The organism is Bacillus sp. M6-12 (genome assembly GCF_002860285.1).
Classification (GTDB): Bacteria; Bacillota; Bacilli; order Bacillales; family DSM-1321; genus Peribacillus.
The window spans coordinates 1-56,308 of record NZ_PGVF01000024.1; the positions used below are offsets into that span (position 1 = coordinate 1).

The window sequence follows — 56,308 nt, forward strand, 5'->3', positions numbered from 1 at the left end:
CCGTTCCCATCCCGAACACGGAAGTTAAGCTCTTCAGCGCCGATGGTAGTTGGGGGATTCCCCCTGTGAGAGTAGGACGTTGCCAGGCAAACGAACGATCAGCTGAAAAGCTGGTCGTTTTTTGCGTTCTTTAAGTAAATTTAGTTGATAAAATAATCTATGCGGGTAAAAATATTTAACCAAATGCCGACAAATTCAGGTATATGACAAAGAGTGCCAAGAATGAGGACTACATCATGGTTTCGTTAAGCGGTCTACGTCGTGATTTGCAGCTGAGGTTTTAACCCAAGTATTTTGGGTATTAACAAGATAAGAGAAAAATAAAAGGCAGCAGATTGATATTAAAATACATAAAATATGGAGAAGATAGGTATATCACCAAAGATGGAAAAATCAAGACGGATTAGTTGCAAAAAATATATCTAGATGTATAATATTAGTCAAATATAGTCAAAGTCAGATTGGGGGGGAGATGGTGAGAAACATATCTGATATTATTGAAAATTATCTTAAACAGATATTGGATATGAGTGAGAAGGAAATACTGGAAATTAAACGCAGTGAGATAGCTGATAAATTTCAATGCGTCCCTTCTCAAATTAATTATGTAATCAATACCCGGTTTACTATGGAACGAGGATATATGGTAGAGAGCAAACGCGGCGGCGGGGGATATATCAGGATTATGAAGGTTCAATCCTATGATTACGCTGAACTGATTGATCAGTTGCTTTCTATTATTGGAACCCGGGTTGCTCAGTCTAGTGCAGAAGATGTGATTGTACGGCTGGTAAATGAAGAGATAATCAGTGAAAGAGAAGCCAAAATTATGTTGAGCGTGATGGACCGGTCGGTAATTTATTTAGAATTGCCGCAGCGGGATGAATTAAGGTCAAGAATTTTAAAAGCGATGCTAACGGCTCTAAAATATAAATAAAGATCTGCAGAGGTGATTTTTGTGATTTGCCAAGAATGTAACCAGAGACCGGCAACCCTGCACTTTACGAAGATAGTTAACGGGGAGAAAACGGAAGAGCACATTTGTGAAAAGTGTGCTCAGGAAAAAGGCGAAATGTTTATGTTCAACGGAGGAGGGAGCTTTTCAATTAATAATTTGCTGGCTGGTTTGTTTAATATGGATCCGGTTTTCCAGCATTCCAACCCCAAGACAATAACAAAGAGTCAAGAAGTTCAATGCCCAGGGTGCAATTTGACTTTTAATGAGTTTACTCAGGCTGGAAAATTTGGCTGTGCCCAATGTTATGAAACTTTTAAAGACCAATTAAATCCAGTTTTAAAAAGACTTCATGGCGGAAACACAGCGCATATCGGCAAAATTCCGGAAAGACTTGGGGGAGGCATTCACCTTCGAAAGAAAATGGATGACCTGAAACAAATACTTAAAGATGCTATCGACAACGAAGAGTTTGAGAAAGCTGCAGAGCTGCGCGATGAGATACGCTCCCTCGAAAAATCCATGAAAAAGGGTCATGAAGGGGGCGAAGAGTCATGAGTGTAGAGGATTTTCTCAAGCAAGCAATGAGTTCCTGGATGAATGAAGAGGGACCTGACTCTGATATTGTACTAAGCTCAAGAGTTCGGCTGGCCCGGAATTTCAGAGACTATAAATTTCCTACCTTACTGGCTCATGACGAAGCCCAGCAAATAATCAAACTGGTAAATAGCAGACTCGAAAAAGAAGATGCTCCGGAAGTTGGAAACCTGGAACTCCTTAACATGAATACTCTGCAGCCGTTAGAAAAAAGAGTGCTTGTTGAGAAGCACGCCATAAGTCCTCATCTGGCAGAAGACTCGCTATATGGCGCTTGCCTCTTATCTAAGGATGAGAAGGTTAGCATCATGATCAATGAGGAGGACCATATCAGGATTCAATGCCTGCTGCCAGGTTTGCAGCTGCCGGAAGCTTTGCAAATGGCGAATAGAATGGACGATTGGATTGAAAAGCAGGTAGATTACGCTTTTGATGAAGACTTTGGCTATTTAACTAGCTGCCCAACTAACGCAGGGACGGGGTTGCGGGCCTCAGTGATGATGCATTTGCCAGGACTGGTACTAACTCACCAGATGAACCGTATTATACCGGCAATTAATCAGTTAGGTCTCGTCGTAAGGGGTATTTACGGGGAAGGAAGCGAAGCATTAGGCAATATTTTTCAGTTTTCCAACCAAATTACACTTGGCAAATCTGAAGAGGATATCGCTGAAGATTTAACAAGCGTTGTCCAGCAAATTATTGCTCAAGAAAGGTCCGCAAGGGAAGCATTAGTTAAAACATCCAACATACAATTAGAAGATAGGGTATATCGCTCTTTTGGAATTTTAACGAATGCACGGACAATCGAAACGAAAGAAGCCGCGAAATGCTTGTCCGACTTAAGGCTGGGTATTGATTTAGGCTATATCAATAATGTTAGCAAAAATATTCTCAGTGAGTTAATTATTTTCACACAGCCCGGTTTTCTGCAACAGTATGCCGGAGGAGCACTGAGACCGTATGAACGGGATATTCGCCGTGCCACGTTAATTCGTGAGCGCTTAAATCTAGATATAAATGAAAAATAAGCAAGGAGGAAACTATACTATGATGTTTGGCCGTTTTACTGAGAGAGCTCAAAAAGTATTGGCATTAGCACAGGAAGAAGCAATCCGTTTAGGTCATAATAATATCGGTACAGAACATATCTTGCTCGGCTTAGTTCGAGAGGGAGAGGGTATTGCTGCGAAGGCTTTGTACGCTCTAGGGCTAGGTGCTGAAAAGATCCAGAAAGAAGTAGAAAACTTGATTGGACGGGGTCAGGACACTGCCCAAACTATTCATTATACGCCAAGAGCTAAAAAAGTTATTGAACTGTCAATGGATGAAGCTAGAAAGCTTGGACACTCCTATGTCGGTACAGAGCATGTTCTTTTAGGCCTTATCCGTGAAGGAGAAGGTGTAGCAGCCAGAGTGCTCAACAACCTTGGTGTAAGTCTAAATAAAGCGAGACAGCAAGTCCTGCAACTGCTTGGGAGTAACGAAGCAGGAGGACATCAAGGAAATTCATCTGCAGCTGCAAGTACACCAACTCTTGACAGCCTAGCACGTGATTTGACTGCAATTGCACGGGAAGGAAGCCTTGACCCTGTCATCGGAAGAAGCAAGGAAATCCAGCGTGTAATCGAGGTTTTAAGCCGTCGTACGAAAAACAATCCGGTACTGATCGGCGAACCGGGTGTGGGTAAAACAGCTATTGCTGAAGGGCTGGCACAGCAGATTATCAATAACGAGGTGCCTGAAATTCTCCGTGACAAGCGTGTTATGACGCTTGATATGGGTACAGTTGTAGCGGGTACAAAATACCGCGGTGAATTTGAGGATCGTTTGAAAAAGGTAATGGATGAAATCCGGCAAGCCGGAAATATTATTTTATTTATTGATGAGCTCCATACATTAATCGGAGCAGGCGGTGCTGAAGGTGCCATTGATGCTTCTAACATTTTAAAGCCATCGCTAGCACGCGGCGAGCTGCAATGTATCGGTGCGACTACTTTGGATGAATATAGAAAGTACATTGAAAAGGATGCTGCCCTAGAACGTCGTTTCCAGCCTATCCGTGTGGATGAACCAACAGCTGAGGAATCCATTCAAATTCTTCAAGGCCTTCGGGACAGATATGAGGCACATCATCGTGTTTCCATCACTGATGAAGCGATTGAGGCTGCTGTAAAGCTTTCTGACCGTTATATTTCTGACCGTTTCCTTCCTGATAAGGCGATTGACTTGATTGATGAAGCCGGATCCAAAGTTCGCCTTCGTTCTTATACAACACCTCCAAACTTGAAGGAGCTTGAGCTGAAACTAGAGGAAGTACGTAAGGAAAAGGATGCCTCTGTACAAAGCCAGGAGTTTGAAAAGGCCGCTTCTTTACGTGATACTGAGCAACGCCTGAGAGAACAGTTAGAAGAAACAAAGAAAACATGGAAAGAAAAGCAGGGACAGGAAAATAGCGAAGTAACAGTAGATGATATTGCAAATGTTGTCTCCAGCTGGACTGGTGTGCCTGTAACTCGCCTGGCGCAAACGGAAACAGATAAGCTGTTAAATATGGAAGAACTGCTGCACTCCCGTGTTATTGGACAGGAAGAAGCGGTTAAGGCAGTTGCGAAAGCAGTACGCCGCGCCAGGGCAGGTCTAAAAGATCCTAAACGGCCTATCGGGTCATTTATCTTCCTTGGACCAACTGGTGTGGGTAAGACGGAGCTTGCACGGGCGCTTGCTGAGTCTATTTTTGGTGATGAAGATGCTATGATCCGCATCGATATGTCCGAGTACATGGAGAAGCATTCAACTTCACGGTTAGTAGGATCCCCTCCTGGATATGTGGGTTATGATGAAGGCGGACAATTGACTGAAAAGGTAAGAAGAAAGCCATATTCTGTTGTTCTGCTTGACGAAATTGAAAAAGCTCATCCTGATGTATTTAATATCCTTCTTCAAGTTTTAGAGGATGGAAGGCTGACTGATTCAAAAGGACGTACAGTGGACTTCCGAAATACGCTTTTAATCATGACATCTAATGTTGGTGCAGATGTGCTGAAGCGCAATAAATATGTTGGTTTCAATATCCAGGATGAGAGCCAGGATTATAAGGATATGAAAGGGAAAGTAATGGAAGAGCTGAAAAAGGCTTTCCGCCCTGAATTCCTTAACCGGATTGACGAAACAATTGTATTCCACTCTCTTGAAAAGAAACATCTTAAAGATATCGTTACACTCTTATCTGAGCAGTTGACAAAGCGTTTAAAAGAGCAGGATATTCATCTTGAGCTTTCCGATGCGGCCAAAGAGAAAATTGTCGAGGAAGGGTTTGATCTGGAATATGGTGCCCGCCCGCTGCGCCGTGCGCTTCAAAAGCATATTGAGGATCATCTCTCTGAAGAGCTGCTGAGAGGAAATATCCAAAAAGGACAGAACGTGTTAGTTGATGTTGAGGATGGCAACTTTAAGGCTAGGCCGGTACAAGAGTCCTCTGTAGCTAAATAAAATAACATTTTTGCAAAAGAGGCGCCCGACTATCGCCTGACCCTTGCCCATCACAAAAAATAATGTCTGGTACGCCGGCTTTATTATTGTGATGGAGGGGTTAGGATCTATTCAATGGGTCAGCCTCTTTTTTTGTTTTAACAGCAGGAAGGATTAAAGGCAGAACATGTTTAATTAACTTTACATCAGGCATTTCTAAAGAATGAAAGAATTGCACAAAAAGAGGTAGAAATAATGGTAAAAAAGAAGACGAGTTTTGTTTGTCAATCGTGCGGATATGAATCTGCCAAATGGATGGGGAAATGTCCGGGCTGTGGTGAATGGAATAAGATGGTTGAAGAAGTGGAAATCGTCAAGCCATCTAGAAGGGGAGCCTTTACACATTCGGATGCTGCTGGAGCAGCGGTTCGGCAGAAGGCTGAACCAATAACAAAGGTAGAAGCTTCACAGGAACCCCGTATAAAAACTGATTTACGAGAGCTGAACAGGGCGCTTGGCGGCGGAATTGTTCCAGGGTCACTTGTATTAATCGGCGGTGATCCGGGAATCGGAAAGTCTACCCTTTTGCTGCAGGTTTCTTCTCAGCTTGCTAGGAAACAACAGAGGGTGCTTTATATATCTGGAGAAGAATCGGTTAAACAAACGAAGCTTAGAGCAGACCGCCTTGGGGTATCATCGGATCAGTTATACGTGTTTTCGGAAACAGATATGGATTTTATCCAGCAGGGCATTGATGAAGTTCAGCCGGATTTAGTAATTATTGATTCCATCCAAACTGTTTTTCAATCAGAAGTAACCTCCGCTCCGGGAAGTGTATCCCAGGTTCGTGAATGTACAGCGACTCTCATGAGAATTGCCAAAACACGGGGAATTGCCATTTTTATTGTGGGGCATGTGACCAAAGAAGGAGCCATTGCGGGACCAAGGCTGCTTGAGCACATGGTGGATACAGTTCTTTACTTTGAAGGGGAAAGGCATCATACGTACCGGATTCTACGCGCTGTTAAAAATCGTTTTGGATCCACTAATGAAATGGGGATTTTTGAAATGAAGGAAGGCGGTTTGGAAGAGGTCGAAAATCCATCAGAAATTTTCCTCGAGGAACGATCTCAAGGAGCTGCTGGTTCAACTGTAGTCGCCTCCATGGAAGGAACCCGCCCAGTCCTCGTTGAAATTCAGGCGCTGATTTCACCGACAAGCTTCGGTAATCCGAGGAGAATGGCTACCGGAATTGATCATAATCGGGTGCCTTTGCTGATGGCTGTGCTGGAAAAACGGGTGGGGCTTTTACTGCAGAATCAGGATGCCTATTTGAAGGTTGCGGGCGGAGTGAAGCTGGATGAACCTGCTATTGATCTGGCGGTGGCTGTCAGTATCGCCTCAAGCTTCCGTGACAAACCCACCCGCCAGACGGATTGTATTATTGGGGAAGTTGGTTTAACTGGGGAAGTAAGAAGGGTATCAAGAATCGAACAGCGTGTGCAGGAAGCCGTTAAGCTTGGCTTTGAACGGGTTATCCTTCCTGCCAATAATCTTGGCGGCTGGACGGCACCGAAAGGCGTTGAAATTATAGGAGTCTCAACTGTGTCGGAAGCACTTCGGCATGCTTTGGGAGGGTAATTATGACCGATAAAAAGGCATATGAAAAAAAGAAATCCGATATTTTACAGCTGGTCGCACCCGGAAGCCCTTTAAGAGAGGGTATTGATAATGTCCTTAGGGCGAATACGGGCGGGCTGATTGTCGTTGGTTATAATGAACGGGTTAAAGCCATTGTGGATGGCGGTTTTACCATTTCCTGCACCTGCACTCCCAACAACCTATATGAGCTGGCAAAGATGGATGGAGCTATTATTTTAAACGAAACTGGAGAAAGAATCATCCTTGCTAATGCGCAGCTTGCTCCCGATACTATGATCCCTTCGACAGAGACGGGAATGCGGCATAGGACAGCGGAACGGGCAGCAAAAGAAACAAAGGCCTTGGTTATAGCGATATCACAAAGAAGGAACGTAATTACGCTATATCAGGGAAATTTTCGATACGCTTTAAAAGATATTGCTGTAATTCTGTCCAAAGCTAATCTGGCAATCCAAACACTTGAAAAATACAAATCTGTACTAAACCAAAGCATAATAGAACTGGGGCTTCTGGAGTTTGAAGAGCTTGTGACCTATACAGATTTACTAAAAGTTTTTCACCGCTACACTATGGTCTTGCGCATTAAGGGAGAATTAAGTTCCTATTTGAATGAACTGGGGACTGAAGGGCGTTTAATCCGTCTCCAAATGAACGAGCTACTGGCTGATCTGGAGGAGGAAGGAAGCCTGATTATTAAGGATTATGCCTTTGAAAAGTCCATCAATACAAGGGAAGTAATTGTTCGGCTTCAAGAGCTTTCGCAGCAGGAAATGCCAGATGATCATATTTTAATGAAGATACTTGGATATAACGGGTACATACATTTGGATGAAAGTATTATGCCGCGCGGTTACAGAATTCTTCATAAAATCCCCCGCCTTCCCGGTCTGATTATCGAAAATCTGGTTCTCCAATTTGAAAATTTGACCAATGTTATGGGTGCTTCCGTTGCAGAATTGGATGAAGTAGAAGGCATTGGGGAAGTGCGAGCACGCAAAATAAAGGAAGGCTTAAGACAGTTAAGAATCCAGCTGCTTGCGGAGACCAAAATGTAACGTACTCCTCCCTCTTATTTTCTGTAGTGAATGAATCCTTCTTTTCCAATCTTTTGGTAAAATACGGTGTATAAATTTTGACACTAAATTATAAGGGTGCTAGGCTTAAATTAACAGCTGACATAGGGAAGAGCACCCTTCCATTACACAGCTGCAGTAATCTTCACTGCTGGATATATATCATTTGGCTTTTTATCACGTTGGTGAAAAAATTATCGTGCCATAGAGTCATTTCGTTGGATTTCAGAGATTGGCTTTGATTGACAAAGTTTTTGTAGGGCAGGCTAGGTTGACTGAGCCATTACGCTAACAAATATAAAAACATAGTGAAATCGGGTTTCTTTTTAAATTATTTGTTTATAATGATTAAAAGGAGGTGAAAGGATGTTAAAACGCATTATACAGGCATGCTTTTTAATAACAGGTGGGACACTCGGTATTTTTCTTATTCCAGAATTATTAACTTTAGTCCATGCAGATGATATTGCAATTATAAACAATCCTTATGTAACTGGTATTTTGGGCGGAATTATATTTTATCTTTTGACTTTTTGGGCAGTAGACCATGTCGAGCACTTTATAAAATGGATAGAAGAACTTCTGGTTAAAGCGCCGATTACAGACATCATATTTGGCAGTGTCGGTTTGATGGTCGGTTTATTTGCCGCTTTCCTGGTAGGGTTTGCCTTAAACGCTATTCAGGTGCCGGTCTTCAATACTGTTGCGCCTATTTTGCTAACGCTGCTATTCGGTTATCTTGGGTTCCAGGTCGGTTTCAAGAAACGGGATGAATTATTATCTCTTTTCTCAAAAAATGCTAAAAAGAAAAACCATGAAACTGAAGATGCCGCCGAGACGGACAGTTCAAAGATTAAAATCCTTGATACAAGTGTAATCATCGACGGCAGGATTGCGGATATTTGCCAGACTGGTTTCCTTGAAGGGACGATCGTTATTCCGCAATTTGTTCTGGCTGAACTTCAGCATATTGCAGATTCTTCTGATGCACTAAAACGAAATAGAGGTCGAAGAGGACTGGATATCCTAAACCGCATCCAAAAGGAATTGGCGGTTAAGGTGGAAATGTATGAAGGGGATTTTGAAGACATTCAGGAAGTAGACAGCAAGCTTGTCAAGCTGGCAAAAATCACAAATGGGATATTGGTTACAAATGATTTCAATCTGAATAAGGTGTGCGAATTTCAAAATGTTGCCGTTTTGAATATCAATGATCTTGCGAATGCTGTCAAGCCTGTTGTCCTTCCGGGAGAAGAAATGAACGTCCAGGTGATTAAGGATGGAAAAGAACAGAATCAGGGCGTAGCTTATCTTGATGATGGCACAATGATCGTCGTTGAGGGCGGACGTGATCATATTGGCAAACGCATAGATGTGCTTGTGACTAGTGTGTTACAGACATCAGCAGGCCGGATGATCTTTGCTAAGCCGAAGCTTTTGGAAAAAGCGCTATAAACAGGACTGATAGCACGGGTCCAATGCAAGTAAAAAGGTGGAGAGAATTGGATGCGTTATGAAGTGATTATCCCTGCAGCCGGTCAGGGGAAAAGAATGAAGGCTGGCAGGAACAAGCTTTTTATCGAGCTCTCCAATGTGCCCATTATTGTATACACACTTCGGATATTTGAGGAAGATCCTGATTGCCTGGGGATTATTCTTACTATTAACCCGGAGGAAGAAGCAATCTTTCAATCCATTATCGATACCTACCAGCTTAGAAAGGCGATCAAGTTCATTTCTGGTGGACAAGAACGCCAGCAGAGCGTACGAAACGGCCTCCAACACGTTTCAGCTTCGGAATTTGTGCTCGTTCACGATGGGGCCAGGCCTTTCATTAATAGGACTTTAATATCGGAACTAACAAAGGCCGCTTTCCAGCATGGGGGTGCCATTCCAGGGGTTCCGGTGAAAGATACGATTAAAAAAGCAATGAATAACACGGTGGAAGAAACCGTAGAGCGTTCTAGCTTGTGGGCTGTTCAAACCCCACAGGCTTTTCGCTTTTCAATTCTCAAGCGGGCGCATGAGGAAGCTGAAAAAGCAGGCTATTTAGGGACGGACGATGCCAGCCTTTTAGAAAGAATCGGTGAAAAGGTTGTTATTGTTGAAGGTGATTATGATAATATCAAAATTACTACACAGGAGGATTTGTATTTTGCAGAAGCAATTCTCCGAAAAAATCAAAGGTAATAAGAAATACGCAAGCGCCCTGATCAGAGGAACGTCGACTAAGGTTCGGCAGGGTTGTAACTTTAACCCGTTACAGCCTCCGTATTGTGCCAAACGTTGACGCCAGCACATCCTCCTTCCAAGGATGAACGGCTAAGTTCGCCACTTCCTCACAAAGCTGACGCTTTGTTTCGTGCGATGTATAGCTGCCGATGCATTCCTTGTCCGGTGACAACGCCGTTCTGACCCACATCCCGTGGGCCTAAGCACAAGATGAGCCTTGGAAGAAGGTGTTTTTTGCCTTCTGTAAAGGATTGGCTTATGACCTCGAGAGGCTGGGCGCTGGAGCTAGACACCAATGTATGTTGAAAAAGTTATACTTTCATGTCTTTTAGGAAATGGAGTGAGACAGATGTTTCGGATCGGCCAGGGATTTGATGTACATCAATTAACAGAAGGCCGCCCTTTGATTATCGGGGGGATTACTATTCCGTATGAAAAAGGGCTGCTTGGGCACTCGGATGCTGATGTGTTATTGCATACAATAGCGGACGCCTGCCTTGGGGCAATTGGAGCGGGGGATATTGGCAAGCATTTTCCTGATACTGATCCCGAGTTTAAGGATGCTGACTCGGCTAAATTGCTTCAGCATGTGTGGAAGCTTGTCAAAGATCAGGGCTTTGTCCTGGGCAATATAGATTGCACCATCATCGCACAAGCACCTAAGATGGCTCCCTATATTGGAAAAATGAAAGAGCGCATTGCCGAATTGCTTGAGGCTTCAGAGAGCCAGATCAATGTTAAGGCCACGACAACTGAAAAGCTGGGATTTACCGGCCGCGGCGAAGGAATTGCTTCCCAGGCTGCCGTGCTGCTAATGAAAGAAAACTAGCACAAGCAATCCTTTATTCTAAGGACTTTCGATGTTAAAATGTACGTTAGATTAGAAAAACTCGCTGATTGCCGAGCCTGTAAGGCGAAGACAGAGGCGTAGTTGAGGCCCGCACGATGTGGGTCGCACAGGATTTGCCGCAGGACGTGGCAAACTTAGCCTGTGGTTCCGCTGTATGCGGATGGAAAGCAGGAAATTACTCTTTTACTTAGCAAAATTTTTGTACTTTCCTATCCGCGAAAAAGATAAGAGATGTATCTTAGGAGGATCAATACATGAACAGTGAAATTCGTGTTCGTTATGCACCAAGTCCTACAGGACATTTACATATTGGGAATGCACGGACAGCATTATTTAACTATTTATTTGCCCGCAATAAAGGCGGTAAATTTATTATCCGGATTGAAGATACCGATTTAAAGCGCAATATTGCAGGCGGTGAGGAAAGCCAGCTTAAGTATTTAAAATGGCTGGGAATGGATTGGGATGAAAGCATTGATGTCGGTGGAGAGTATGGTCCGTATCGCCAATCCGAACGGATTGATATGTATGAAAAGCTTTATAGCGAGCTTCTTGAAAAAGGCCTTGCTTATAAATGCTACTGTACGGAAGAAGAACTTGAAGCCGAGCGCGAAGCACAGATGGCAAAAAATGAAACTCCGCAATACTCAGGGAAATGCCGTCATTTGACTCCAGAAGACCGGAGCAGACTGGAAGCGGAAGGGCGAAAGCCAAGCATCCGGTTCCTCGTTCCAGCTGGAAAAACCTATCAATTTAATGACATGGTTAAGGATGAAGTGGCGTTTGAATCCGACGGTATTGGTGATTTTGTTATCGTGAAAAAAGATGGTATTCCTACGTACAACTTTGCTGTAGCTGCAGATGACCACTTAATGAAAATTTCACATGTGCTGCGGGGGGATGACCATATCTCCAACACGCCAAAGCAGCTGATGATTTATGAGGCGTTTGGATGGGAGCCGCCGATTTTCGGACATATGACTCTTATAGTAAATGAAAGCCGGAAAAAGTTAAGCAAGCGGGATGAATCAATTATTCAGTTTATCGAACAATATGAAGAGTTGGGCTATGTCCCGGAAGCCCTATTTAATTTCATCGCCTTGCTGGGGTGGTCACCTGCCGGAGAAGAAGAAATCTTCTCGAAGGAAGAATTCATCAAGATTTTTGATGCAGACCGATTGTCAAAATCTCCTGCGCTATTTGATCAGCAAAAGCTGGCTTGGATGAACAACCAATATGTCAAGCAGCTTGAACTGGACCGGGCTGTTGAAATAGCTTTGCCTCACTTGGTTAAGGCAGGCAAGGTATCTGCAAATATCGACACCCGGGAAGCAGAGTGGGTACGCAGCCTGATTGATCTGTATCAGGAGCAAATGAGCTACGGAGCGGAAATCGTAGGGTTATCTGAATTATTTTTCAGAGATGAATTGGAATATGAAGAAGAAGCGAAGGAAGTTCTCGCTGAGGAACAGGTGCCTGAAGTAATGCGCGCCTTCCTTCAGGAAATTGAGAACCTGGAAGACTTCTCCGCTGAGGAAATCAAAGCAGCCATAAAAGCGGTACAAAAGAGCACAGGCCAAAAGGGCAAGAAGCTGTTTATGCCAATCCGTGCTGCGGCTACCGGGCAAACACACGGGCCGGATTTGCCTAAGGCTATTTCCCTGCTGGGTAAAGAAAAAATCGGACAGCGCCTGAAAACAATTTTAAGTTAACATTTTCAGGGAAATATAATATAGTATTAATTAATCTTACAATGATAATGCGTTGATGAGGAGAAGTAGGACAACGAAGCTTTTAGAGAGAACCACATTTTGCTGAAAGTGGTTTAAGCCCCTCGTTTCTGAAATGCACCTCTGAGTCTTTAGCTGAAAATGCTTTTTTAGGGAAGTAGGCTAAGGCGGCACCCGCCGTTACAGGGTTAAGTTGGGAATGGAAGCTAAGTTATCCGGATTGATCCGGCAGCAGGGCATACATTTCAAACAGAGTGGAACCGCGCCGATAAGCGTCTCTGTCTTTTGCAGAGGCGTTTTTTTTGTTGCCCGATTTTTATCTCAAATACTACAAATGAAGGAACCAGGAGGGGAGAAAGCGTGTTTAAAATGTTAAAGGAAGATATAGAAGTGGTCTTTGACCAAGATCCCGCTGCCCGCAGTTATTTAGAGGTAATTCTGACATACTCAGGTTTACATGCAATATGGAGCCATAGACTTGCTCATGCATTCTACAGACGGAAGTTTTTTTTCCTTGCAAGGGCTATTTCACAGATAAGCCGCTTTTTTACCGGTATTGAAATCCACCCTGGTGCTACCATTGGCCGCCGCTTTTTTATTGACCATGGCATGGGTGTGGTCATTGGGGAGACATGTGAAATCGGTGATAATGTGACGGTGTTTCAGGGTGTAACATTAGGCGGTACTGGAAAAGAAAAAGGAAAACGCCACCCAACTATTAAGGATAATGTTCTGATTGCAACAGGAGCCAAGGTGTTGGGATCGATTATAGTTGGAGAAAATTCTAAAGTAGGTGCCGGTTCAGTAGTATTGAAGGAAGTGCCTGCCAACTCGACTGTTGTTGGAATACCAGGCAAGGTGGTTATCAGGGATGGAGTAAAGGTAGGAAAAGATTTAAATCATTGCGATCTTCCAGATCCAACCGGAGACCGGTTTAGAGTATTGGAAACAGAAATCGCTTTATTAAAAAAGGAATTGGAAAAGGTAAAAATAGAAAGGGGCCATAAAGTTGGCAATTAAACTGTTTAATACGTTAACCAGACAAAAAGAAGAATTTACGCCTTTAGAAGAAGGAAAAGTAAAAATGTATGTCTGCGGCCCGACAGTCTATAATTATATTCATATAGGAAATGCAAGACCTGCTATCGTTTATGATACAGTACGCCGGTACCTGGAATACCGAGGCTATGAGGTTAAATACGTATCTAACTTTACCGATGTTGATGATAAGCTGATCCGTGCCGCTAAAGAGCTTGGCGAGGATGTGCCATCCATTTCAAAGCGGTTTATAGAGGCTTATTTCGAAGATGTTAGCGCACTCGGCTGCAAACGGGCCGATACTCACCCGACAGTTATGGAAAATATGGATATAATTATAGAATTTATTTCAGCCCTGATTGAAAAGGGGTTTGCCTACGAATCAGAAGGGGATGTATACTACAGAACCCGTAAATTTGACGAATACGGCAAGCTGTCTCATCAATCCGTTGATGAACTAAGAGTGGGCGCGAGAATTGAAATCGGGGAGAAAAAGCAGGACGCTCTTGATTTTGCCCTCTGGAAAGCCGCTAAAGATGGAGAAATCTCTTGGGATAGCCCGTGGGGCCAAGGCCGGCCGGGCTGGCATATTGAATGCTCGGCAATGGTACGGAAATATCTTGGAGATACGATTGACATTCATGCGGGAGGCCAGGATTTAACGTTTCCTCACCATGAAAATGAAATTGCCCAATCAGAGGCATTAACAGGCAAAACGTTCTCGAAATATTGGATGCATAACGGGTATATTAATATAGATAATGAAAAAATGTCTAAGTCCCTCGGTAATTTTGTCCTGGTTCATGACATTATTAAACACCATGATCCACAGGTTTTGCGGTTCTTTATGCTTTCTGTACATTACAGGCATCCAATTAACTATAGCGAAGGGTTATTGGCAGATATGAAAGCGGGACTGGACCGGATAAAAACATCCTACCAAAATTTACAGCACCGCCTTGAAGCAAGTGCCGGCTTAACGGATTCACAACAGGAATGGATGCAAAAAATTAAAAGTCTGCACCAGGAATTCATTACGGCTATGGACGACGATTTTAATACTGCAAACGGAATTTCAGTCTTATTCGAATTATCCAAGCTGGCTAACTATTACTTGATGGAAAAAAATACAGAAATAGAAGTAATCGAAGCCTTTATCAAAGAATTTGAGGACCTGTTTAGCGTGTTGGGCCTTAATCTTAAAACTGAGCAATTATTGGATGCGGAAATTGAAGCTCTGATTGAAAAGCGGATACAGGCAAGAAAAGACCGGAATTTCCAGTTGTCTGATGAAATCCGTGACCAATTGAAAGCGATGAATATTATCCTTGAAGATACACCACAAGGTACACGCTGGAAAAGAGGATAACAATGCTCCATTATGAAAATAAAGTTGATGAAAAGGTACTGAACAGCCTGGCTTTGGCTTATATGGGTGATGCTGTATATGAAACATATATACGGCATCACCTGCTTCAAAAGGGCAGAGTGAAGCCGAATCTGCTGCATAAAGAAGCTACTAATTTTGTTTCGGCGAAAGCTCAGAGCAAAGCAATTCACTATCTCCTGGATAACGGTGATCTTTCAGAGGAAGAAAAGGCTGTTGTACGAAGAGGGAGAAATGCGAAGTCAGGCACGGTACCTAAGAATACAGATGTGCAAACATACCGTTATGGAACTGCTTTTGAAGCTTTGATGGGATATCTTTACCTCTCGGGGCGAATTGGGAGGATGGAAACCATTATAGAGGCATCCATTCGATTTTTAGAAGAAGAAAAGGGGGTATGACCCATGAGTGAAGAATATATCATAGGGAGAAATCCTGTTCTTGAAGCACTTCGGTCTGAGCGTGAAATCAATAAGATCTGGATTGCTGAAGGCTCGCAAAAGAGCCAGGGCCAGCTTATTGCCATGGCCAAGGACCGCAATGTTTTAGTACAAGTAGTTCCACGAAGAAAAATTGACCAAATGGCAGAAGGAAATCACCAAGGTGTTGTAGCCCATGTCGCTGCTTATACGTATGCCGAGATGGATGATTTATTCGCGAGAGCCGAATCCAGGAATGAAGCACCTTTCTTCCTGCTGCTGGATGAAATAGAAGATCCGCATAACTTAGGATCAATTATGCGGACGGCTGATGCGGTAGGAGCCCATGGAATCATTATTCCAAAGCGCAGGGCTGTTGGTTTAACTGCAACAGTTGCGAAAGCTTCCACCGGGGCGATTGAATACATTCCTGTGGTCAGGGTCACCAATATGGCAATGGCTGTGGAGGAATTAAAAGGCCGCGGTGTATGGATTGTCGGGACGGATGCAAAGGGAACAGATGATTACAGAAATATGGACGGGAAAATGCCAATCGGCCTTGTCATAGGCAGCGAGGGAAAAGGAATGGGGCGCCTGATCAAGGAAAAATGCGATTTTTTAATCCGCATGCCAATGGTAGGAAAAGTAACCTCGCTAAATGCTTCTGTTGCAGCAAGTCTGCTTATGTATGAGGTTTATCGAAAAAGAAACCCTTTAGGGGAATAGCGGCATGAACATCTTATTGGTAGACGGTTACAATATTATTGGGGCCTGGCCGGAGCTAAGAGCGTTGAAGGATCATGATCTTTCAGCGGCCAGGGACCGATTGATTGAAAGAATGGCTGAATACCAAGCATATACTGGATACCGGGTAATCATTGTTTTTGATGCACATTTCGTTCCAGGTACAGAAAAAAAATTTAAAAATTATAAAGTTGAAATTATTTTTACCAGAGAAAATGAAAGTGCAGATGAACGGATTGAAAAGCTTGCAATTGACTTGAATAATATTAAAACTCAAATCCATGTTGCGACCTCTGATTTTACAGAGCAATGGGTTATTTTTGGACAAGGGGCCCTCAGGAAATCAGCGCGGGAGCTCTTGGATGAGATGAATCATGTTAACGGAGAGATTGAGAAAAACGTAAAAAAGACAATCGAAAAGAAGCCAGCCTCAAAAATCCCTCTTAGCAGTGAAGTGGCAGAAATTTTTGAAAAATGGCGCCGCGGGAAGCTCTGAGCGGTTGACGGTGAATTTTTCACTGCTGTATAATGTTTCTATATGTGTGTACGGTCAGGGGGATTGACTTGTGGTTGCGAACTTCGAAGTAAAGCTGAATGATAAGTATGCAGAATTGGAAGACGATAATCTTGTGGATTTAGCACATAAGGGCGACAGTGAGGCTCTTGATTATCTGATTCATAAATACCGCAACTTTGTACGTGCAAAAGCCAGGACCTATTTCTTAATTGGCGCCGATAGGGAAGATATCGTTCAGGAAGGCATGATCGGCCTTTACAAGGCAATTCGAGACTATAAAGGGGACAAGCTGTCTTCCTTTAAGGCATTTGCTGAGCTTTGCATCACAAGGCAAATTATTACTGCGATTAAAACAGCCACCCGGCAAAAACATATCCCTCTTAATTCCTACGTTTCCTTAGATAAGCCAATCTATGATGAAGAGTCGGACCGGACCTTGCTGGACATCATTTCCGGGGCCAAAATCATGGATCCGGAAGAGCTGATCATCAACCAGGAAGAGTTTGACGATATCGAATTAAAGATGTCGGAGCTGTTAAGCGATTTGGAAAGGAAAGTACTTTCCCTTTACCTTGATGGACAATCCTACCAGGAAATTTCTGAAGAATTAAACCGCCATGTCAAGTCAATTGATAACGCTCTCCAGCGGGTTAAAAGAAAGCTGGAACGATACCTCGAAGTAAGAGAGGTCAGCCTGTAGCAAGGAGAGAGCGGCTATTCCAAAGAAAGTTTTTTAATAGCGGATGAAGCAACGGCATTTTTTTACAGAATGATATATTCTGAAGCAGAAAATAAAGTGAATTTAGCCCTCCTTCCTATGTCCGGGCTACACTTTTAGTTGTTGACAATAAAAGTAAGCCATGTTAAAGTTTTGAGGACGTACAGAAGCTTGGCAGGTGTAATTATATGAGAAAGAAAATTGTGCTGTCTTGTACCGGATGCGGTTCAAGAAACTACAGTTCTGAAAGCAACAAGGATACGAAATCCGAACGCTTGGAAATAAAGAAATTTTGCAGTACTTGCAATGCCCATACGGTTCACAAAGAAACAAAATAAGTTTGCTTAATAGATTATCAGTGCTATCCCTACTGGTTGGAGGTTACAATCATGAATCGCTTAACCGACTTCTTCGGCGGTGTCGGCCGTGAGATGAAAAAGGTAAGCTGGCCTAGAAAAAAGGAGCTTACAAGATATACGGTCATTGTTTTAACTACAGTTACGATCATGGCTGTTTTTTTTGCTGTTATTGATTTAGGAATTTCAAGTATTATTCGCTTGGTTCTTGAATAAGAGATTTAAAAAACAGTTATAATAGTGATAGAATAATATGTGTTATATAGAAAAGCCCGGAGACGGGTTTTTTAATTTGTCTTTTTTTACCACATGAGGAAGTGTGTGTTTTTTGGGCAAGTGCTGATGTCTAGCTGTGCTGGCGTCGACGTTTGGCGCAGGACGTGCCAGACCTTAGTCGACGTTCCTCTGTCCGGGCGCTTGCGCTTTTCTTGTGTGGAAAGTAATGGTTCTATTGGATTCCCGATACAGGGCAGCTATATCAAAATAGAGTAAGGGGAGGGAAGGACGTAAGAGTCCTAATGAATGGAAAAAAATTGGTATGTTGTACACACATACTCCGGTTACGAGAACAAGGTAAAAACTAACCTAGAAAAACGGGTAGAAACAATGGGCATGCAGGATAAAATTTTCCGCGTTGTAGTCCCTGAAGAAGAAGAAACCGAAGTTAAAAACGGTAAGAAGAAAGTGCTGAAAAAGAAAGTTTTCCCTGGATATGTTTTAGTTGAAATTATCATGACTGACGATTCATGGTATGTGGTCCGCAATACGCCGGGAGTTACCGGTTTTGTTGGTTCTGCAGGCCACGGTTCTAAGCCGACTCCGCTTCTTCCGGAAGAAATTGATTTTGTCCTCAAAAGGATGGGAATGGAAGAGAGACGGATGGAAATTAATCTTGAGCTTGGTGAGACTGTCCGTGTGAAGGAAGGTCCATTCGCTAATTTCACCGGCTCTGTTGAAGAGCTTGATAAGGATAAGTCAAAGGTTAAAGTATTGGTGAATATGTTCGGCCGCGATACACCGGTAGAACTTGATTTTGATCAGGTTGAAAAATTATAAGCCGAAAAAACTTGAAATCATTTTAAAAAAATGTTAATATTTCAAAGGTCAGTATGTCTCGATTGGGAGATCTGAACTTTATTGAAACATTCTTTATTTAACATATAAAGAATTAATATGAGTGGGAGGGTAAAAAAACCCTATTACCACATCACGGACTTAATAAGGAGGTGTGTCCCGTGGCTAAAAAAGTAATTAAGATGGTAAAGCTGCAAATTCCTGCAGGTAAAGCGAATCCAGCACCGCCAGTTGGTCCCGCTTTGGGTCAAGCCGGTGTTAACATCATGGGATTCTGTAAGGAGTTTAACGCTCGTACAGCAGATCAAGCAGGTCTAATTATCCCTGTTGAAATCACGGTATTCGAAGACCGTTCATTTACATTTATTACGAAAACTCCGCCTGCTGCAGTATTGCTTAAGGTTGCAGCTGGAATCGAGTCAGGTTCTGGTGAGCCAAACCGTAATAAAGTTGCGACAGTCAAGCGTGATAAAGTGCGTGAGATTGCTGAACAAAAAATGCCGGATCTAAACGCTGCAAACGTTGAGTCTGCAATGCGTATGGTTGAAGGTACTGCTCGCAGCATGGGAATCGTTATCGAAGACTAATCCGTGCTGATGTAAATGTTTTGCTACGGGGGTTGCGGTGTTTTAACAATATCGCAACCTTTATTCGTGGGAGGTTATTCCGCTAAAACCACAATATAGGAGGATTTTATATCATGGCTAAAAAAGGTAAAAAGTTTCAAGAAGCTGCAAAGCTAATTGATGCAGCACAAGCTTATTCCGTAGGAGAAGCTGTTGAACTAGCAAAAAAAGCTAACTATGCAAAATTTGACGCGACTGTTGAAGTTGCTTTCCGTTTAGGAGTAGATCCAAAGAAAGCTGACCAGCAAATCCGTGGAGCAGTTGTGCTTCCAAATGGAACTGGTAAAACTCAGCGTGTATTAGTATTCGCAAAAGGTGAAAAAGCAAAAGAAGCTGAAGCAGCTGGTGCTGACTTCGTAGGCGATACTGACTACATCAACAAAATCCAGCAAGGCTGGTTTGATTTTGATGTAATCGTTGCTACTCCAGACATGATGGGTGAAGTTGGTAAGCTTGGTCGCGTATTGGGACCAAAAGGCTTAATGCCAAACCCTAAAACTGGAACAGTAACTTTTGACGTTACGAAAGCTATCGGTGAAATCAAAGCTGGTAAAGTAGAATACCGCGTTGATAAAGCTGGTAACATCCACGTTCCAATTGGAAAAGTATCTTTCGAAGACAGCAAACTTGTTGAAAACTTCACTACTATTTTCGACACAATGCAAAAAGCTAAGCCTGCGGCTGCAAAAGGAACTTACATGAAGAACATCTCTGTAACTACTACAATGGGCCCTGGTGTAAAGGTAGATCCTGCTTCTTTCACTGCAAAAAAATAATTTGACATTACAAAGTCATTATTGTTATAATAGATTTTGTTGTTAATAAATGAATATCATTTGTACCGTAGACAGTAGGTGCTCACTATGAGCTTAATTTCCTGCCGAGGTAATTTCGATAATATAGTCTTTGACTATGATTTTGATTTTACTGCCTTCATGTCTGCTAGATATGAAGGCTTTTTTATGGACGGTATAGATGTGTTTCAAGCAAATCTAATAGGAGGTGTAAGGATGAGCAGCGTTATTGAACAAAAGAAACAAATCGTAGAAGAGATTGCTGACAAATTTAAATCAAGCAAATCAACGATCGTAGTTGACTACCGCGGATTGACTGTTGGAGAAGTTACTGAACTTCGTAAACAGCTTCGTGACGCAGGCGTTGAGTTCAAAGTTTACAAAAACACATTGACTCGCCGTGCAACTGAGGCCGCTGAACTTTCTGGTTTAAACGAATCTCTAACAGGTCCAAACGCAATCGCGTTTTCAACTGAAGACGTAGTTGCACCAGCGAAAATCCTTAACGATTTCGCTAAGAAACATGAGGCTCTTGAAATCAAAGCCGGTGTTATTGAAGGCAACATTGCAACTGTTGAAGAAGTTAAGGCACTTGCCGATCTTCCATCACGCGAAGGCTTGCTGTCTATGCTACTTTCCGTGCTTCAAGCACCAATTCGCAATCTTGCTCTTGCTGCAAAAGCTGTTGCAGACCAAAAAGAAGAACAAGGCGCGTAAGCTGACTTTCAGTTTTAACCTTTCGTTTTAAAAAAACTATAAACTAACAATATCCTTAAGGAGGAACTATACAATGACTAAAGAACAAATCATTGAAGCAGTTAAATCTATGACTGTTTTAGAACTTAATGACCTTGTAAAAGCAATCGAAGAAGAGTTTGGTGTAACTGCTGCTGCTCCTGTAGCAATGATGGGCGGAGCTGCTGCTGGCGGCGCTGCTGAAGAGCAAACTGAATTTGACGTAATTCTTGCATCTGCAGGCGACCAAAAAATCAAAGTTATTAAGGTTGTTCGTGAAATCACAGGACTTGGTCTTAAAGAAGCAAAAGACCTTGTTGACAACACTCCAAAAGCTGTTAAAGAAGGCGCTTCTAAAGAAGAAGCTGAAGAAATCAAAGCTAAACTTGAAGAAGTTGGAGCTGGCGTTGAAGTTAAGTAATGCTGCATAAATAAAAAAAGCTCGCTACTTTAGCGGGCTTTTTTTGACTTCCAAAACAATTGGGTCCGAGTGGCCGAATTCAAAAGCAAATAAAGCTTGGTGGAGATGTATGGTTTAGTAATCTAGCTATCGCGGCTGAGTCATTCGCTTGGAACCTTTATGTTTTCTCTCCGGCAAGCAAACTCTTTTTACATTCTTCTAATGCCGTGTATATAATCGGTAAATAAAGTGTAACTTCTTCAATATAAACTACTGTCTAGCTCCAGCGCCCAGCCTCTCGAGTGTTGTAACCAAGTGCCGTCACAACCTTGGTTATAAACCAATTGTTACGGAAGGCAAAGTGCCTTCCGTCTGCACTTGTCTTATGTTTGTCGGAGGCCCACTCGACGTGGTTCAGAACGGCGTGGCCACAGGACGTGGCGACTCTAGCCGTTCATCCTTTGTCTGGGCGCTTGTGCTTTTCTTGATAGGAGGAGAAGACTTGACAGAACATTATTATTCTAAAAATCCCGAAACAGTAAGCAAACCGCTTTACTGGAATTTTGAGCTAAAGGGCCGGAATTTCCGTTTTAAAAGTGACAGTGGAGTATTTTCCAAAAACGAAGTTGATTTTGGTTCCCGGCTTCTTATAGAAACATTTGAACTAAATCACGAAATTGATGGAGATATTTTGGATGTTGGGTGTGGCTATGGTCCAATTGGACTTTCTATTGCCTCTGCCCACCCCAGCCGAACTGTTCATATGGTTGATATTAATAGCAGGGCGGTTGAACTTTCAAAGGAAAATGCCCGAGCCAACGCCATCGATAATGTTGTAATCTATGAAAGCGACCAGCTTGAAGCGGTTAAAAAGCAGGGGTTTGCTGCTATACTGACTAATCCGCCAATACGGGCAGGGAAAAAGGTTGTTCATGAAATTTTTGAACAGAGCTATGAATATTTAACTAAAGGCGGAATGTTGTGGGTAGTCATCCAAAAGAAACAGGGAGCTCCATCCGCCATGGAAAAAATAGAGCAGCTTTTTGGAAATGCAGAAGTAATAGTTAAGAAAAAAGGCTACTATATACTCTCAGCTAAAAAGGTTTGACTCTATTTTTTGCCTATGTTATAGTTATAAAATGCATATATATAATTTCCAGTATCTATGCATTTTTTTGTGTAGTACGTATAAAAATGGATAATCTGGAAAAAATATATAAATAATAGTTCGAGTTGTGTGAAATAGTGGTTTTTTTATCAAAAACCATTTTCTTTTTGTCTAGCGGGATATCCCGGTAGGCAATAGATCCTTATTACGCTTGATTTGAGGGGTGAATCTGTTGACAGGTCAACTTGTTCAGTATGGACGACACCGCCAGCGCAGAAGTTATGCAAGAATTAGCGAGGTCCTAGAGTTACCGAATTTAATCGAAATCCAGACTGCTTCTTATCAATGGTTTCTTGATGAAGGGTTAAGAGAGATGTTCCAGGATATTTCTCCAATTGAAGATTTTACTGGTAACTTGGCTCTTGATTTCATTGATTACAGCTTAGGAGATCCAAAGTACTCCGTAGAGGAATCAAAAGAGCGGGATGTTACATATTCGGCTCCACTTCGTGTGAAGGTACGTCTTGTTAATAAAGAAACAGGGGAAGTAAAAGACCAGGATGTATTCATGGGTGATTTTCCTCTAATGTCAGAAACGGGTACCTTTGTCATCAATGGTGCAGAACGGGTAATCGTTTCTCAGTTAGTGCGTTCACCAAGTGTTTATTACAGCGGGAAAATGGATAAAAACGGGAAGCGTGGTTTTAATGCAACTGTTATTCCTAACCGCGGTGCTTGGCTTGAATATGAGACGGACGCCAAAGACATAGTTTATGTGAGAATTGACCGTACAAGAAAACTGCCGGTAACGGTGCTTCTTCGTGCGCTTGGTTTTGGTACCGATCAGGAAATCATCGATTTAATCGGCGATAATGAGTATATCAGAAATACTCTTGAAAAAGATAACACTGAAAGCGCAGAGAAAGCTTTGCTGGAAATCTATGAGCGCCTCCGCCCTGGTGAACCGCCAACGGTTGAGAATGCAAAAAGCTTATTGGTGACGCGCTTCTTTGATCCAAAAAGATACGACCTAGCAAATGTAGGCCGCTATAAAATTAATAAAAAGCTTCATATAAAGAACCGCCTATTCAACCAGAAAATAGCCGAAACATTAGTGGACCCTGAAACTGGGGAAATCATTGTGGAAAAAGGGACGCTTCTTGACCGCCGTACCCTGGATCGGATTATTCCTTCCCTTGAAGCTGGGATTGGTTTCCAAACCTTTAATCCGGCAGGCGGAGTTGTAGAAGAAGAAACACTTCTTCAGTCTATTAAGATTTATGCTCCAAGTGATGCTGAAGGTGAAAAAGTAATCAATGTAATTGGCAATGCTTATGTTTCAGACCAGGTTAAGAATATTACACCTGCTGATATCATTTCTTCCATCAGTTACTTCTTTAACTTGCTGCATCAGGTTGGTGACACAGACGACATTGACCATTTAGGGAATCGCCGCCTTCGTTCTGTAGGCGAGCTGCTCCAAAACCAATTCAGAATTGGTTTATCACGGATGGAACGCGTTGTACGCGAAAGAATGTCTATTCAGGATACAGCAACCATAACACCACAGCAGTTAATTAATATACGTCCAGTTATTGCTTCAATGAAGGAGTTCTTCGGAAGCTCCCAGTTGTCTCAGTTCATGGATCAGACAAACCCGTTGGCTGAGTTGACTCATAAACGCCGTCTGTCTGCGTTAGGACCTGGCGGATTAACCCGTGAGCGCGCAGGCTTTGAAGTTCGTGACGTTCACTATTCTCACTATGGCCGCATGTGTCCAATTGAAACTCCTGAGGGACCGAACATTGGACTTATTAACTCCCTTTCCAGCTATGCAAAGGTAAACCGGTTCGGATTCATTGAGACACCTTACCGCCGCGTAGATCCGGAAACCGGGAAAATTACAGAGAACATTGATTACATGACTGCTGACGAAGAGGACAACTATGTAGTTGCCCAGGCGAATGCCCGACTATCTGATGATGGTTCATTTGTTGATGAAGATATCGTAGCCCGTTTCCGAGGTGAGAACACAGTTGTTCCGCGCGACCGCGTGGATTACATGGATGTTTCGCCGAAGCAGGTAGTATCTGCCGCAACAGCTTGTATTCCTTTCCTTGAAAACGATGACTCAAACCGTGCACTAATGGGAGCGAACATGCAGCGTCAAGCAGTTCCCCTTATGCAGCCGGAAGCTCCACGGGTTGGTACGGGTATGGAATATGTATCCGGTAAAGACTCAGGCGCAGCTGTCATCTGTAAGCACGATGGAATCGTCGAGCATGTGGAAGCCCGTGAAGTTTGGGTACGCCGCGTCAAAGAGGTCGACGGTCAGGAAGTCAAAGGCGATTTAGATAAATACCGCATGCTTAAATTTATTCGTTCCAACCAGGGAACATGCTATAACCAGCGCCCAATCGTCAGTGTCGGCAACCGGGTTGTGAAAGGAGAAATCCTTGCAGATGGTCCTTCGATGGAAAAAGGTGAATTAGCGCTTGGCCGTAATGTTCTTGTTGCCTTCATGACTTGGGATGGCTATAACTATGAAGATGCGATCATCATGAGCGAACGCCTTGTAAAGGATGATGTGTATACTTCTATTCATATTGAAGAATATGAATCTGAATCCCGTGATACGAAGCTTGGACCTGAAGAAATCACACGTGACATCCCGAACGTCGGGGAAGACGCGCTCCGCAACCTTGATGAGCGCGGAATCATCCGTATCGGTGCTGAAGTAAAGGACGGAGACCTTCTCGTTGGTAAAGTAACGCCAAAAGGTGTCACTGAACTAACAGCTGAAGAACGCCTGCTTCATGCCATCTTTGGTGAAAAAGCACGTGAAGTCCGCGATACATCGCTTCGTGTTCCGCACGGCGGCGGCGGTATCGTATTGGATGTTAAAGTCTTTAACCGTGAGGATGGAGATGAGCTTCCGCCGGGAGTAAATCAACTAGTCCGTGCGTATATTGTTCAAAAACGTAAAATCTCTGAAGGAGATAAAATGGCGGGGCGCCACGGTAACAAGGGTGTTATCTCGCGCATCCTTCCTGAAGAAGATATGCCATTCCTTCCGGATGGCACTCCGGTAGACATCATGTTGAATCCTCTAGGGGTTCCATCGCGTATGAATATCGGGCAGGTATTGGAGCTTCATCTTGGGATGGCAGCAAGAGCCCTCGTAATTTACGTTGCATCGCCTGTATTTGACGGTGCCCGTGAAGAAGATGTATGGTCTACCATCGAAGAAGCAGGAATGGCTGCTGATGCAAAAACAGTATTATATGATGGCCGTTCGGGTGAACCGTTCGATAACCGCGTTTCTGTCGGCGTCATGTATATGATCAAGCTGGCTCACATGGTTGATGATAAGCTTCATGCCCGTTCAACTGGACCTTACTCTCTTGTTACGCAGCAGCCTCTGGGCGGTAAAGCTCAGTTCGGCGGACAGCGTTTCGGTGAGATGGAGGTTTGGGCTCTTGAAGCGTATGGTGCGGCTTATACACTTCAGGAAATCCTTACCGTTAAGTCGGATGACGTTGTTGGGCGTGTGAAAACATATGAAGCCATCGTCAAAGGCGAAAACGTTCCAGAGCCTGGTGTTCCAGAATCATTTAAAGTATTGATAAAAGAACTTCAAAGCTTGGGTATGGATGTCAAAATCATGTCAGCAGAAGATAAAGAAATCGAGATGCTCGACACAGAAGATGATGATGACGCAAATCAGGCAGATACCCTGACTCTTGATGCTGAGAGCAAGGATCTGGTCGCAACTGAAACGGGAACGAAATCTAATCCGGTCATAACAGACTGATATATAAGCGAAAAACAATCAAATAGCTTCACGATAAGTCAGGTTAGAGTAGAACCTGAGATTAAAGGGAGGTAGGCCCCTTGATAGATGTTAATAATTTTGAGTATATGAAAATCGGGCTTGCTTCGCCTGACAAGATCCGTTCTTGGTCACATGGCGAAGTAAAGAAGCCTGAAACGATTAACTATCGTACATTAAAGCCTGAAAAGGACGGCTTGTTCTGCGAAAGGATTTTTGGTCCTCAAAAAGATTGGGAATGCCATTGCGGAAAGTATAAGCGTGTACGTTATAAAGGCGTAGTCTGTGACCGTTGCGGTGTTGAAGTAACGCGTGCCAAGGTTCGCCGTGAGCGTATGGGACATATCGAGCTTGCTGCCCCAGTATCACACATCTGGTATTTCAAAGGTATTCCAAGCCGGATGGGACTTGTCCTTGACATGTCCCCCCGGGCTTTAGAGGAAGTTATTTACTTCGCTTCATATGTAGTAACTGAAACAGGGGATACTGCATTAGAGAAGAAACAGCTTTTATCTGAAAAAGAATACCGTGCATACCGCGAAAAGTACGGAACAAAGTTCCAAGCTGGAATGGGTGCTGAAGCAATCAAAAAGCTGTTATCAGATATCGATACTGAAAAAGAAGTTGAATCATTAAAAGAAGAACTGAAAACTGCTCAGGGACAAAGAAGAACTCGTGCGATCAAGCGTCTTGAAGTCCTTGAAGCTTTTAGAAATTCAGGCAACGACCCTTCATGGATGATTCTTGATGTACTTCCGGTCATCCCGCCGGAGCTGCGTCCGATGGTACAATTGGATGGCGGACGTTTTGCGACTTCTGACTTAAACGATCTGTACCGCCGGGTAATCAACCGTAACAACCGTCTGAAAAGACTGTTGGATCTTGGAGCGCCAAGCATTATTGTTCAAAACGAAAAGCGTATGCTTCAAGAAGCGGTAGATGCGCTGATTGATAACGGCCGCCGCGGACGTCCGGTAACGGGACCTGGTAACAGGCCTTTGAAATCCTTGTCTCATATGCTAAAAGGTAAGCAGGGCCGTTTCCGTCAAAACCTTCTTGGTAAGCGTGTAGACTATTCAGGACGTTCTGTTATCGTTGTAGGCCCTAACCTTAAAATGTATCAATGCGGACTTCCGAAGGAAATGGCCATTGAGCTTTTCAAGCCGTTCGTGATGAAGGAATTGGTACAAAAAGGATTGGCCCATAATATTAAATCAGCAAAACGTAAAATCGAAAGGCTGCAGCCTGAGGTTTGGGACGTTTTAGAATCAGTAATTAAAGAGCATCCGGTGCTGCTTAACCGTGCCCCGACTCTTCATAGACTAGGAATCCAGGCATTTGAACCTACATTGGTTGAAGGCCGTGCAATCCGTTTGCATCCGCTTGTTTGTACTGCATACAATGCAGACTTTGACGGTGACCAAATGGCTGTTCACGTTCCGTTATCTTCAGAAGCACAAGCAGAAGCTCGCCTGCTAATGCTTGCTGCCCAGAATATCTTGAACCCTAAAGATGGTAAGCCAGTTGTTACACCATCACAGGATATGGTATTAGGTAACTATTACCTTACCCTTGAACGCGCTGGTGCTGTTGGTGAAGGAATGATTTTCAAAGATACAAATGAAGCACTGCTTGCTTATCAAAATGGGTATGTACATCTTCATTCTCGTGTAGCTGTTCATGCATCTTCTCTAAACAATGAGACATTTACCGAGGAGCAGAACCAACAGCTATTAATTACGACTGTAGGTAAGCTGGTTTTCAATGAAATTCTTCCTGCATCTTTCCCTTACATCAATGAGCCGACAAGTGAGAATTTAGAGGTTAAGACCCCTGGACATTACTTTGTTGAAAAAGGCGCTAATGTTATTGAAAAGATTAGAGCACAGGAAATCATCGATCCATTCAAGAAGAAGATTCTTGGAAATATCATAGCGGAAGTGTTCAAGCGATTTAAAATCACTGAAACATCCAAAATGCTTGACCGAATGAAGGACCTGGGCTTTAGATATTCAACACGTGCCGGTATTACAGTAGGTGTGGCTGACATTGTAGTTTTAGAAGAAAAAACAAAGATCATCGAAGAAGCACAAATAAAGGTCGATAATGTGTTAAAACAATTCCGTCGCGGTTTAATCACTGAAGACGAGCGTTATGATCGTGTTATCTCCATTTGGAGTGCGGCAAAGGATAATATCCAGGCGAAGCTTATGAAGTCTTTGGATACGTCCAACCCGATCTTTATGATGAGTGATTCAGGTGCCCGTGGTAATGCCTCAAACTTTACACAGCTTGCAGGTATGCGCGGACTGATGGCCAACCCGGCCGGCCGGATTATTGAGCTCCCTATCAAGTCAAGTTTCCGTGAAGGTTTAACCGTTTTGGAATACTTTATTTCTACACACGGTGCCCGTAAAGGACTTGCAGATACAGCTCTTAAAACGGCAGATTCTGGTTACCTTACCCGCCGTCTTGTTGACGTGGCCCAAGATGTCATCGTCCGTGACGACGATTGCGGAACAGACCGAGGCCTTAAAATTTCGGCTCTTAAGGATGGCACAGAGATCATCGAAAGACTTGAAGAGCGCTTAGTAGGCAGACACGCTAGAAAAACAATCAGGCATCCGGAAACTAACGAAGTGATTGTTCCTGAAAACGGCTTGATTACTGAAGATCTGGCTAAGTATATCGAAGACAGCGGTATTGAAGAAGTCTGGATCCGTTCTGCATTTACATGCAATACTTCCCATGGTGTTTGTAAAAAATGTTATGGACGTAACCTCGCTACTGGACAGGAAGTCGAGGTTGGCGAAGCAGTTGGTATTATTGCTGCCCAATCTATCGGGGAACCTGGTACACAGCTGACAATGCGTACATTCCATACAGGCGGAGTTGCCGGAGACGATATTACACAAGGTTTGCCTCGTATTCAGGAAATTTTTGAAGCGAGAAATCCGAAAGGTCAGGCCTTGATTACCGAAATTGAAGGTACAGTTGTGGCTATCAATGAGGTCAAGGATAAACAGCAGGAAATTGTTATCCAGGGCGAAGTTGAATCACGCACATTTACTGCGCCATATACAGCGCGATTGAAGGTAACAGTTGACTCGCACGTCTTGCGCGGACAGGAATTAACAGAAGGTTCTATTGATCCGAAAGAATTGCTGAAAGTAAAAGATGTATTGTCTGTTCAGGAATATCTGCTGCGTGAAGTCCAAAAAGTATACCGTATGCAGGGTGTTGAAATTGGAGATAAGCATATTGAAGTAATGGTAAGGCAAATGATGCGTAAAGTGCGTGTCATTGATGCGGGTGAAACCGATGTCCTTCCAGGAACGCTTCTGGATGTTCACCAATTCACTGCTGCCAATACATCTGCTTTACTTGAAGGCAGGCTGCCTGCTACAGGCCGTCCAGTATTGCTTGGTATCACGAAAGCTTCGCTTGAAACTGATTCATTCCTTTCTGCAGCATCGTTCCAGGAGACAACTCGTGTCCTTACTGATGCGGCAATCAAAGGCAAGCGCGATGAATTGCTGGGCTTAAAGGAAAACGTTATTATCGGTAAGCTGGTTCCAGCCGGAACTGGTATGACACGATACAGAAAAGCAAGACCGGTTCTTGCAGAAGATGCAAGTGAGGAAACTGTATCTGTTGATTGATGGTAATTAGTATTTAAAGTATTAACAAAAAAGGCCGGTGATCTCTCACCGGTCTTCCTTTTTAAAGTATGGGAGAGTTATTAAAGTTTTTTTAAAAAGTAAGTTGACATATAGTGCCTAGGGATGTTACTATAGCAAAGGTGCTCCTATAATACCCTGTTGCTTTGGAGGATATGAAATATGTCTTATGAAAAAGTGCTACAGGCAAAGTCAGTGATTGTAGGAACGAAACAAACAGTGAGAGCTCTTAAGAACAATCTGATTCAAGAAGTAGTAATCTCCCGCGATGCTGACAGAATGCTGACAGCAAAGATTGAGATGAACGCACGGGATTCAGGAGTTCCAATCACATATGTTGATTCGATGCAAATGCTTGGAAAAGCTTGTGGAATTGATGTCGGAGCAGCAGCTGTTGCCATTAAAAAGTAAAACTGTTTTTGTGGATATTCTGCAAAAACTTTGTTTTTGCTCATTTATGAACCACCTGGATGTGTGGTACTAGAACGAAAAAGTGAAGGGAGGACAAAACAATGCCTACAATTAATCAATTGGTGCGCAGAGGACGCGAGTCTAAAGAAGAGAAGTCAAAATCTCCAGCGCTAAACAAAGGCTACAACAGCTTTAAGAAAGCACAAACAAACGTTTCATCTCCACAAAAGCGTGGTGTATGTACGCGTGTTGGTACTATGACACCGAAGAAACCAAACTCAGCATTGCGTAAATATGCGCGTGTACGTTTGACTAACGGTATCGAGGTAACAGCTTATATCCCAGGTATCGGTCACAACCTACAAGAACACAGTGTGGTACTTATCCGCGGTGGACGTGTAAAGGACTTACCAGGGGTACGTTATCACATCGTTCGTGGTGCGCTTGACACTGCTGGTGTTAACAACCGTATGCAAAGCCGTTCTAAATACGGTACGAAGCGTCCGAAAGCAGCAAAAAAATAATCTAAAAATATGAACCTTATTGAAAGGAGGAACATTCATGCCTCGTAAAGGACCTGTTTCAAAAAGAGATGTATTGCCAGATCCAATTTACAATTCAAAGCTTGTGACTCGTTTGATCAACAAAATGATGGTTGACGGACAAAGAGGTAAATCACAAAAAATTCTTTACTCAGCATTTGATATCATTGCAGAACGTAGTGGCAAAGATGCAATCGAAGTGTTTGATCAAGCACTTAAGAACATCATGCCTGTACTTGAAGTAAGAGCACGTCGTGTAGGTGGTGCAAACTACCAAGTACCTGTGGAGGTACGCCCTGACCGCCGTTCAACTCTTGGTCTTCGCTGGTTAGTTAACTACTCTCGTTCACGTGGAGAAAAAACGATGGAAGAGCGTTTGGCTAACGAAATTCTTGACGCAGCTAACAACACTGGTGCTTCTGTTAAGAAACGTGAAGATACTCATAAAATGGCTGAAGCAAATAAAGCATTTGCTCACTATCGCTGGTAAAATCCAACCAAACACTATTACCCATATATGGAAGGAGAAATACCCCAATGGCAAGAGAGTTCTCCTTAGCTAATACTCGTAATATCGGCATCATGGCTCACATCGATGCCGGTAAAACGACTACGACTGAGCGTGTATTATATTACACTGGCCGTATTCACAAGATTGGTGAAACTCATGAAGGTGCATCTCAGATGGACTGGATGGAGCAGGAACAAGAACGTGGTATCACTATTACATCTGCAGCAACTACTGCAGCATGGAAAGGCCACCGCGTAAACATCATCGACACACCTGGACACGTAGACTTCACAGTTGAAGTTGAACGTTCTTTGCGTGTACTTGATGGTGCAGTTGCTGTTCTTGATGCCCAGTCAGGTGTTGAGCCTCAAACTGAAACAGTTTGGCGCCAGGCTACAACTTACGGAGTACCACGTGTTGTATTCGTAAACAAGATGGACAAAATCGGTGCTGACTTCTTATATTCAGTAAAAACGATTCATGAACGTCTTCAAGCAAATGCACACCCAATTCAGCTTCCAATCGGTGCTGAAGATGAGTTCGAAGCGATCATCGACTTAATTGAAATGAACGCTACTTTCTACGGCAATGACCTAGGTACTGATATCGAAGTGCGTGATATTCCTGAGGAATACAGAGCGCAGGCTGATGAGTACCGTGAAAAGCTAGTAGAAGCTGTGGCAGAACTAGACGAAGAATTAATGGAGAAATACCTTGGCGGTGAAGAAATCACTAAGGAAGAGCTTAAAGCAGCTATTCGTAAAGGTACAGTAAACGTTGAATTCTTCCCTGTAATCTGTGGATCAGCATTCAAAAACAAAGGTGTTCAATTAATGCTAGATGCAGTTATTGACTATCTTCCAGCTCCTATTGACGTACCAGCTATTAAAGGTACTCTTCCGGATTCCGAAGAAGAAGTAACACGTCCATCAAGCGACGAAGAGCCATTTGCAGCTCTTGCGTTTAAGGTTATGACAGACCCTTATGTAGGAAAGCTTACATTCTTCCGTGTGTACTCTGGTACATTGCAATCAGGTTCATATGTAATTAACTCTACTAAAGGTAAGCGTGAACGTATTGGACGTATCCTTCAAATGCACGCAAACAGCCGTGAAGAAATCTCAGAAGTACATGCAGGGGATATCGCTGCTGCTGTTGGTTTGAAAGATACTACAACTGGAGATACTCTATGTGATGACAAGAATCAAGTTATTCTTGAATCCATGGTATTCCCAGAGCCAGTTATCTCACTTTCAGTTGAACCTAAATCTAAAGCGGACCAAGACAAAATGTCAAACGCTTTACAAAAGCTGCAAGAAGAAGATCCAACATTCCGTGCACATACAGACCAGGAAACTGGACAAACAATCATTGCTGGTATGGGTGAACTTCACCTGGATATACTCGTTGATCGTATGCGCCGTGAATTCAAAGTAGAAGCTAATGTTGGTGCTCCTCAGGTTGCGTACCGTGAAACTTTCCGTGGATCTGCACAGGTTGAAGGTAAGTTCGTACGTCAGTCAGGCGGACGCGGACAATTCGGACATGTTTGGATCGAATTCTCTCCAAACGAAGAAGGAAAAGGCTTTGAGTTTGAAAACGGTATTGTAGGTGGGGTTGTTCCTCGTGAATACATTCCTGCTGTACAAGCTGGACTACAAGATTCATTGGATAATGGAGTTCTTGCTGGCTTCCCATTAGTAGACATTAAAGCTCGTTTATTTGACGGGTCTTACCATGATGTTGACTCCAACGAAATGGCGTTTAAGATCGCTGCTTCTATGGCATTGAAAAACGCTGCTTCAAAATGTAACCCAGTAATCCTTGAGCCAATTATGAAAGTCGAAGTAGTTATTCCTGAAGAATATTTGGGAGATATCATGGGTGATATTACATCTCGCCGCGGCCGTGTAGAAGGTATGGAAGCTCGCGGTAACGCACAAGTTGTACGCGCGATGGTTCCACTATCTGAAATGTTCGGATATGCTACTTCATTACGTTCTAACACTCAAGGGCGCGGAACATTCTCTATGCACTTCGATCACTACGAAGAAGTACCTAAGAGCATTTCTGAAGAAATTATCAAAAAAAATAAAGGTGAATAATTGATTTTCATCTCTTATTAAAGTATAACTACTTATGTAAGCTATGAAAGTGCACTTCTTGGGCTTTCATAGCACCTATACTTAATCTATATATAATTTTAAGGAGGAATTTCCTAATGGGAAAAGCTAAATTCGACCGCTCTAAACCGCACGTTAATATCGGTACAATTGGTCACGTTGACCATGGTAAAACTACTTTAACAGCTGCTATTACAACTGTACTTGCTAAAGCAGGTGGAGCTGAAGCACGCGCTTACGATCAAATCGACGCTGCTCCAGAAGAAAGAGAGCGTGGTATCACAATCTCTACTGCACACGTTGAGTATGAAACTGCTAGTCGTCACTACGCACACGTTGACTGCCCAGGACACGCTGACTATGTTAAGAACATGATCACTGGAGCTGCACAAATGGACGGCGGAATCCTTGTAGTATCTGCTGCTGATGGCCCAATGCCACAAACTCGTGAGCACATCCTTCTTTCTCGTCAAGTAGGTGTACCTTACCTTGTTGTTTTCATGAACAAGTGTGACATGGTTGACGACGAAGAGCTTCTTGAATTAGTAGAAATGGAAATCCGTGACCTTCTTTCTGAATATGAGTTCCCTGGCGATGACATTCCTGTTATCAAAGGTTCTGCTCTTAAAGCTCTAGAAGGCGACTCTGCTTGGGAAGAAAAAATCGTTGAGCTTATGACAGCTGTTGACGAATACATTCCAACTCCAACTCGTGACACTGAAAAGCCATTCATGATGCCTGTTGAGGACGTTTTCTCAATCACTGGCCGTGGTACTGTTGCTACAGGACGTGTTGAGCGTGGACAAGTAAAAGTTGGTGACACTGTTGAAATCACTGGTTTCACAGAAGAGCCAAAGCCAACAACTGTAACTGGTGTTGAAATGTTCCGTAAGCTTCTTGACTACGCTGAAGCTGGAGATAACATTGGTGCTCTTCTTCGTGGTGTATCACGTGAAGAAATCCAACGTGGACAAGTTCTTGCTAAGCCAGGAACAATTAAGCCACACACAAAGTTCAAAGCAGAAGTTTATGTTCTTTCTAAAGAAGAAGGTGGACGTCATACTCCATTCTTCACAAACTACCGCCCACAGTTCTACTTCCGTACAACTGACGTAACTGGTATCTGCAACCTTCCTGAAGGTGTAGAAATGGTTATGCCTGGCGACAATATTGAAATGACTGTTGAACTAATCGCTCCTATCGCTATCGAAGAAGGTACTAAGTTCTCTATCCGTGAGGGTGGACGTACTGTAGGCGCTGGCGTAGTTGCTACAATTCAAGAGTAATCTAAAAACCTTTTAGGTTTTGCGAAAGAGCAGACGGGACGCCGTCTGCTCTTTTTTGCTGCAGAAATTTTACTATAAAGAAAGATCTGAACCAAAAAGGAAGATTGGGCCTGAAGTTGATCGGTTAACATTTCAAAATAAAGAAAGTCCAATCAAAGAACGGTGAAGGTAAAGTAATAGAAAGATAAATGTGATTTTTAATCGCCACCAGATTTTTTTACTCGGAAAACTATTTTATTCGGGTGATTCTTTTAAAGGGCATTGAACGCTTGTTCTGAAAGAACGTTACATAAGCTGCCTCCAACTGATCTCCAATTTACTTATATAATAGAAGAAAATAATTACAATAACTCATTTAAAAGATTGTCTTGAAAAAGTATACGTGCCTATGTATAATAGTAAAAGTGTGCAGCGCATAGAAAATGTAATATACACTTGCATGTTCTGTGTGTTTTATGTATAATAGACAATGTTGGTCTTTGACTGCGATGATGTGGAAGGTTGCTGACACACCCGGCCGCTTTGCCATGGCGAGTGTGTGGGAAATTTTCACTGAGAAAGTCTATTTAAAAAATAGGCGAAAAGGAGGGAAAATAATGGCAAAACAAAAAATTCGTATCCGTTTGAAAGCATATGATCACAGGATTCTTGATCAATCTGCTGAGAAAATTGTAGAAACTGCAAAGCGTTCTGGTGCGGCTGTATCCGGCCCGATCCCACTACCTACTGAAAGATCTGTTTACACAATCCTTCGTGCGGTTCATAAATACAAAGATTCTCGTGAGCAATTCGAGATGCGTACACACAAGCGTCTAATCGATATCGTGAACCCAACTCCACAAACAGTTGATTCATTAATGCGTTTAGATTTGCCGTCTGGTGTTGACATTGAAATTAAACTGTAATTCATATAAAAACAAAACATTATAGGAGGTGTGACTAATGACCAAAGGAATCTTAGGAAGAAAGATCGGTATGACGCAAGTATTTGCTGAGAACGGTGAACTTATTCCTGTAACTGTAGTAGAAGCTGCTAATAACGTTGTTCTTCAAAAGAAGACTGTTGAATCAGACGGCTACGAAGCAGTTCAGATCGGTTTTGAAGATAAGCGTGAAAAGCTTTCTAACAAACCTGCTAAAGGCCACGTCGCAAAAGCTAATACTGCACCTAAGCGCTTCATTCGCGAATTCCGTGATTTTGACGGAGTTGAAATGGGTCAGGAAGTCAAAGTTGATATTTTCGCTGAGGGCGATGTAGTAGATGTAACAGGAGTATCTAAAGGTAAAGGTTTCCAAGGTGTTATCAAGCGCCACGGACAATCTCGCGGACCAATGGCTCACGGCTCCCGTTACCACCGCCGCCCAGGTTCAATGGGTCCGGTTGCTCCAAACCGTGTATTCAAAAACAAACTATTGCCTGGACGTATGGGTGGAGAACAGATCACTGTTCAAAACTTAACAATCGTTAAGGTTGACGTAGAACGCAACTTGCTTTTAATCAAAGGAAACGTTCCTGGTGCTAAAAAAGCTCTATTAAAAGTTAAAACTGCGGTTAAAGCGTAATAATCATTTAAGGAAGGAGGAGCATTAGAATGCCAAAAGTTACAATGTTCAACCAAGCTGGATCGCAAGTTGGCGATATTGAGCTAAACGATTCAATCTTTGGTATTGAACCAAATAACCACGTATTATTCGAAGCGATCATCATGCAAAGAGCATCACTTCGTCAAGGAAACCACAAAGTTAAAAACCGTTCTGAAGTTGCAGGCGGCGGACGTAAACCATGGCGTCAAAAAGGAACTGGACGTGCGCGTCAAGGTTCTATCCGTTCACCACAATGGCGCGGCGGTGGTACTGTCTTCGGACCAACACCACGTTCTTACAGCTATAAAATGCCTAAGAAAATGCGTCGTTTAGCTATTAAATCAGCATTATCTGCTAAAGCATTAGAACAAGAAATTATTGTTCTTGAAAACCTTGCTTTTGAAGCTCCAAAGACAAAAGAATTTACAGCTGTTCTAAAAGGTCTTTCTGTAGACACTAAGGCGTTAATCGTAACTGACGGTCTAGATGAGAAAGTTGCTCTTTCTGCACGTAACATCCCTGGAGTTACAGTTGTAGAAGCTGCTGGCCTAAATGTTCTTGATGTTGTATCACACAACAAATTGATCATGACTAAGTCAGCTGTTGAAAAAGTAGAGGAGGTGCTTGCATAATGGATGCACGCGATATCATTAAGCGCCCCGTAATCACAGAACGTTCTTCAGACTTAATGGCTGAAAAGAAATATACTTTTGAAGTTGATGTAAGAGCTAATAAAACTCAAGTTAAAGATGCTGTTCAAGAAATCTTTGGCGTAGAAGTTGATAAGGTTAACATCATGAACTACAAAGGTAAATTCAAGCGCATGGGTAAACATGCAGGCTACACTAACAAGCGCCGTAAAGCAATTGTTAAATTAACTGCTGACAGCAAAGAAATCGAACTATTTGAAGCTTAATTCATAAAAGAAGGAGGGAAATACAATGGCGATTAAAAAGTATAAACCTACCTCTAACGGTCGACGTGGAATGACAGTTTCTGATTTTGCTGAAATCACTACAAGCACACCAGAAAAGTCACTTCTAGCTCCTTTAAAGAGAAAAGGCGGCCGTAACAACCAAGGTAAGTTAACTGTTCGTCATCAAGGTGGCGGCCATAAGCGTCAGTACCGTGTTATCGACTTTAAGCGCGATAAAGATGGTATACCTGGACGCGTTGCTACTATTGAATACGATCCAAACCGTTCTGCAAATATTGCATTAATTAATTACGTTGATGGTGAAAAGCGTTATATCCTTGCTCCAAAAAACCTAGTAGTAGGTTTGGAGATTATGTCAGGCCCTGAGGCAGACATTAAAGTGGGGAATGCACTACCACTAGCTAACATTCCAGTTGGTACTGTAGTACACAACATTGAACTTAAACCAGGAAAAGGCGGACAATTAGTTCGTTCTGCAGGTACTTCTGCACAGGTTCTTGGTAAAGAAGGCCGTTATGTTCTTGTGCGTTTAAACTCTGGAGAAGTTCGCATGATTCTTGCTACTTGCCGCGCTACTGTTGGTCAAGTTGGTAATGAGCAGCACGAACTTATCAACATTGGTAAAGCAGGTCGTTCTCGCTGGTTAGGCAAACGCCCAACAGTTCGTGGATCTGTAATGAACCCTAACGATCACCCGCACGGTGGTGGTGAAGGACGTTCCCCAATCGGGCGTAAGTCACCAATGTCTCCATGGGGTAAACCAACTCTTGGTGCTAAGACTCGTAAGAAGAAGAATAAATCCGACAAGTTTATCGTACGTCGTCGTAAAAAATAACGGGGTTGAACTACGGTTCACAAAACGAACCGTAGAACAATCACGAAGGGAGGCACTTACATGGGTCGCAGTTTGAAAAAAGGACCATTCGTTGATGAGCATTTGATGGTCAAGGTTGAAAAACTGAATGAAACAGACAAGAAGCAAGTTGTAAAAACTTGGTCTCGCCGTTCAACAATCTTCCCGCAATTCATCGGTCATACAATCGCTGTCTATGATGGTCGTAAACACGTACCGGTTTATGTAACTGAAGACATGGTAGGTCACAAACTGGGCGAATTCGCGCCTACACGTACTTACAAAGGTCACGCAAGTGACGATAAGAAAACAAGACGTTAATGAGAGGAGGGCAACTCATGCAAGCAAAAGCTATTGCTAGAACAGTCCGTATTGCTCCTCGTAAAGTCCGTTTAGTAGCTGATTTAATCCGAGGCAAGCAAGTAGGCGAAGCTGTGGCAATTCTTCGTTTCACTCCAAAAGCTGCTTCTCCGGTTGTAGAAAAAGTGTTAAAATCTGCTGTTGCTAACGCAGAACACAACTACGACATGGATGTTAATAACCTGGTTATTACAGAAGCATATGTAAATGAAGGACCAACACTGAAGCGTTTCCGTCCACGTGCAATGGGACGTGCAAGCGCAATTAATAAACGTACTAGTCATATTACTATCGTAGTATCAGAAAAGAAGGAGGGGTAATCTGTGGGTCAAAAGGTAAATCCGGTCGGTATGCGTATTGGGATCATCCGTGATTGGGAATCCAAATGGTACGCAGGCAAAGACTATGCAGATCTTTTACATGAAGACATTAAAGTTCGTGAATACATCGCGAAACGTTTAAGTGATGCTTCTGTATCTAAGGTTGAAATCGAACGTGCTGCAAACCGTGTGAACATTTCTGTACACACAGCTAAGCCAGGTATGGTAATTGGAAAAGGCGGTACTGAAGTTGAAGCACTTCGTAAAGCTCTAAACCAATTAACTGGCAAGCGCGTACACATCAACATCATTGAAATTAAGAGAGCGGATCTTGATGCGAAATTAGTAGCAGAAAACATCGCTCGCCAGCTTGAAAACCGTGTTTCTTTCCGTCGTGCTCAAAAACAGTCTATCCAACGCACAATGCGCGCTGGTGCACAAGGTATTAAAACTCAGGTTTCTGGTCGTCTTGGCGGCGCTGATATCGCTCGTGCTGAACATTACAGCGAAGGTACTGTTCCACTTCATACACTTCGTGCTGACATCGACTATGCTACTGCTGAAGCGGATACTACTTACGGTAAGCTTGGCGTGAAAGTATGGATCTATCGTGGAGAAGTCCTTCCTACTAAGAAGAAGTCCGAGGAAGGAGGAAAATAATATGTTAATGCCTAAACGCGTTAAATATCGCCGTGAACACCGCGGTAAAATGAGAGGCCGTGCTAAGGGCGGAACTGAAGTTCATTTTGGTGAGTTTGGTCTTCAAGCTCAAGAAGCTTCTTGGATTACAAACCGTCAGATTGAAGCAGCTCGTATCGCAATGACTCGTTACATGAAACGTGGCGGTAAAGTTTGGATCAAAATCTTCCCAAGCAAGCCATTCACTGCTAAGCCTCTAGAAGTTCGGATGGGTTCCGGTAAAGGTGCTCCTGAAGGATGGGTAGCGGTTGTAAAGCCTGGAAAAGTTATGTTTGAAATCTCTGGTGTCTCTGAAGAGGTAGCACGTGAAGCGTTGCGCCTTGCAGCACACAAACTTCCAATCAAATGCAAGTTTGTAAAACGAGAAGAAATTGGTGGTGAATCAAATGAAGGCTAATGAAATCAAAGAACTTACCACTGCCGAAATTGAACAAAAAGTTAAATCTCTTAAAGAAGAACTATTTAATTTGCGTTTCCAGTTAGCTACTGGACAACTTGAAAATACTGCACGTATCCGTGAAGTGCGCAAATCGATCGCACGTATGAAAACTGTTGTACGTGAAAGAGAGATCGCTGTTAACAATCGATAAATGAGGGGAGGTTTGCGCAAATGAGCGAACGCAACCAACGCAAGGTTTATACTGGCCGTGTTGTATCCGACAAAATGGATAAGACAATCACAGTTATGGTTGAAACCTATAAAAAACACACTCTATACGGTAAACGCGTTAAATATTCTAAGAAATTTAAGGCGCATGACGAGCAGAACGAAGCGAAAATTGGCGATACAGTAAGAATTATGGAAACTCGCCCTCTTTCAGCTACTAAACGCTTCCGTCTAGTTGAAGTTGTAGAAAAAGCAGTTATCATTTAATATAGGTTTTCGGATTATGTTTATTCCGAAGGGAGGTTTCGTACATGATTCAACAAGAAACACGTTTAAAAGTCGCTGACAATTCTGGTGCACGCGAAGTACTAACAATTAAAGTTCTTGGTGGTTCTGGCCGCAAAACTGCTAACATCGGTGATATCATCGTATGTACAGTAAAACAAGCAACGCCAGGAGGCGTTGTTAAAAAAGGTGACGTTGTTAAAGCGGTTGTTGTACGTACTAAGTTCGGTGTTCGTCGTAATGATGGTTCTTACATCAAGTTTGACGAAAATGCTTGTGTTATCATCCGTGATGACAAGAGCCCGCGCGGTACCCGTATCTTCGGACCTGTTGCCCGTGAACTTCGTGACAACAGCTTCATGAAGATCGTTTCTCTAGCTCCAGAAGTTTTATAATGATAAATTCTTTAATGCCCTTTCAAGGAGGTGCGAAGCTAATGCATGTTAAAAAAGGTGACAAAGTCGTAGTCATCTCTGGTAAGGACAAAGGCAAACAAGGTGTCATCCTTGAAGCATATCCAAAGAAAAATCGTGTGCTTGTTGAAGGAGTCAACATCGTGAAGAAGCACTCAAAGCCTTCTCAAGCTAATCCACAAGGTGGAATTAACAGCCAAGAAGCTGCTATTCACGTTTCTAACGTTATGCCTCTTGATCCTAAATCAGGTAACCCGACTCGTGTTGGTTACAAGGTGGTTGACGGCAAGAAAGTACGCGTAGCTATTAAATCAGGTGAATCTTTAGATAAATAAGTTACTGAAGAAGGGAGGTACAATAAAGAATGAACCGCCTAAAGGAAAAATTCCAAAAAGAAATGACTCCAGCTCTAATGAGCAAGTTTAATTATAAATCGGTTATGGAAGTTCCAAAAATCGAGAAAATTGTTATCAACATGGGTGTGGGTGACGCTGTTGCCAACGCAAAATCCCTTGACAATGCTGTGGAAGAACTAACTTTGATCACTGGTCAAAAGCCATTGGTTACAAAGGCTAAGAAATCTATCGCTGGTTTCCGTCTTCGTGAAGGAATGCCAATCGGCGCAAAAGTAACATTGCGCGGAGAGCGTATGTATGAATTCCTTGATAAGTTAGTATCTGTTTCTCTACCACGTGTACGTGACTTCCGCGGTGTATCCAAGAAATCATTCGACGGACGCGGAAACTACACTTTAGGTATTAAAGAACAACTCATCTTCCCTGAGATTGACTATGATAAAGTGAGCAAGGTTCGCGGTATGGATATCGTTATCGTAACGACTGCTAATACTGATGAAGAAGCTCGTGAACTACTAACACAATTTGGAATGCCGTTCCAAAAGTAATCTCTAAATAAAGGGAGGCGAAAACGTGGCTAAAAAATCTATGATCTTGAAGCAAAAGCGCGGAGCAAAGTTTAAAGTACAAGACTATACACGCTGCGAACGTTGCGGTCGTCCACATTCAGTACTACGTAAATTCAAACTTTGCCGTATTTGCTTCCGTGAACTTGCATATAAAGGACAAATTCCTGGCGTTAAGAAGGCTAGCTGGTAAAACCCGATTTTGGGAAGGAGGTAATATTAAATGGTCATGACAGATCCTATTGCAGATATGCTTACTCGCATCCGTAATGCGAACATGGTTCGTCACGAAAAACTGGAAGTTCCTGCTTCAAAGATTAAGAGAGATATCGCTGAAATCTTAAAGCGTGAAGGCTTCGTGCGTGACGTAGAATTAATCGAAGACAACAAGCAAGGTGTAATCCGTATCTTCTTGAAATACGGCGTTAATAACGAGCGTGTTATCACTGGACTTAAGCGCATCAGCAAACCTGGTTTGCGTGTTTATGCAAAAACTGGTGAAGTTCCTCGTGTTCTTAACGGTTTAGGTATTGCAATCGTTTCTACTTCTCAAGGAGTTATCACTGATAAAGAAGCTCGCGCTAAACAAGTTGGCGGAGAAGTATTAGCATACGTTTGGTAATTAATTTTTACACGAATGGAGGTGCACTAGATGTCACGCGTAGGTAAAAAACCTATTGAAATCCCTGCTGGCGTTACTGTTACTAACAACAATGGTACTGTAACTGTAAAAGGACCTAAGGGTGAATTAACAAGAACTTTTAATTCTGATATTACAATCAGCATAGAAGAAAACTTAGTAACTGTTTCTCGTCCATCAGATGCAAAAGAACACCGCGCATTACATGGAACAACTCGCGCTGTAATCTCTAACATGGTTGAGGGTGTATCTAAAGGATTCGAAAGATCACTAGAATTAATCGGTGTTGGTTACCGTGCTGCAAAACAAGGTTCAAAGCTTGTACTTAACGTTGGTTACTCTCATCCTGTTGAGATTGAGCCTGAGGCTGGCCTTGAGGTTGAAGTTCCATCAAATACAAAAATTATCGTAAGAGGCGCAAACAAAGAACGCGTTGGCGCGCTTGCTGCTAATATCCGTGACGTTCGTCCGCCTGAGCCATATAAAGGCAAAGGTATCCGTTATGAAGGCGAATTTGTTCGTCGTAAAGAAGGTAAAACAGGTAAGTAATGCTGCCTAAGGTAAACGAAAGGAGTGACGTAAATGATTACGAAGGCTAACAAAAATTCTGTTCGTAAGAAAAGACATGCACGTGTACGTGCTAAGCTTTCCGGAACTGAAGCTCGTCCTCGTTTGAATGTGTTCCGTTCTAACCAACACATTTACGCACAGCTTATTGATGATGTAAACGGCGTAACATTGGCAAGTGCTTCTACTCTTGATAAAGAGCTTGAAGTTGCTGGCAATAACGCTGAAGCAGCACAAAAGGTTGGCGAACTAATCGCAAAGCGCGCTGTTGAGAAAGGTTACAAGTCTGTGGTATTTGACCGCGGAGGATACCTTTTCCACGGACGTATTAAAGCATTAGCGGACGCTGCTCGTGAAAACGGCTTAGAATTTTAATAGATAAAGGAGGGACAAAACAGATGCGTCGTATTGATCCTAATAAATTAGAACTTGAAGAGCGTGTAGTTACGGTTAACCGCGTAGCTAAGGTTGTTAAAGGCGGACGTCGTTTCCGTTTCACTGCACTTGTAGTTGTAGGAGACAAAAACGGTCATGTTGGATTTGGTACAGGTAAAGCACAAGAAGTACCTGATGCAATCCGTAAGGCAATCGAAGATGCAAAGAAAAACCTGGTCACTGTACCGATGGTAGGAACTACAATTCCTCACCTAGTGAACGGCCGCTTTGGTGCGGGACACATCCTTTTGAAGCCTGCTTCTGAAGGTACTGGAGTAATCGCTGGAGGTCCTGTTCGTGCGGTTCTTGAATTAGGCGGAATTAGCGATATTCTTTCTAAATCTCTAGGTTCCAACACACCAATCAACATGGTACGTGCTACATTGGACGGATTAAAGCAATTAAAACGCGCTGAGGACGTAGCTAAGCTGCGTGGCAAATCAGTAGAAGAACTGTTAGGATAAGGAGGGAAATCAAATGGCTAATAAATTAGAAATTACCCTCACTCGCAGCTTGATTGGTCGCCCTGAAGACCAACGCGTTACAGTTAACACACTGGGATTACGCAAAATGCATCAGACAGTTGTTCATGATGATAACCCTGCGATTCGCGGTATGATTAACAAAGTTGCTCATCTTGTTACTGTAAAAGAGCAATAAAATAAATTCTCTCTAACAAGGAGGTGCCAACATGAAACTTCATGAATTACAACCTACAGAAGGTTCTCGTAAAGAACGTAAACGTAAAGGTCGCGGTATCGGTTCTGGTAACGGTAAAACTGCTGGTAAAGGTCATAAAGGTCAAAACGCCCGTTCCGGCGGCGGAGTACGCCTTGGTTTCGAAGGTGGTCAAACACCACTTTTCAGACGTTTGCCTAAACGCGGTTTCACTAACATTAACCGTAAAGACTACGCAATCGTTAACCTTGATACTCTAAACCGTTTCGAGGACGGAACTGAAGTAACACCTGCTCTTCTAGTTGAAACAGGTATTGTAAGCAATGAAAAAGCTGGAATTAAGATTCTGGCTAAAGGCAACGTCGAGAAAAAGCTTACTGTTAAAGCTCACAAATTCTCCTCTACTGCAAAAGAAGCGATCGAAGCTGCTGGCGGTAAAACTGAGGTGATTTAATGTTTCGCACGATCTCCAATTTTATGCGCGTGGGTGATATCAGAAATAAGATCATTTTTACGCTTTTAATGTTGATCGTATATCGCATCGGTACATTTATTCCTGTACCGAATGTGAATGCCGAACTGTTAAAAGCGCAAGATGAACTGAATGTTTTCGGGATCTTAAACACCTTCGGCGGTGGAGCACTGTATAACTTCTCTATCCTGGCGATGGGGATCATGCCTTACATTACGGCTTCTATCATTGTGCAGCTTCTGCAAATGGACGTAGTTCCAAAGTTTGCAGAATGGGCAAAGCAAGGTGAAGTTGGGCGCCGTAAGTTAGCTCAGTTTACCCGCTATGGTACGATTGTGCTTGGTTTTATCCAGGCTTTTGGTATGTCTTACGGATTCAATAATATGGCTGGAGGACAACTTATCAAAAATCCGGGTGTTGGAACGTACTTATTAATAGCGGTAGTTTTGACAGCAGGTACGGCTTTCTTAATGTGGTTAGGAGAGCTGATTACCTCCAAAGGAGTAGGAAATGGAATCTCCATCATAATCTTTGCTGGAATTGTAGCTGGCATACCTTCTACGGTAAATCAGATTTACGCTCAGCAGTTTGAAAATGCAGGGGAAAAGCTATTTATTAATATAGTAATTGTCCTATTGATACTCCTTGCTGTGATTGCAATTGTTGTTGGTGTAGTATTTATCCAGCAAGCACTTCGTAAGATTCCGATTCAATATGCAAAACGAGCTGCAGGACGCAGTCCGGTAGGCGGACAGTCCACTCACCTTCCATTAAAGGTAAATGCAGCTGGCGTTATCCCTGTTATCTTTGCAATGGCGTTTCTCATAACACCAACTACGATCGCTTCGTTCTTTGGTTCTAATGATGTAACGCTATGGATCCAAAAGACATTTGACTATAGCAAGCCAATCGGTATGTTAATCTATGTCGCTCTCATCATCGCTTTCTCTTATTTCTACGCTTTCATTCAGGTTAATCCTGAACAAATGGCAGATAATTTGAAAAAGCAGGGTGGGTATGTTCCAGGAATCCGTCCTGGCAAAAGTACACAGGATTATTTAACGCGTGTATTGTATCGTTTAACATTTGTAGGTTCGCTATTCTTAGCAGCCATTTCTGTTTTACCGGTCTTTTTCGTTTCGTTCGCTAATTTGCCTCAATCTGCTCAAATCGGCGGCACATCCTTACTAATTGTAGTAGGTGTTGCGCTAGATACAATGAAGCAGCTTGAATCCCAGTTAGTAAAACGTCACTATAAAGGCTTTATAAAATAATGTGTTTTTTGGGAACTATGATGTTCCCTTAAACCCATTATGGAGTTTAAGGGGGATTAGTGTGAATCTTGTATTAATGGGGCTACCGGGTGCCGGAAAGGGTACTCAGGCCGAAAGAATCGTAGAAAATTATGACATCCCTCATATCTCTACTGGAGATATGTTCCGAGCTGCTATTAAAGATGGAACGGAACTTGGTTTAAAGGCAAAATCTTTTATGGATAAAGGCGAGCTTGTGCCTGATGAAGTCACAATCGGAATTGTCCGTGAAAGATTAAGTAAATCGGACTGTGAGAAAGGCTTTCTGCTTGATGGCTTTCCGCGCACTGTCGCACAAGCTGAAGCACTTGAAAGCATCCTTTCAGACCTGCAACGCCGCATTGACTTTGTTATCAACATTGATGTCGATAAAAGCATATTGATGGAAAGATTAACTGGCCGCCGTATTTGTAAGAACTGCGGAGCCACTTATCATCTTGTCTTCAATCCTCCGGCAAAAGAAGGAGTATGCGACCGCTGTGGCGGTGAACTTTATCAACGGGCTGATGATAATGAAGAAACGGTTCAAAACCGTTTAGATGTCAACTTAGCACAAACAGAGCCGCTTCTTAACTTCTATAAAGAAAAAGGCTATGTTCGCAACATTAATGGTCAAAAGCACATGGAAGAAGTGTTTGCAGATATTCAGGAACTGCTTGGAGGATTGCGTTAATGATCATCTGTAAGACTCCGCGCGAGATTGAAATCATGCGTGAAGCAGGGCGAATTGTTGCTTTAACTCATCAAGAGCTGAAGAAACATATCATTCCCGGGATCACAACGAAGGAGCTGGACGCAATTGCTGAAAGCTTTATTCGCAAACATGATGCATTCCCTTCATTTAAAGGGTATAATGGATTTCGCGGCAGCATTTGCGCATCTGTTAACAATGAACTTGTCCATGGCATTCCGGGCAGCCGGGTTCTTAATGAAGGCGATATAATCAGCATCGATATTGGTGCTAAGTATAACGGTTATCATGGAGACTCAGCTTGGACGTACCCAGTGGGCAGCATTGATGAAGAGACTATGAGGCTCTTGGATGTAACAGAAGAGTCATTATATAGAGGGCTACAAGAAGCCGTACCAGGTGTGCGTCTTTCAAATATCTCCCATGCAATTCAAACCTATGTCGAAGCCCGCGATTTCTCAATCGTTCGTGAGTATGTAGGCCACGGAATTGGTCAAGACTTACATGAGGACCCTCAAATTCCTCACTATGGTCCACCCGATAAGGGCCCACGCTTAAAGCCGGGTATGGTACTTGCCGTTGAACCTATGGTCAACGCTGGAAGCCGGTATGTGAAAACCCTGGAGGATAACTGGACCGTTGTAACTATTGACGGAAAAATGTGCGCCCACTTTGAACATACTATCGCAATCACTGAATCTGGGTTTGAGATTCTTACCAAACCATAAGTTAGGTGATAGGATTGAAAGATGAAAAATCTAGTTTACGCATAGGGCAATTTGTTCTCATTACCCAAGGTCGAGATACTGGGAATTATGCAGTTGTTATCAGGTTGCTCGATGATAGGTTTGTTTTAATCGCTGATGGCACGAAACACCGGTTTCATGATCCTAAGCGTAAAAACCTTCAACATTTGCGTTTCCTTGATTGTATATCTCCGGAAGTTCGTAACAGTATCATAGAAACAGGTTATGTCACCAATGGGAAGCTTCGTTTCGCGGTTTCGAAATTTGTGAATGAACATGTTGCAAAAGAGAAGGGAGAATAAGTAGATGGCGAAAGATGATGTAATTGAAGTAGAAGGGAAAGTTCAAGAGACTTTGCCTAATGCAATGTTTAAGGTAGAATTAGAAAATGGTCATACTGTATTAGCTCACGTATCCGGGAAAATTCGTATGCACTTCATTCGCATTTTGCCTGGGGATAGAGTCACTGTTGAGCTTTCACCTTATGATCTAACTCGCGGAAGAATCACTTACCGATTTAAATAAAGTAAGCTCCGATTTGTATAAGGAGGTTAGATAGCAATGAAAGTCAGACCATCAGTAAAGCCAATCTGCGAAAAGTGCAAAGTAATCCGCAGAAGAGGCAAAGTAATGGTTATTTGCGAAAACCCTAAGCATAAACAAAAACAAGGCTAATATTGAAGGAGGTGCTACTCACATGGCACGTATTGCTGGTGTTGATATTCCACGTGACAAGCGTATTGTCATTTCATTAACATATATTTATGGTATTGGTAAGCAAACTGCAATTAAAGTTCTTTCAGAAGCTGGTGTTTCTGAAGATACTCGTGTACGCGATCTTACTGAAGACGAATTAAACAAAATTCGTGATATCGTTGATAAGCTAAAGGTAGAAGGTGACCTTCGCCGTGAAATTTCCCTAAACATCAAACGTCTTATGGAAATTGGTTCTTATCGTGGATTGCGTCATCGTCGCGGACTTCCTGTTCGTGGTCAAAATACAAAAAACAACGCTCGTACGCGTAAAGGACCTCGCCGTACAGTAGCTAACAAGAAAAAATAATCAGTAAAGGAGGGTACTTTTCATGGCACGTAAAACTAATACACGTAAACGTCGTGTAAAAAAGAATATTGAAACTGGTATTGCACATATTCGCTCTACTTTCAACAACACAATTGTTACGATTACTGATGCCCATGGTAATGCTATTTCATGGTCAAGTGCTGGAGCTTTAGGCTTTAGAGGATCTCGTAAATCCACTCCGTTCGCTGCACAAATGGCTGCTGAAACTGCTGCTAAAACTTCTATGGAGCATGGCATGAAAACTCTTGAGGTAACTGTAAAAGGACCTGGAGCTGGTCGTGAGGCTGCAATCCGTGCACTACAGGCCGCTGGTCTTGAAGTTACAGCTATCAGAGACGTTACTCCAGTTCCACATAACGGATGCCGTCCACCAAAACGTCGCCGTGTTTAATTTTTCTGTATAAATTTTGTATTGTTGTCTATAATGGGATATAATACAAATTTTGCGTTCTACAGAATTATTAAATCAGTTGTTGCGCATATTCGGGAACGTATATATGGGGAATTTCGGTTAGATGCGATTTTCGTATCTGCTAACCGGGGTTTCGACGTTTTGAAGGAGGGTTTATTGGATGATTGAAATAGAAAAACCAAAAATCGAAACGGTTGAAATCAACGATGATGCCAAGTATGGCAAGTTCGTCGTGGAGCCACTTGAGCGTGGGTATGGTACAACTCTGGGTAACTCCTTACGTCGTATTCTATTATCCTCACTCCCAGGCGCTGCAGTAACAGCTATTCAAATCGATGGTGTGCTGCATGAGTTCTCAACAATTGAAGGCGTTGTAGAAGATGTTACTTCTATCATTCTGAATGTGAAGAAATTAGCTCTCAAGATTTACTCCGATGAAGAAAAAACGCTTGAAATTGATGTGCAGGGTGAAGGTGTAGTTACGGCAGCTGACATTACGCATGACAGTGACGTGGAAATTCTTAATCCGGATTTACACATTGCAACACTTGGCAGAAACGGCCAAATGCGTATGAGATTAACAGCCCGCCGTGGTCGCGGATATACACGTGCTGATAACAACAAACGTGACGATCAGCCAATTGGTGTAATTCCTATCGACTCCATTTACACTCCTGTATCACGTGTAACCTACCAGGTTGAAAATACTCGTGTAGGCCAAATGACAAACTACGATAAGCTCACACTTGATGTTTGGACTGATGGAAGCAATGGTCCGCAGGAAGCTGTTGCGCTTGGTGCCAAGATTTTAACAGAGCATTTGAATATCTTTGTTGGTTTAACTGATGAAGCTCAAAATGCCGAAATCATGGTCGAAAAAGAGGAAGACCAAAAAGAAAAAGTTCTGGAAATGACAATTGAAGAACTGGATCTTTCTGTTCGTTCTTATAACTGCTTAAAGCGTGCTGGAATCAATACCGTTCAAGAGCTTGCTCATAAAACGGAAGAAGATATGATGAAAGTACGTAACCTGGGACGCAAATCCCTTGAAGAAGTAAAAGCAAAATTAGAAGAATTAGGCTTAGGTCTTAGAAAAGACGACTAATGACTAGTTAGCTCTGCTTACTAGCCATTTTGCTGTGAGCCTGATAACAGAATATCTTGATCAACAAAGGAGGGAATCTCTCAATGGGTTACAGAAAGTTAGGACGCACTAGCTCACAACGTAAGGCTTTGTTACGTGATTTAACAACTGACCTTATCATTCATGAGCGTATTGAAACTACTGAAGCACGTGCTAAAGAATTACGTTCTGTTGTAGAAAAAATGATCACTCTTGGTAAGCGTGGTGACTTGCATGCACGCCGTCAGGCAGCAGCTTACGTTCGTAATGAAGTAGCTGATGCTGAAAAAGGCCAAGATGCGGTTCAAAAATTATTCAGCGATATCGCTCCACGTTATGAAGAACGCCAAGGCGGATACACTCGTATTATGAAGATGGGTCCACGCCGCGGAGACGGTGCACCAATCGTAGTTATCGAGTTAGTTTAATAACAAACGTGAAAAGGGGCGGGACAGTTGAATACTAACTTGTCTTTGCCCTTTTTTCTTATCTAATCAAACCACTGCACACCATTGTATCTTGCATAAAGAAATGCGCATTGCGGAGCGTTATGATGGCTGGAGAACGGAAACTAGTACCCTTCACGTCTAGCTCTTGCACCCCTTCTCGCTTATAGAAAGCGAATGTTGTAACGGTCCTTATTTTTGCGGACAGGACCTTTAAGCTGCTCTTAATTTACCGGGTTAATCCGGTGGAAGGGGTGCAGCGTTTTTTTATACCCAGAAATAAATCCAGATATGATAGAGACAAAAGGCAAATGTCCTTTGGCTTTTAAACAAGGCTTGGATAGGGGAGGAAATGCTTTGACTAGAGAACAACTGGTGTCACTTGATAATATTGTTTTCAAATATGACGGCCAGGAACGCAATGCGATTGATCGTGTTTCATTTGAAGTTTTAAAAGGGGAATGGCTGGCCATTGTAGGACACAATGGATCAGGCAAGTCAACGCTTGCCAAATTGTTAAACGGGCTGCAGTTTCCGGCGGAAGGCAAGATTGTTGTGAATGGCATGGAGCTGTCAGAAGAATCCGTTTGGGATGTGAGAAAGCGAATAGGTATGGTCTTTCAAAATCCCGATAACCAGTTTGTAGGGACGACTGTTCAGGATGATGTGGCTTTTGGTTTAGAAAACGCGGGCATCGAACCGGAAATTATGAGAGAACGGGTTAAGAATGCATTAAAGCGAGTTAAAATGGAACAATTTCTTAATCAAGAGCCGCACCATCTTTCCGGGGGGCAAAAGCAGCGTGTTGCGATTGCTGGTGTACTGGCTCTGCAGCCAGATATCGTTATCCTTGATGAAGCGACTTCCATGCTTGACCCTAGAGGAAGAGAAGAAGTATTGGAGACGGTTAGAGAATTAAAGGAAGAAAATGTCCTGACTGTTATATCCATTACTCATGATTTAGAGGAAGCGGCAAAAGCTGATCGGATGATTGTCATGAACAAAGGGACCGTTTATCGCGAGGGAACTCCCCGTGAAATTTTTGAGCTTGAGGAAGAACTTATCTCGCTGGGCCTTGATATTCCATTTTCAATCAAGCTGGCCAAGTCGCTCCGCAAAAATGGCGTTGAGGTAGAAGACAGGCAACTGACAGACGAAGAGTTGGTGAGAGAGTTATGCGTATTGTACTCCAGGATGTAGAATATCGTTACCAAGTAAATACCCCATTTGAAAGGCTGGCCATCCATGATGTGAACCTGGCTATCGAGCCCGGCACATACATGGCTTTGATTGGTCACACCGGCTCAGGAAAATCAACGATACTGCAGCATCTAAATGGCCTGCTGCAGCCGACTAAGGGAAAGATTCAGGTGGGTGACCGAACAATTGAGGCCGGCAAAAAGGAAAAGCAGCTGCGGCCGATACGAAAAAAGGTCGGAATCGTTTTTCAATTTCCGGAGCATCAGCTGTTTGAAGAAACAGTTGAAAAGGATATTTGTTTTGGGCCGATCAATTTTGGCGTACCGGAAGAAGATGCGAAGCAATTAGCCAGAAATGCTTTAAAACAAGTTGGATTAGGGGAAGAAATCCTGGATAAGTCCCCTTTTGATTTATCTGGGGGACAGATGAGAAGAGTTGCTATTGCCGGTGTTCTGGCAATGGAGCCTGATGTGCTAGTGTTAGATGAACCAACTGCCGGACTTGATCCGCGCGGCCGTAAAGAAATTATGGACATGTTCTATCAGCTTCATAATGAACGGGGCATTTCAACTGTTCTGGTGACTCATAGCATGGAGGATGCAGCACGCTATGCAGATGAGATTGTGATCATGCATAAAGGCACTGTGTATCAAAAGGGGTCTCCTAACGAAGTCTTTTCACAGCCGGAACAGCTGCTGGAGCTTGGGCTTGATGTTCCTGACACCGTTCGTTTTCAGCTTAAGCTGCAAAAGGAGATGGGAGTCCGCTTTGATAAGCCATGCTTGGATATAGAAGAGCTTGCAATGGAAATTAAGCGGGTAATGAAATGGGGTGAGCGCTCATGATGGAAAAGATGATATTTGGCCGTTATGTTCCTGCTGAGTCCCCACTTCATAGAATGGATCCCCGTTCTAAGCTGCTAATGGTTTTTTTCTTTGTTTGCATTGTATTCTTAGCAAACAATACTTTAACTTATGTGATTCTTGGATGTTTCACTTTAGCAATGCTGTTCGTCTCCAAGATCCCGCTCCGGTTCTTATTTAATGGTCTGAAGCCGGTTTTCTGGCTCATATTGTTCACACTGTTCCTCCACGTTTTTTTTACAAAAGAAGGCGATGTGTTATACCGTATAGGCAGACTAGAAATATACGAAGGCGGAGTCAGGCAGGGGCTCTTTATTTCGCTTCGATTCACTTATTTAATCTTAATCACTTCTTTGCTGACACTTACGACCACTCCCATATCGATCACCGATGGGATGGAGCAGCTGCTTAATCCTTTGAAAAAGATGAAAATGCCTGTGCACGAGCTGGCGCTGATGATGTCTATTTCATTGCGGTTTATTCCGACTCTGATGGAGGAAACAGACAAAATTATGAAAGCGCAAGCTGCTAGAGGCGTTGATTTTTCTTCAGGCCCGATTAAGGAAAGGGTCAAAGCGATTGTTCCTTTGCTGGTTCCGTTATTTGTGAGCGCGTTTAAAAGGGCGGAGGAGCTGGCCACAGCCATGGAGGCAAGGGGCTATCGCGGCGGGGAGGGCAGAACGAAATACCGGCAGTTAAACTGGCAGGCCCTGGACACGCTTCTAATTGTGTCTCTTGTAGGGATTACGATTCTTCTGGCAGTCTTTAGAACATGAGGGTGAAGGCTTATGCAAAAATATAAATGCACAATTGCTTATGATGGAAGCTTGTTTTCCGGATATCAGGTTCAGCCGGATAAACGGACAGTTCAAAGTGAGATCGAAAAAGCATTGAGTAAGATGCATAAAGGTACGGAAGTTAAGATAACTGCGTCAGGCAGGACCGATGCAGGAGTTCACGCGAAGGGGCAGGTCTTTCATTTTCAGTCGCCCCTGGCTATTCCTATATCAAATTGGGAAAAAGGATTGAACGCCATGCTTCCCGATGATATTTCCGTACTGGCTATAAAAAAGGCCGCTCCTGATTTTCATGCAAGGTTTGATGCTGTCGGCAAGGAATACCGTTACATCTTGTCGCGGGCTGAAAGAAGAGATCCTTTTAGCCGGAATTTTACCTATCATTACCCTTTTGCGTTAAATTATGATGCGGTAAGGGAAGCGGCACAATTTTTTATTGGCACTCATGACTTCACCTCTTTTTGCTCGGCAAAAACAGAAGTAGTGGACAAGGTCAGGACGATCCATGAGATTGACTTTTATGAACAGGATGATATGCTGATTTTCAGATTTGTCGGCAATGGCTTTTTGTACAATATGGTAAGAATTTTAATGGGGACGCTTCTGGAGGCTGGAAGCGGCAAAAAACTCCCGGGAGAAATGCTGGACATACTCGATAAGAAGGACCGCGGAGCAGCCGGAAAAACGGCTCCTGGACATGGTTTGTATCTTTGGAAGGTGCATTATTAACTATTTAAAAAAATATTTCTCATGACAACTAATCCCGGTGTAACATTCTCTTGACAATGGCCCAGATAGCGGCTAATATAATATGGTATGTATTTTAATCCCACGATAAGCCCCGGAAGTCTTATTGTGATTGAAAATAAATATAACCAATGAACTTTTTTAGGAGGGTAATCATGCGTACAACATTTATGGCGAAAGCAAATGAAGTTGAACGTAAGTGGTATGTTATCGACGCAGATGGTCAAACTCTTGGTCGTCTTGCTAGCGAAGTAGCAGCTATTTTACGCGGTAAAAACAAACCAACATTTACACCAAACGTAGACACTGGTGATCACGTGATCATCATTAATGCATCAAAGATCCATTTGACAGGTAAGAAATTGACTGACAAGATCTACTACCGTCACAGCCAATATGCTGGTGGTCTTAAAACAAGAACAGCTCTTGAGATGCGCACTAACTACCCTGAGAGAATGCTTGAGCTTGCTATCAAAGGTATGCTTCCAAAGAACTCTCTTGGTCGTCAAATGTTCAAAAAATTGCACGTATATGCTGGCAGCGAGCATAAGCAGCAAGCTCAACAGCCTGAAGTATACGAATTACGCGGATAATAAATAAGGAGGTAAACAATCTTGGCACAAGTTCAATATTATGGCACTGGCCGCCGCAAGAGCTCAGTTGCTCGTGTACGTTTAGTACCAGGCGAAGGCCGCATCATCATCAACGGACGTGAAATTGAAGACTATATCCCATTTGAAGCTTTACGCGAAGTTGTAAAGCAACCGTTAGTAGCTACTGAAACTACTAGCAACTATGACGCTCTTGTTAGCGTTAATGGCGGTGGTTACACTGGCCAAGCTGGCGCAATTCGTCACGGTATCGCTCGTGCATTGCTTCTTGCTGACCCAGAATACCGTCCAACTTTAAAATCAGCTGGACTATTAACACGTGACGCTCGTATGAAAGAACGTAAAAAATACGGTCTTAAAGGCGCTCGTCGTGCACCTCAGTTCTCAAAGCGTTAATTTTTGGCGCTTCAAAGGCTCTCGACCAATTTGGTTGGGGGTCTTTTATTTTGAATTTCCACTTTTAATTGTCTTTTTCACGGGGAACTGTATAAGCGTTTTACTTCTTACTGTATTATCCCCCACTTTACACCTGGTTCACCTATAAATTTTTGCCACTGCCTCCCCAGTAAAAAACAAGAATCTCCGGCGCCTTGAGGCTAAAACTAAATACATACCCGGGAGGTCCGGGAAAAGGGGTCATACCCTCATCACGAGGTGCTTATAGATGAATGTAATCACAACTTTGAAGGAAAAACGGAAAGAGAAGCAGATCAAGTATGAGCGCACAGTCCTAAAGGATATTTCAATCGGGAATATGAAAAAACGGGTTCAGGAATTTTTTGCAGAGGATCGGACTCTTGGAGTAGCGTTTAGTCAAGTTCTTGAAGAGGGATGTTTTGATGTGGCTGTTGAGGCGTATTTGCTGGGTGCCCATTTCAGTAAGTTTGGGTACTATGGCGAGCCTATTGAGGCCGTTAAATATAGATGTTTATCCCAAGAGAAGCACCTTATTGATACCCTGTTCAATTTTATATTGTATTGGGGTAAGGTTGGAGAAAATGACCTTTACAATGAGTCTTTGTATTATCGCTGTGAAGGATTTGTGGAGACATGGTGGAAAGAAGGATATGAAAATGGTCAGCGCCGATATAAAATGCGGCTCCATTAAACGATTGCAGGCAGAAGAATCATTGCGGTTCTATTTCGCTTTCCTGTCCCATATTTTTAAATGTAGGACGAGTGGAAAAGGAGATAGGCCCAATGAGAAGAAAGCTAAAATATACCGGCTTTGCAATCGGAATTATCCTGCTGTTTTTAATCATGACGATGAATTTGGTGGAGAATAATTCCTGGAAGTCATGGAATCTCCCTTTAAGCGGGAAGATCGTAATTCTAGATGCTGGACATGGCGCACCAGATGCCGGAGCTACTGTCCCGAATGTACTGGAGAAGGACATTGCTCTATCCATTACCCAAAAACTAAGGACTTTTTTGGAGGAACAGGGTGCGTTGGTGATTCTGACAAGGGAAGACGATAATGATCTCGCTGCCAAAGAAACAAAGGGGCTGAGCAACCGTAAGCGGGAAGATCTCCGGAAAAGAGTCGAAATAATCAATAATTCTGATGCAGATTTATTTCTAAGCATTCACTTGAACTCGCTCTCTTCCCATAGGTGGAAAGGTGCCCAAACA

Annotated in this window: 71 protein-coding genes, 1 rRNA gene and 2 other annotated features (1 of these 74 cut by a window edge); of the genes, 71 read left to right on the forward strand and 1 reads right to left on the reverse strand. The window is 42.9% G+C overall.

The features are described from left to right. From rrf to ispD, 9 genes are all read left to right on the forward strand, one after another. Positions 1-88: ribosomal RNA gene (rrf, locus tag CVD28_RS21855) — 5S ribosomal RNA — on the forward strand; the annotation flags it as partial. Between the two features lie 384 nt (positions 89-472). Beyond that, positions 473-937, forward strand: a complete 465-nt coding sequence (locus CVD28_RS21860) for a CtsR family transcriptional regulator (RefSeq protein WP_180954271.1) — start codon at positions 473-475, stop codon at positions 935-937. Between the two features lie 21 nt (positions 938-958). After that, entirely contained in the window at positions 959-1,513 is a 555-nt protein-coding gene (locus CVD28_RS21865; protein ID WP_101596594.1) for a UvrB/UvrC motif-containing protein, read from the forward strand. Further along, positions 1,510-2,583: a protein arginine kinase gene (locus tag CVD28_RS21870; RefSeq protein ID WP_101596598.1), complete on the forward strand. Its 1,074-nt coding sequence runs from the start codon at positions 1,510-1,512 to the stop codon at positions 2,581-2,583. The genes CVD28_RS21865 and CVD28_RS21870 overlap by 4 nt, the downstream gene beginning before the upstream one ends. A 19-nt stretch (positions 2,584-2,602) precedes the next feature. Continuing rightward, the gene (gene clpC, locus CVD28_RS21875; protein WP_101596601.1) at positions 2,603-5,044 is read left to right on the forward strand and encodes an ATP-dependent protease ATP-binding subunit ClpC; all 2,442 of its coding nucleotides are present in this window, start codon (positions 2,603-2,605) and stop codon (positions 5,042-5,044) included. Positions 5,045-5,278: 234 nt separating this feature from the next. Further along, positions 5,279-6,664: a DNA repair protein RadA gene (gene radA / locus CVD28_RS21880; RefSeq protein ID WP_101596604.1), complete on the forward strand. Its 1,386-nt coding sequence runs from the start codon at positions 5,279-5,281 to the stop codon at positions 6,662-6,664. 2 nt (positions 6,665-6,666) lie between these two features. Further along, entirely contained in the window at positions 6,667-7,740 is a 1,074-nt protein-coding gene (gene disA, locus CVD28_RS21885; protein ID WP_101596607.1) for a DNA integrity scanning diadenylate cyclase DisA, read from the forward strand. A 384-nt stretch (positions 7,741-8,124) separates the two neighbouring features. After that, complete coding sequence (locus CVD28_RS21890; protein ID WP_101596609.1) at positions 8,125-9,213, forward strand: PIN/TRAM domain-containing protein; 1,089 nt, start codon at positions 8,125-8,127, stop codon at positions 9,211-9,213. 51 nt (positions 9,214-9,264) lie between these two features. Next, positions 9,265-9,948, forward strand: coding sequence for a 2-C-methyl-D-erythritol 4-phosphate cytidylyltransferase (gene ispD / locus CVD28_RS21895; RefSeq protein WP_101596611.1), 684 nt, complete (start codon positions 9,265-9,267; stop codon positions 9,946-9,948). A 70-nt stretch (positions 9,949-10,018) separates the two neighbouring features. Here the strand turns inward: ispD and CVD28_RS28295 are convergent, their stop codons facing one another. Continuing rightward, a complete protein-coding gene (locus tag CVD28_RS28295) occupies positions 10,019-10,162 on the reverse strand; it encodes a hypothetical protein (protein WP_180954272.1) in 144 nt (47 codons plus the stop codon). A 177-nt stretch (positions 10,163-10,339) separates the two neighbouring features. Here CVD28_RS28295 and ispF point away from each other — a divergent pair, with 177 nt between their 5' ends. From ispF to cwlD, 62 genes are all read left to right on the forward strand, one after another. Further along, entirely contained in the window at positions 10,340-10,819 is a 480-nt protein-coding gene (ispF, locus tag CVD28_RS21900; RefSeq protein WP_101596781.1) for a 2-C-methyl-D-erythritol 2,4-cyclodiphosphate synthase, read from the forward strand. Between the two features lie 275 nt (positions 10,820-11,094). Next, on the forward strand, positions 11,095-12,552 hold the full coding sequence (gene gltX, locus CVD28_RS21905) for a glutamate--tRNA ligase (protein ID WP_101596613.1): 1,458 nt from the start codon (positions 11,095-11,097) through the stop codon (positions 12,550-12,552). A 43-nt stretch (positions 12,553-12,595) separates the two neighbouring features. Beyond that, positions 12,596-12,853: a binding site (T-box leader), on the forward strand. A 35-nt stretch (positions 12,854-12,888) separates the two neighbouring features. Further along, a complete protein-coding gene (gene cysE / locus CVD28_RS21910; protein ID WP_257985953.1) occupies positions 12,889-13,590 on the forward strand; it encodes a serine O-acetyltransferase in 702 nt (233 codons plus the stop codon). Next, positions 13,580-14,977: a cysteine--tRNA ligase gene (gene cysS, locus CVD28_RS21915; RefSeq protein ID WP_101596619.1), complete on the forward strand. Its 1,398-nt coding sequence runs from the start codon at positions 13,580-13,582 to the stop codon at positions 14,975-14,977. Before cysE ends, cysS begins: the two co-directional genes overlap by 11 nt. Before the next feature lie 2 nt (positions 14,978-14,979). Next, the gene (locus CVD28_RS21920; protein WP_101596622.1) at positions 14,980-15,396 is read left to right on the forward strand and encodes a Mini-ribonuclease 3; all 417 of its coding nucleotides are present in this window, start codon (positions 14,980-14,982) and stop codon (positions 15,394-15,396) included. Positions 15,397-15,399: 3 nt separating this feature from the next. Then, positions 15,400-16,140, forward strand: a complete 741-nt coding sequence (rlmB, locus tag CVD28_RS21925) for a 23S rRNA (guanosine(2251)-2'-O)-methyltransferase RlmB (protein ID WP_101596624.1) — start codon at positions 15,400-15,402, stop codon at positions 16,138-16,140. Positions 16,141-16,144: 4 nt separating this feature from the next. Next, positions 16,145-16,654, forward strand: coding sequence for an NYN domain-containing protein (locus tag CVD28_RS21930; RefSeq protein WP_101596627.1), 510 nt, complete (start codon positions 16,145-16,147; stop codon positions 16,652-16,654). A gap of 94 nt (positions 16,655-16,748) precedes the next feature. Next, the gene (gene sigH, locus CVD28_RS21935) at positions 16,749-17,375 is read left to right on the forward strand and encodes an RNA polymerase sporulation sigma factor SigH (protein ID WP_374702561.1); all 627 of its coding nucleotides are present in this window, start codon (positions 16,749-16,751) and stop codon (positions 17,373-17,375) included. Positions 17,376-17,581: 206 nt separating this feature from the next. After that, entirely contained in the window at positions 17,582-17,731 is a 150-nt protein-coding gene (gene rpmG / locus CVD28_RS21940) for a 50S ribosomal protein L33 (protein ID WP_101596632.1), read from the forward strand. Positions 17,732-17,782: 51 nt separating this feature from the next. Continuing rightward, complete coding sequence (gene secE, locus CVD28_RS21945) at positions 17,783-17,965, forward strand: preprotein translocase subunit SecE (protein WP_101596634.1); 183 nt, start codon at positions 17,783-17,785, stop codon at positions 17,963-17,965. Positions 17,966-18,271: 306 nt separating this feature from the next. Next, on the forward strand, positions 18,272-18,805 hold the full coding sequence (nusG, locus tag CVD28_RS21950; RefSeq protein WP_101596636.1) for a transcription termination/antitermination protein NusG: 534 nt from the start codon (positions 18,272-18,274) through the stop codon (positions 18,803-18,805). A gap of 179 nt (positions 18,806-18,984) precedes the next feature. Continuing rightward, positions 18,985-19,410, forward strand: coding sequence for a 50S ribosomal protein L11 (rplK, locus tag CVD28_RS21955; RefSeq protein WP_142384812.1), 426 nt, complete (start codon positions 18,985-18,987; stop codon positions 19,408-19,410). Positions 19,411-19,523: 113 nt separating this feature from the next. Then, entirely contained in the window at positions 19,524-20,225 is a 702-nt protein-coding gene (gene rplA, locus CVD28_RS21960; RefSeq protein ID WP_101596640.1) for a 50S ribosomal protein L1, read from the forward strand. Positions 20,226-20,272: 47 nt separating this feature from the next. Continuing rightward, positions 20,273-20,419: a sequence feature (ribosomal protein L10 leader region), on the forward strand. Between the two features lie 40 nt (positions 20,420-20,459). Then, positions 20,460-20,960 carry a 50S ribosomal protein L10 gene (rplJ, locus tag CVD28_RS21965; protein ID WP_101596643.1) on the forward strand — a complete coding sequence of 167 codons (501 nt, stop codon included), beginning with the start codon at positions 20,460-20,462 and terminating at the stop codon, positions 20,958-20,960. Positions 20,961-21,033: 73 nt separating this feature from the next. Beyond that, positions 21,034-21,399 carry a 50S ribosomal protein L7/L12 gene (gene rplL / locus CVD28_RS21970; RefSeq protein WP_101596646.1) on the forward strand — a complete coding sequence of 122 codons (366 nt, stop codon included), beginning with the start codon at positions 21,034-21,036 and terminating at the stop codon, positions 21,397-21,399. A 481-nt stretch (positions 21,400-21,880) separates the two neighbouring features. After that, on the forward strand, positions 21,881-22,486 hold the full coding sequence (locus tag CVD28_RS21975) for a class I SAM-dependent methyltransferase (protein ID WP_101596783.1): 606 nt from the start codon (positions 21,881-21,883) through the stop codon (positions 22,484-22,486). 232 nt (positions 22,487-22,718) lie between these two features. Continuing rightward, a complete protein-coding gene (gene rpoB, locus CVD28_RS21980) occupies positions 22,719-26,300 on the forward strand; it encodes a DNA-directed RNA polymerase subunit beta (protein ID WP_101596649.1) in 3,582 nt (1,193 codons plus the stop codon). A gap of 80 nt (positions 26,301-26,380) precedes the next feature. Next, positions 26,381-29,980: a DNA-directed RNA polymerase subunit beta' gene (gene rpoC, locus CVD28_RS21985; protein WP_101596652.1), complete on the forward strand. Its 3,600-nt coding sequence runs from the start codon at positions 26,381-26,383 to the stop codon at positions 29,978-29,980. Between the two features lie 180 nt (positions 29,981-30,160). Further along, positions 30,161-30,409, forward strand: a complete 249-nt coding sequence (locus CVD28_RS21990; protein WP_101596655.1) for a 50S ribosomal protein L7ae-like protein — start codon at positions 30,161-30,163, stop codon at positions 30,407-30,409. Positions 30,410-30,510: 101 nt separating this feature from the next. Next, complete coding sequence (rpsL, locus tag CVD28_RS21995; RefSeq protein ID WP_101596658.1) at positions 30,511-30,933, forward strand: 30S ribosomal protein S12; 423 nt, start codon at positions 30,511-30,513, stop codon at positions 30,931-30,933. A 37-nt stretch (positions 30,934-30,970) separates the two neighbouring features. Further along, positions 30,971-31,441, forward strand: a complete 471-nt coding sequence (gene rpsG, locus CVD28_RS22000; RefSeq protein ID WP_101596661.1) for a 30S ribosomal protein S7 — start codon at positions 30,971-30,973, stop codon at positions 31,439-31,441. A gap of 47 nt (positions 31,442-31,488) precedes the next feature. Further along, positions 31,489-33,567, forward strand: a complete 2,079-nt coding sequence (gene fusA, locus CVD28_RS22005; RefSeq protein ID WP_101596663.1) for an elongation factor G — start codon at positions 31,489-31,491, stop codon at positions 33,565-33,567. A gap of 116 nt (positions 33,568-33,683) precedes the next feature. Then, positions 33,684-34,871: an elongation factor Tu gene (gene tuf, locus CVD28_RS22010; RefSeq protein WP_101596665.1), complete on the forward strand. Its 1,188-nt coding sequence runs from the start codon at positions 33,684-33,686 to the stop codon at positions 34,869-34,871. Positions 34,872-35,467: 596 nt separating this feature from the next. After that, positions 35,468-35,776, forward strand: a complete 309-nt coding sequence (gene rpsJ, locus CVD28_RS22015; RefSeq protein ID WP_019244375.1) for a 30S ribosomal protein S10 — start codon at positions 35,468-35,470, stop codon at positions 35,774-35,776. A gap of 37 nt (positions 35,777-35,813) precedes the next feature. Further along, positions 35,814-36,434: a 50S ribosomal protein L3 gene (gene rplC, locus CVD28_RS22020; protein ID WP_101596668.1), complete on the forward strand. Its 621-nt coding sequence runs from the start codon at positions 35,814-35,816 to the stop codon at positions 36,432-36,434. A 29-nt stretch (positions 36,435-36,463) separates the two neighbouring features. After that, positions 36,464-37,087: a 50S ribosomal protein L4 gene (rplD, locus tag CVD28_RS22025; RefSeq protein WP_101596671.1), complete on the forward strand. Its 624-nt coding sequence runs from the start codon at positions 36,464-36,466 to the stop codon at positions 37,085-37,087. Further along, positions 37,084-37,371, forward strand: a complete 288-nt coding sequence (rplW, locus tag CVD28_RS22030; RefSeq protein WP_180954273.1) for a 50S ribosomal protein L23 — start codon at positions 37,084-37,086, stop codon at positions 37,369-37,371. Before rplD ends, rplW begins: the two co-directional genes overlap by 4 nt. Before the next feature lie 25 nt (positions 37,372-37,396). Then, positions 37,397-38,227 (forward strand): 50S ribosomal protein L2, encoded by an 831-nt coding sequence (gene rplB, locus CVD28_RS22035; protein WP_101596676.1) that lies wholly within the window; start codon positions 37,397-37,399, stop codon positions 38,225-38,227. A gap of 60 nt (positions 38,228-38,287) precedes the next feature. Continuing rightward, on the forward strand, positions 38,288-38,566 hold the full coding sequence (rpsS, locus tag CVD28_RS22040; protein ID WP_101596679.1) for a 30S ribosomal protein S19: 279 nt from the start codon (positions 38,288-38,290) through the stop codon (positions 38,564-38,566). A gap of 17 nt (positions 38,567-38,583) precedes the next feature. After that, positions 38,584-38,925: a 50S ribosomal protein L22 gene (gene rplV, locus CVD28_RS22045; protein ID WP_101596681.1), complete on the forward strand. Its 342-nt coding sequence runs from the start codon at positions 38,584-38,586 to the stop codon at positions 38,923-38,925. A gap of 3 nt (positions 38,926-38,928) precedes the next feature. Continuing rightward, complete coding sequence (rpsC, locus tag CVD28_RS22050) at positions 38,929-39,585, forward strand: 30S ribosomal protein S3 (RefSeq protein ID WP_101596684.1); 657 nt, start codon at positions 38,929-38,931, stop codon at positions 39,583-39,585. 1 nt (position 39,586) lies between these two features. Continuing rightward, complete coding sequence (gene rplP, locus CVD28_RS22055; RefSeq protein WP_101596687.1) at positions 39,587-40,021, forward strand: 50S ribosomal protein L16; 435 nt, start codon at positions 39,587-39,589, stop codon at positions 40,019-40,021. After that, the gene (gene rpmC, locus CVD28_RS22060) at positions 40,011-40,214 is read left to right on the forward strand and encodes a 50S ribosomal protein L29 (RefSeq protein ID WP_101596690.1); all 204 of its coding nucleotides are present in this window, start codon (positions 40,011-40,013) and stop codon (positions 40,212-40,214) included. Before rplP ends, rpmC begins: the two co-directional genes overlap by 11 nt. A 20-nt stretch (positions 40,215-40,234) precedes the next feature. Further along, complete coding sequence (gene rpsQ, locus CVD28_RS22065) at positions 40,235-40,498, forward strand: 30S ribosomal protein S17 (protein WP_101596692.1); 264 nt, start codon at positions 40,235-40,237, stop codon at positions 40,496-40,498. Positions 40,499-40,542: 44 nt separating this feature from the next. After that, positions 40,543-40,911 (forward strand): 50S ribosomal protein L14, encoded by a 369-nt coding sequence (gene rplN, locus CVD28_RS22070; protein WP_101596694.1) that lies wholly within the window; start codon positions 40,543-40,545, stop codon positions 40,909-40,911. Between the two features lie 41 nt (positions 40,912-40,952). Further along, a complete protein-coding gene (gene rplX, locus CVD28_RS22075) occupies positions 40,953-41,264 on the forward strand; it encodes a 50S ribosomal protein L24 (RefSeq protein WP_101596697.1) in 312 nt (103 codons plus the stop codon). A 29-nt stretch (positions 41,265-41,293) separates the two neighbouring features. Then, positions 41,294-41,833 carry a 50S ribosomal protein L5 gene (gene rplE, locus CVD28_RS22080; protein WP_101596700.1) on the forward strand — a complete coding sequence of 180 codons (540 nt, stop codon included), beginning with the start codon at positions 41,294-41,296 and terminating at the stop codon, positions 41,831-41,833. Between the two features lie 25 nt (positions 41,834-41,858). Continuing rightward, entirely contained in the window at positions 41,859-42,044 is a 186-nt protein-coding gene (locus tag CVD28_RS22085) for a type Z 30S ribosomal protein S14 (protein WP_101596703.1), read from the forward strand. 30 nt (positions 42,045-42,074) lie between these two features. Continuing rightward, on the forward strand, positions 42,075-42,473 hold the full coding sequence (rpsH, locus tag CVD28_RS22090; protein ID WP_101596705.1) for a 30S ribosomal protein S8: 399 nt from the start codon (positions 42,075-42,077) through the stop codon (positions 42,471-42,473). Between the two features lie 30 nt (positions 42,474-42,503). Next, entirely contained in the window at positions 42,504-43,040 is a 537-nt protein-coding gene (gene rplF / locus CVD28_RS22095; RefSeq protein ID WP_101596708.1) for a 50S ribosomal protein L6, read from the forward strand. Positions 43,041-43,073: 33 nt separating this feature from the next. Next, on the forward strand, positions 43,074-43,433 hold the full coding sequence (rplR, locus tag CVD28_RS22100; protein ID WP_101596711.1) for a 50S ribosomal protein L18: 360 nt from the start codon (positions 43,074-43,076) through the stop codon (positions 43,431-43,433). 23 nt (positions 43,434-43,456) lie between these two features. Then, complete coding sequence (gene rpsE, locus CVD28_RS22105; RefSeq protein WP_101596713.1) at positions 43,457-43,957, forward strand: 30S ribosomal protein S5; 501 nt, start codon at positions 43,457-43,459, stop codon at positions 43,955-43,957. 13 nt (positions 43,958-43,970) lie between these two features. Continuing rightward, entirely contained in the window at positions 43,971-44,153 is a 183-nt protein-coding gene (rpmD, locus tag CVD28_RS22110; RefSeq protein WP_101596716.1) for a 50S ribosomal protein L30, read from the forward strand. Positions 44,154-44,184: 31 nt separating this feature from the next. Further along, positions 44,185-44,625, forward strand: a complete 441-nt coding sequence (rplO, locus tag CVD28_RS22115; RefSeq protein ID WP_101596720.1) for a 50S ribosomal protein L15 — start codon at positions 44,185-44,187, stop codon at positions 44,623-44,625. Continuing rightward, positions 44,625-45,917 carry a preprotein translocase subunit SecY gene (secY, locus tag CVD28_RS22120; RefSeq protein ID WP_101596723.1) on the forward strand — a complete coding sequence of 431 codons (1,293 nt, stop codon included), beginning with the start codon at positions 44,625-44,627 and terminating at the stop codon, positions 45,915-45,917. Before rplO ends, secY begins: the two co-directional genes overlap by 1 nt. Before the next feature lie 61 nt (positions 45,918-45,978). Beyond that, the gene (locus CVD28_RS22125; RefSeq protein ID WP_101596726.1) at positions 45,979-46,629 is read left to right on the forward strand and encodes an adenylate kinase; all 651 of its coding nucleotides are present in this window, start codon (positions 45,979-45,981) and stop codon (positions 46,627-46,629) included. Then, complete coding sequence (gene map / locus CVD28_RS22130; protein WP_101596728.1) at positions 46,629-47,375, forward strand: type I methionyl aminopeptidase; 747 nt, start codon at positions 46,629-46,631, stop codon at positions 47,373-47,375. The genes CVD28_RS22125 and map overlap by 1 nt, the downstream gene beginning before the upstream one ends. 14 nt (positions 47,376-47,389) lie before the next feature. Then, a complete protein-coding gene (locus CVD28_RS22135; protein WP_101596731.1) occupies positions 47,390-47,695 on the forward strand; it encodes a KOW domain-containing RNA-binding protein in 306 nt (101 codons plus the stop codon). 4 nt (positions 47,696-47,699) lie between these two features. Continuing rightward, positions 47,700-47,918: a translation initiation factor IF-1 gene (gene infA, locus CVD28_RS22140; RefSeq protein WP_101596733.1), complete on the forward strand. Its 219-nt coding sequence runs from the start codon at positions 47,700-47,702 to the stop codon at positions 47,916-47,918. A gap of 36 nt (positions 47,919-47,954) precedes the next feature. Further along, complete coding sequence (rpmJ, locus tag CVD28_RS22145) at positions 47,955-48,068, forward strand: 50S ribosomal protein L36 (protein WP_000868344.1); 114 nt, start codon at positions 47,955-47,957, stop codon at positions 48,066-48,068. Positions 48,069-48,090: 22 nt separating this feature from the next. After that, positions 48,091-48,456, forward strand: coding sequence for a 30S ribosomal protein S13 (gene rpsM, locus CVD28_RS22150; protein WP_101596737.1), 366 nt, complete (start codon positions 48,091-48,093; stop codon positions 48,454-48,456). A 22-nt stretch (positions 48,457-48,478) separates the two neighbouring features. Then, positions 48,479-48,868 carry a 30S ribosomal protein S11 gene (gene rpsK / locus CVD28_RS22155; RefSeq protein WP_101596740.1) on the forward strand — a complete coding sequence of 130 codons (390 nt, stop codon included), beginning with the start codon at positions 48,479-48,481 and terminating at the stop codon, positions 48,866-48,868. 181 nt (positions 48,869-49,049) lie between these two features. Further along, positions 49,050-49,994, forward strand: a complete 945-nt coding sequence (locus tag CVD28_RS22160) for a DNA-directed RNA polymerase subunit alpha (RefSeq protein ID WP_101596743.1) — start codon at positions 49,050-49,052, stop codon at positions 49,992-49,994. An 83-nt stretch (positions 49,995-50,077) separates the two neighbouring features. Further along, complete coding sequence (gene rplQ, locus CVD28_RS22165) at positions 50,078-50,440, forward strand: 50S ribosomal protein L17 (protein WP_101596746.1); 363 nt, start codon at positions 50,078-50,080, stop codon at positions 50,438-50,440. Between the two features lie 375 nt (positions 50,441-50,815). After that, the gene (locus CVD28_RS22170; protein ID WP_257985952.1) at positions 50,816-51,658 is read left to right on the forward strand and encodes an energy-coupling factor ABC transporter ATP-binding protein; all 843 of its coding nucleotides are present in this window, start codon (positions 50,816-50,818) and stop codon (positions 51,656-51,658) included. After that, on the forward strand, positions 51,634-52,503 hold the full coding sequence (locus CVD28_RS22175) for an energy-coupling factor ABC transporter ATP-binding protein (protein ID WP_101596751.1): 870 nt from the start codon (positions 51,634-51,636) through the stop codon (positions 52,501-52,503). The genes CVD28_RS22170 and CVD28_RS22175 overlap by 25 nt, the downstream gene beginning before the upstream one ends. After that, positions 52,500-53,297, forward strand: coding sequence for an energy-coupling factor transporter transmembrane component T family protein (locus CVD28_RS22180; protein ID WP_101596754.1), 798 nt, complete (start codon positions 52,500-52,502; stop codon positions 53,295-53,297). The genes CVD28_RS22175 and CVD28_RS22180 overlap by 4 nt, the downstream gene beginning before the upstream one ends. A gap of 12 nt (positions 53,298-53,309) precedes the next feature. Beyond that, positions 53,310-54,047: a tRNA pseudouridine(38-40) synthase TruA gene (gene truA / locus CVD28_RS22185; protein WP_101596757.1), complete on the forward strand. Its 738-nt coding sequence runs from the start codon at positions 53,310-53,312 to the stop codon at positions 54,045-54,047. 173 nt (positions 54,048-54,220) lie between these two features. Next, positions 54,221-54,658, forward strand: a complete 438-nt coding sequence (gene rplM / locus CVD28_RS22190) for a 50S ribosomal protein L13 (RefSeq protein ID WP_101596760.1) — start codon at positions 54,221-54,223, stop codon at positions 54,656-54,658. Positions 54,659-54,679: 21 nt separating this feature from the next. Then, positions 54,680-55,072 (forward strand): 30S ribosomal protein S9, encoded by a 393-nt coding sequence (gene rpsI / locus CVD28_RS22195; protein ID WP_101596763.1) that lies wholly within the window; start codon positions 54,680-54,682, stop codon positions 55,070-55,072. Between the two features lie 268 nt (positions 55,073-55,340). Continuing rightward, positions 55,341-55,784, forward strand: a complete 444-nt coding sequence (locus CVD28_RS22200) for a YbaK family protein (protein ID WP_101596765.1) — start codon at positions 55,341-55,343, stop codon at positions 55,782-55,784. A gap of 92 nt (positions 55,785-55,876) precedes the next feature. Further along, positions 55,877-56,308, forward strand: partial view of an N-acetylmuramoyl-L-alanine amidase CwlD gene (gene cwlD, locus CVD28_RS22205; RefSeq protein ID WP_101596767.1) — the 5' portion only. The gene runs 285 nt beyond the window's last position; the window shows 432 of its 717 coding nt (coding positions 1-432); its start codon is at positions 55,877-55,879; its stop codon lies off the right edge, out of view.

Coding starts and splice junctions, on each gene's coding strand:
- rplM (WP_101596760.1), top strand. CDS start 54,221: ATGCGTACAACATTTATGGCGAAAGCAAATGAAGTTGAACGTAAGTGG.
- rplO (WP_101596720.1), top strand. CDS start 44,185: ATGAAACTTCATGAATTACAACCTACAGAAGGTTCTCGTAAAGAACGT.
- rpsH (WP_101596705.1), top strand. CDS start 42,075: ATGGTCATGACAGATCCTATTGCAGATATGCTTACTCGCATCCGTAAT.
- CVD28_RS21860 (WP_180954271.1), top strand. CDS start 473: ATGGTGAGAAACATATCTGATATTATTGAAAATTATCTTAAACAGATA.
- rpmC (WP_101596690.1), top strand. CDS start 40,011: ATGAAGGCTAATGAAATCAAAGAACTTACCACTGCCGAAATTGAACAA.
- rplF (WP_101596708.1), top strand. CDS start 42,504: ATGTCACGCGTAGGTAAAAAACCTATTGAAATCCCTGCTGGCGTTACT.
- rpmG (WP_101596632.1), top strand. CDS start 17,582: ATGAGAAAGAAAATTGTGCTGTCTTGTACCGGATGCGGTTCAAGAAAC.
- gltX (WP_101596613.1), top strand. CDS start 11,095: ATGAACAGTGAAATTCGTGTTCGTTATGCACCAAGTCCTACAGGACAT.
- secE (WP_101596634.1), top strand. CDS start 17,783: ATGAATCGCTTAACCGACTTCTTCGGCGGTGTCGGCCGTGAGATGAAA.
- rplD (WP_101596671.1), top strand. CDS start 36,464: ATGCCAAAAGTTACAATGTTCAACCAAGCTGGATCGCAAGTTGGCGAT.
- rpmD (WP_101596716.1), top strand. CDS start 43,971: ATGGCTAATAAATTAGAAATTACCCTCACTCGCAGCTTGATTGGTCGC.
- secY (WP_101596723.1), top strand. CDS start 44,625: ATGTTTCGCACGATCTCCAATTTTATGCGCGTGGGTGATATCAGAAAT.
- rpsJ (WP_019244375.1), top strand. CDS start 35,468: ATGGCAAAACAAAAAATTCGTATCCGTTTGAAAGCATATGATCACAGG.
- rpmJ (WP_000868344.1), top strand. CDS start 47,955: ATGAAAGTCAGACCATCAGTAAAGCCAATCTGCGAAAAGTGCAAAGTA.
- fusA (WP_101596663.1), top strand. CDS start 31,489: ATGGCAAGAGAGTTCTCCTTAGCTAATACTCGTAATATCGGCATCATG.
- rlmB (WP_101596624.1), top strand. CDS start 15,400: ATGAGTGAAGAATATATCATAGGGAGAAATCCTGTTCTTGAAGCACTT.
- CVD28_RS22160 (WP_101596743.1), top strand. CDS start 49,050: ATGATTGAAATAGAAAAACCAAAAATCGAAACGGTTGAAATCAACGAT.
- rpsS (WP_101596679.1), top strand. CDS start 38,288: ATGGGTCGCAGTTTGAAAAAAGGACCATTCGTTGATGAGCATTTGATG.
- rpsL (WP_101596658.1), top strand. CDS start 30,511: ATGCCTACAATTAATCAATTGGTGCGCAGAGGACGCGAGTCTAAAGAA.
- rplC (WP_101596668.1), top strand. CDS start 35,814: ATGACCAAAGGAATCTTAGGAAGAAAGATCGGTATGACGCAAGTATTT.
- infA (WP_101596733.1), top strand. CDS start 47,700: ATGGCGAAAGATGATGTAATTGAAGTAGAAGGGAAAGTTCAAGAGACT.
- CVD28_RS21930 (WP_101596627.1), top strand. CDS start 16,145: ATGAACATCTTATTGGTAGACGGTTACAATATTATTGGGGCCTGGCCG.
- rplA (WP_101596640.1), top strand. CDS start 19,524: ATGGCTAAAAAAGGTAAAAAGTTTCAAGAAGCTGCAAAGCTAATTGAT.
- rpsE (WP_101596713.1), top strand. CDS start 43,457: ATGCGTCGTATTGATCCTAATAAATTAGAACTTGAAGAGCGTGTAGTT.
- ispF (WP_101596781.1), top strand. CDS start 10,340: ATGTTTCGGATCGGCCAGGGATTTGATGTACATCAATTAACAGAAGGC.
- CVD28_RS21990 (WP_101596655.1), top strand. CDS start 30,161: ATGTCTTATGAAAAAGTGCTACAGGCAAAGTCAGTGATTGTAGGAACG.
- CVD28_RS21870 (WP_101596598.1), top strand. CDS start 1,510: ATGAGTGTAGAGGATTTTCTCAAGCAAGCAATGAGTTCCTGGATGAAT.
- CVD28_RS22180 (WP_101596754.1), top strand. CDS start 52,500: ATGATGGAAAAGATGATATTTGGCCGTTATGTTCCTGCTGAGTCCCCA.
- map (WP_101596728.1), top strand. CDS start 46,629: ATGATCATCTGTAAGACTCCGCGCGAGATTGAAATCATGCGTGAAGCA.
- nusG (WP_101596636.1), top strand. CDS start 18,272: ATGGAAAAAAATTGGTATGTTGTACACACATACTCCGGTTACGAGAAC.
- rplL (WP_101596646.1), top strand. CDS start 21,034: ATGACTAAAGAACAAATCATTGAAGCAGTTAAATCTATGACTGTTTTA.
- truA (WP_101596757.1), top strand. CDS start 53,310: ATGCAAAAATATAAATGCACAATTGCTTATGATGGAAGCTTGTTTTCC.
- rplV (WP_101596681.1), top strand. CDS start 38,584: ATGCAAGCAAAAGCTATTGCTAGAACAGTCCGTATTGCTCCTCGTAAA.
- CVD28_RS22200 (WP_101596765.1), top strand. CDS start 55,341: ATGAATGTAATCACAACTTTGAAGGAAAAACGGAAAGAGAAGCAGATC.
- tuf (WP_101596665.1), top strand. CDS start 33,684: ATGGGAAAAGCTAAATTCGACCGCTCTAAACCGCACGTTAATATCGGT.
- rpsQ (WP_101596692.1), top strand. CDS start 40,235: ATGAGCGAACGCAACCAACGCAAGGTTTATACTGGCCGTGTTGTATCC.
- rplB (WP_101596676.1), top strand. CDS start 37,397: ATGGCGATTAAAAAGTATAAACCTACCTCTAACGGTCGACGTGGAATG.
- rplX (WP_101596697.1), top strand. CDS start 40,953: ATGCATGTTAAAAAAGGTGACAAAGTCGTAGTCATCTCTGGTAAGGAC.
- rplN (WP_101596694.1), top strand. CDS start 40,543: ATGATTCAACAAGAAACACGTTTAAAAGTCGCTGACAATTCTGGTGCA.
- rplQ (WP_101596746.1), top strand. CDS start 50,078: ATGGGTTACAGAAAGTTAGGACGCACTAGCTCACAACGTAAGGCTTTG.
- rplJ (WP_101596643.1), top strand. CDS start 20,460: ATGAGCAGCGTTATTGAACAAAAGAAACAAATCGTAGAAGAGATTGCT.
- ispD (WP_101596611.1), top strand. CDS start 9,265: ATGCGTTATGAAGTGATTATCCCTGCAGCCGGTCAGGGGAAAAGAATG.
- rpsG (WP_101596661.1), top strand. CDS start 30,971: ATGCCTCGTAAAGGACCTGTTTCAAAAAGAGATGTATTGCCAGATCCA.
- rplE (WP_101596700.1), top strand. CDS start 41,294: ATGAACCGCCTAAAGGAAAAATTCCAAAAAGAAATGACTCCAGCTCTA.
- CVD28_RS21920 (WP_101596622.1), top strand. CDS start 14,980: ATGCTCCATTATGAAAATAAAGTTGATGAAAAGGTACTGAACAGCCTG.
- clpC (WP_101596601.1), top strand. CDS start 2,603: ATGATGTTTGGCCGTTTTACTGAGAGAGCTCAAAAAGTATTGGCATTA.
- CVD28_RS21890 (WP_101596609.1), top strand. CDS start 8,125: ATGTTAAAACGCATTATACAGGCATGCTTTTTAATAACAGGTGGGACA.
- rplR (WP_101596711.1), top strand. CDS start 43,074: ATGATTACGAAGGCTAACAAAAATTCTGTTCGTAAGAAAAGACATGCA.
- CVD28_RS22175 (WP_101596751.1), top strand. CDS start 51,634: ATGCGTATTGTACTCCAGGATGTAGAATATCGTTACCAAGTAAATACC.
- rplP (WP_101596687.1), top strand. CDS start 39,587: ATGTTAATGCCTAAACGCGTTAAATATCGCCGTGAACACCGCGGTAAA.
- rpsK (WP_101596740.1), top strand. CDS start 48,479: ATGGCACGTAAAACTAATACACGTAAACGTCGTGTAAAAAAGAATATT.
- rpsM (WP_101596737.1), top strand. CDS start 48,091: ATGGCACGTATTGCTGGTGTTGATATTCCACGTGACAAGCGTATTGTC.
- disA (WP_101596607.1), top strand. CDS start 6,667: ATGACCGATAAAAAGGCATATGAAAAAAAGAAATCCGATATTTTACAG.
- radA (WP_101596604.1), top strand. CDS start 5,279: ATGGTAAAAAAGAAGACGAGTTTTGTTTGTCAATCGTGCGGATATGAA.